The sequence below is a fragment of the Mesorhizobium sp. EU05-FHT14A09 genome, assembly GCF_058790995.1.
The window spans coordinates 113200-167901 of record NZ_JBYTDF010000010.1 but is presented as its reverse complement, the minus strand read 5'-3'; the positions used below and the strand labels follow the sequence as shown (position 1 = coordinate 167901).

Below are 54702 nucleotides of genomic sequence, written 5' to 3'. Positions count from 1 at the left end.
GCTTGCAGGCGTTCCGTAACGATGCCGTCATAGGCGCGGCTGGCACCGAAACGATAGAGGCTGGATGCGGCATCCGCTTCCAGCTCGGCAGCGAGTTCGGTGAGGTCAGCCAGCAAGGTCTGGCTGTCGCGGGTTTCCACCGCCTTCATCTCGCGGGTGATGACGGCCAGCTTGTCCTCGATGCGGCGCACGCGCGCCGACAGCGACAGCGCCAGCGGCAGGCCGAGCATGGCCAGCGTCCGGTAGGTCTCTATGTCGAGCAGGCGCTGCGACAGCGCGCCGGTACTGGCCGCGGTCAGCGAGCGGTTGAGCACCAGGATCCGGGTCAGGCCGTCGCCATCCTGGCGGAAATCGGCGACGATAGCAGCGGCACCGCGCTCGACCAGCGAGAAGCACAGGCTGGTCGGGTCGAAACTCTCGAGCAGCTTCTCGTTGGCGGCCGTCCAGTTGCGGATCTCCAGCCGAATGCCGGAAATCACCGTGCCGGGCGGCGAGAAGCCGTTGCCGAACGGCGTGTCCTCATGCGCGCGTCCGCTTTCGTCCAGCGGGCCTTCCCACAGATAGGTCGAGAATTCGGTATGGCGCTCCCAGCGCAGCGAACCCTTGCCCCACTTCATGGCATGGAGACGGGCCTGGCTGCCGGGCGCGGCAATGCCGAGCCGGCGCGAAAGCTCGGACAGCACGGCGTGGTCAACGCTGGTGCCGCCCTCGGTCATGAAAGAAAGCTGGATCAGCACACGTGGTGTCTCGACCAGCGGATGCGGGCGGGCATGCACCTCGCCCAGCGCACTCGGGCGGCCCTCATGCGCGGGAAAACCCAGCACGCTGCCGATGGCACGCGGCCGGAATTCGAGATTGGACTGATCGTCCGACACGGCAGTTCCCCCAGGTTCCGAGCCCTGTCTTTTGCAAAGCTCTAGGAGCAATCCGGTGTCGTGACAATGAAAAGTGCCGTCCTGGCGACAGGAGACACCCTCACCACGCATCGGTACAAATGCGGTAAATTGGATAGATTATTTGACCAGTTGCCGCGATTGCCGCTATTCTGGGCGGCATGGCATTTTCCCGGGCACTCCCTTGAGCGACATCTTTTCCCGCATCGATCATTCGCGTACCGCCGACGAGGTGGTGGCGCAGATCGAGGCCCTGATCCTGGAAGGCGTGCTGCGCCCGGGCGACCGGCTGCCGGGCGAACGCGACCTGGCCCGCCAGTTTGAGGTGTCGCGGCCGATCCTGCGCGACGCGCTGAAGGCGCTGGAGACGCGCGGCCTGCTGCAGACCCGGCATGGCGGCGGCACTCATGTCGCCGACGTCATCGGCCAGGTGTTCTCCAAGCCGGTGATGGAGCTGATCTCGTCCCATCGCAAAGCGGCCGCCGACTATCTGGAATACCGCCGTGAGATCGAAGGCGTCGCCGCCGAATATGCCGCCCGGCGCGCGACGCCGGACGATCTTGCCCTGCTCGACCGCATCATGGCGCGGATGGACGAAGCCCACCGCACCGGCGATTTCCAGCACGAGGCCGACATCGACGTCGAGTTTCACAATGCCGTCGGCGAATGCGCGCACAACATCATCCTGCTGCACACGCTGCGCTCCTGCTACCGCCTGCTGTCGGAAGGCGTGTTCCAGAACCGGCTGCTTGTCTTCACCCTGCCCGGCGCGCGCGACGAGTTGCTGGCCCAGCACCGCGCCATCCATGCGGCCGTCAAGGCCGGAAACCCGGCAGCGGCACGCAAGGCAGCGATGGACCACATCACCTATGTCGAACGCTCCATGGTGGAGGCAGAACGCACCGGCGACTGGCAACGCGTATCGCGGCTTCGACTGAAACAGCGTGGCGGGGATCAGGAACCCGGCCGCAAGCGGAATGAAACAGGCGCGGCGGCGCGCGAAAGCGGGAAGGCGAAGTAGGCATGCTTCTCACCATCGACGATCTCAAGCAGCAGGCTCGACGCCGCGTACCGAAGATGTTCTTCGACTATGCCGATTCCGGCGCCTGGACGGAGAGCACCTACCGCGCCAATGAAGAGGACTTCGGCAAGATCAAGCTGCGGCAACGCGTGCTGGTCGACATGGACAACCGTTCGCTGGCCTCGACGATGATTGGAGAAAACGTCTCGATGCCGGTGGCGCTGGCGCCGACCGGTTCGACCGGCATGCAGCATGCCGATGGCGAGATGCTGGCGGCGCAGGCGGCCGAAGAGTTCGGCGTGCCGTTCACGCTGTCGACGATGAGCATCTGCTCGATCGAGGACGTCGCCTCGGTGACGAAGAAGCCGTTCTGGTTCCAGCTCTACGTGATGCGCGACAAGGACTTCGTGCTCAACCTCATCGATCGGGCCAAGGCAGCCAAATGTTCGGCGCTGGTGCTGACGCTCGACCTGCAGATCCTCGCGCAACGCCACAAGGATGTGCGCAACGGCCTGTCCGCCCCGCCACGGCTCACCCTGCCCAACCTGATCGACATGGCGATCCGTCCCGGCTGGTGCCTCGGCATGCTCGGCACCCAGCGCCGTACATTCCGCAACATTGTCGGCCATGCCAAGGGCGTCGGCGACCTGGCTTCGCTGTCATCATGGACCAACGAGCAGTTCGACCCACGCCTGTCCTGGGACGACGTCGAATGGATCCGGCAGCGCTGGGGCGGCAAGCTGATCCTGAAGGGCATCCTCGACAAGGAAGACGCGGTGCTGGCCGCCAGGACAGGCGCAGACGCCATCATCATCTCCAACCATGGCGGCCGCCAGCTCGACGGCGCGCCCTCCTCCATCGCGGTGCTGGAAGAGATCGTCGACACCGTCGGCGACCGCATCGAGGTCCACATGGATGGCGGCATTCGCTCTGGCCAGGACGTGCTCAAAGCGCTGTGCCTCGGCGCCAAAGGCACCTATATCGGCCGCCCATTCCTCTACGGACTTGGAGCCGCTGGCAAGAAAGGCGTCACGCTGGCGCTGGAGATCATCCGTAAGGAGCTCGATCTGACGCTGGCGCTGTGCGGCAAACGCGACATCAAGGACGTCGGCAAGGACATGCTTTACCGCTAGATAAAATAGCCAGACACAAAATCGAATCGACCTGAAAGCAGCTCCTTCCTTGACCGACGGCATCCATTTCCTCGACGCCCGCGCGCCGGACGGCATGCGCCTTTACGCCATCGGCGACGTGCATGGCCGGCTCGACCTGCTGTCGGCCATGCACCGAACCATTGCTGCCGAAATCGAACGCGACCGGCCGGCAGACTGGCGCATCATCCATCTCGGCGACTACGTCGACCGCGGCCCGGATTCGAAAGGCGTCATCGATTTCCTGATCGCCGCGCACAAGCGCGACCAGCGCATCATCGCGCTGGCCGGCAACCACGATATAGGTTTCCGCGACTTCCTCGCCATGCCGGCCGCAGACGGGCTGTTCGCGCGCTATGGCGGCCGCGAGACCGCGCTGTCCTACGGCGTGGCGATCGACTTCGCCGATCCGGCCTCGCTCGAACAAGGCTGGAAAGACCTGGTCGAAGCGGTATCGCCCGAGCAGAAACAATTCCTGCACGACCTGCCCTATTCGGTCTCGTTCGGCGATTTCTTCTTCTGCCATGCCGGCGTGCGCCCCGGCATCCCGCTGGAGCGGCAGTCGCATGACGACCTGATCTGGGTCCGCGCCATCTTCCACGACCATGTGGGACTGTATGAGAAGGTGATCGTGCACGGCCATACACCGCAGGCGGAAGCCGAGCTGATGCCCAACCGCATCAATGTCGACACCGCTGCCTATCAGAGCGGCAGGCTGACGGCACTGGTCGTGGATGGTGTGGACAAGCGCATCCTGACGGAGAGCGTACCGGCTTAGAGCGTACCAGACTGCGAAGCCGACGGGCCGGTAGGCAGCCCTTCCCGCTCCAATATTCCAAAGACATGGTCCTTGGCCTTGCCGACAGCGGTCGGCAGATCATCTCCCAGTCCCAACCCGCAAGCGATGGCGCTGGCGAGTATGCAGCCGGTGCCGCGCATATGGACATCGAGACGCGGCGCTTCGAAACGTAAGGGTTTCGCTCCGGCACGCAGGAGAAGATCGACCGAACGGTCGCCCTCGGCATGACCGCCCTTGGCCAGCAAGGCAGGCACGCCGCCCTCGAACAGCCGACCAGCCTGATCGATGATGCCGACCTCGCCCGCCACGGCCGGTTTGCCGCTCAAGAGCGCCAGTTCCGGCAGATTGGGCGTGACCAATGTGCAGAGCGGCATCAAGCGGCGCTTCAGCACCTCGATCGCATCCATTGCAAGGAAAGTGCGTCCCGACGTCGAGGCCAGAACCGGATCGAGCACCATCGGCAACGGCAGTCGGCTTGCCAGGACCGAAGCGACCGCCACTATGGCATCCGCGTTGCCCAGCATGCCGATCTTGACCGCGGTGATTGGGTTGGCGGCGAACGCAGCCCGCATCTGCGCTGCGATCAGGTCGGCCGGCATCTGCTCGACCCGCTCGACCGCGCGGTGGGTCTGCACGGTCACGGCGGTGATTGCGAGGCAGGCGCGCAATCCGAAAGCGGCGACCGTCTCGATGTCTCGCGCGACACCGGCGCCGCCGCTGGAGTCGGAACCCGCGATAACCAGCACATGCCGGTCGGGCGTCACCGCCATGGCGCTGTCGCCGCCAGCCATTCGCGGGTGCGGGCCTCCGGATCGGCATTGCGGGTGATGTCGGTGACGACGGCAGCGCTGTCGGCGCCCTGTGCGAAGACACCCGCAATACGTTCGACGGTCAATCCGCCGATGGCGACGAGCGGCGTATCGCCTGCCCGGCGCTTCCATTCGGCGATGCGGTCGAGGCCTTGCGGTGCCCATTTCATGGCCTTCAGGATGGTCGGATAGACCGGCCCCAGCGCCACATAGTCAGGCTCTGCCGCCAGCGCCGTCTCCAGTTCGGAATGGTCATGCGTGCTCAAGCCCAGTTTCAATCCGGCCCGGCGGATCGTGCCGACATCGGCTTCGGCCAGATCTTCCTGGCCGAGATGGACGAAGTCGCAGCCCTCGTCGATGGCGAGGCGCCAGTAATCGTTGACGATGAGTTGGCAGCCATGGCGATCGCAGATTGCCCTGGCGGCGCGGATCTCGCCGCGCAACGTTTCGGCGGGTGTATCCTTGACGCGCAGCTGCACCAGCTTCACGCCAAGCGGCACCAGCCGCTCGATCCAGGCGGCGGAATCGACGATGAGGTAGAACGGGTCGAGTTTCATGAGAAGGCTGCCATGCCGATGATCGGGGTGGAGGGAACGGCCATGTCGCGCGGCTCGAGCGGACCAGCGCGGAAGGCTTCCCGCCCCGCCGCGATCGCCTTGCCGAAGGCGGCGGCCATCGCCACCGGGTCGCCTGCCTTGGCGACGGCGGTGTTGAGCAGCACAGCGTCGTAGCCGAGTTCCATCACCGCAGCCGCGTGTGACGGCCGGCCGATGCCGGCATCGACGATCAGCGGCACCTCCGGGAAGTGGCCGCGCAGCGAGCGCAGCGCATCGACGTTCTGCGGTCCACGTGCCGAGCCGATCGGCGCGCACCACGGCATCAACAACCTGCATCCGGCCTCCAGCAGTCGCTCGGCCACGACCAGGTCGTCGGTGGTGTAGGGAAACACCTCGAAGCCATACTCACTCAGGATGCGTGCGGCTTCGACCAGGCCGAACACGTCCGGCTGCAAGGTGTCGTGGTTGCCGATGACCTCCAGCTTGATCCAGTTGGTGGCAAAGACCTCGCGCGCCATCTGCGCCGTGGTGACGGCCTCCTTTACCGAATGGCAGCCGGCGGTGTTGGGCAGCACGCGCACGCCGAGCGACTGGATCAGCGACCAGAACTGCCCGCCCGTCTTGCCGCCAGCGCTTTCGCGCCGCAGCGACACCGTCACGATCTCGGTCTTCGAGGCTGCGACCGCATCGGCCATGATCGCCGGCGACGGATAAAGCGCGGTGCCAAGCAGCAGACGCGATGAGAATTTTTGTCCGTAGAGTTCGAGCATCAGGGGTGCTCCTCGATGGTGGGTGAAAGCATGCTTGAACCCCCTCCCAGCGTTGCCAAGGCCCCCTCTCCGTCTCGGGCTTTGCCCGAGCCACCTTTCCCCCGCCTTTGGCAGGGGCGAGGAACCGCAGTTCGAACGCCGGCGCTTATCCAGCTTGGGTTCCTCGCCCCCATGAAATGGGGGAGAGGTGGCGCGCCCAAAGGGCGTGACGGAGAGGGGGTTTTGGCGCCTAGCCTGATGTTCCCACACCGCAAACGGGTTAAACTCGTCTCGGCCAAAATCTCACCCTCCCTTCATCGGCGAGAGAATCTCGATGCGGTCGCCGTCGGCGATCCGGCAGGTCGCGCGCTCCCTGGCAGGCACCACTTCGCCGTTGAGCGCGGTCGCCAGCCAGCCGCCTTCGTAGTCGAGTTCGGCAAGCAGGCCCGCCAGCGTGCCGGCATCGACCTCGCGGCTTTCGCCGTTAACGGTGAGCCGCATGGGCAAGCTCCCTTTGCGAAGTGAAGATCAGCTCGGCGGCCTGCCTTGCCATCGCCGGCGCCAGCAGGAAACCGTGGCGATAGAGACCGTTGATCGAGACTCTGTTGGCTTCCCGGCTGACGCGCGGCAGGTTGTCGGCAAAGGCCGGCCGCACGCCGACACCAGCCTCGACGATCTCTGCCTCGCCGAAGGCCGGATGCAGCGCATAGGCGGCACCGAGCAGTTCCATCATCGAACGCGCGGTGACCGGCTCATTGGCATCGCTTTCGATCATCGTCGCGCCGACCATGAACAGATGATCGGCGCGCGGCACGACATAGACGGGAAAGCGTGGATGCAGCAGCCGGACAGGTCGCGCCAGTGAGACGTCCGGGGCATGCAGCAGCAGCATCTCGCCGCGAACACCACGAAGGCCCGAGACGCCTGCTGCGATGCCGGTGCAGTCAGCCTCGATATCGACGGTTTCCGGCACCCGCACCGCGCCATAACCGAATTCGAAGCGCACGCCCATGCCGACCAGCCTGTCCTTGAGGGCAACAAGGGCGCGGCGCGGATCGAGATGCGCTTCCTCAGCGAAGAACAGTCCGCGCCGGAACCGGCCGGCAAGATCGGGCTCCAGCGCGGCAACGGCCTGTTCGCCGATTGTCGCGAAGTCTGTCGTGCGCCGTGCGAAACGGTCGAGCTCGCCGGCATCCCGCGCCGGCGCCACCACCAGCGTACCGGTGCGCACGACATGGCCCGGCAGCACGGTGTCCCACCAGTCGAGCGCCAGGCGCCCCAGCGTGATGACCGCCTCTTCCGCGCTTTCGCGCTCGCACCACGGCGCCAGCATGCCGCCGGCAGCCCAGGAGGCGCTGCCGGCAAGGCGATGCCGCTTTTCGATGACGGTGACGTCGGCACCGCGCGACGCCAGCTCGAAAGCCAGCGTCAGCCCGGCGACACCGGCACCCTTGACCAGCGCTTTCATGGCTGGTCCGTCTCCGTTGCTTCGGCGACGGCAGCCACGTCGACGGTGTCGACGGAATCGAGCGGCAGATAGAGATCGCCGCCGACGCGGAACTTCTCCGCCATCGCGGCCATGCCTTCCTTCTGCGCCTCGGCGCGGATGTCGTGCGAGATGCGCATGGAGCAGAATTTCGGCCCGCACATGGAGCAGAAATGCGCCACCTTGTGCGCCTCCTTCGGCAAGGTCTCGTCGTGGAAGGCACGCGCGGTTTCCGGATCGAGCGAGAGGTTGAACTGGTCTTCCCAGCGGAACTCGAAGCGTGCACGGGAAAGCGCATCGTCCCTGACCTTGGCGGCGGGATGGCCCTTGGCAAGGTCGGCGGCGTGGGCGGCGATCTTGTAGGTGATGACGCCGACCTTCACGTCATTGCGGTCGGGCAGGCCGAGATGCTCCTTCGGCGTGACATAACAGAGCATGGCGGTGCCGAACCAGCCGATCATGGCGGCACCGATACCGCTGGTGATGTGGTCGTAACCCGGCGCGATGTCCGTGGTGAGCGGCCCGAGCGTGTAGAACGGCGCCTCGCCGCAGACAGCGAGCTGCTTGTCCATGTTCTCCTTGATCTTGTGCATCGGCACATGGCCGGGGCCTTCGATCATCACCTGGCAATCCTTGGCCCAGGCGATCTGCGTCAGCTCGCCAAGTGTCTCCAGCTCGGCGAACTGCGCGGCGTCGTTGGCATCGGCGATGGAGCCCGGCCGCAAGCCGTCGCCCAGCGAGAACGACACGTCATAGGCGCGACAGATGTCGCAGATTTCCTCGAAATGCTCGTACAGGAAGCTTTCCCTGTGATGGTACAGGCACCATTTGGCCATGATCGAGCCGCCGCGGCTGACGATGCCGGTGACGCGATCGACGGTGAGCGGGATGTAGGGTAGCCGCACGCCGGCATGGATGGTGAAATAGTCGACGCCCTGCTCCGCCTGTTCGATGAGGGTGTCGCGGAACACCTCCCAGGAGAGATCCTCGGCAACGCCGCCGACCTTTTCCAGCGCCTGGTATAGCGGCACGGTGCCGATCGGCACCGGCGAATTGCGCAGGATCCAGTCGCGGATGTTGTGGATGTTGCGGCCGGTGGAAAGGTCCATCACCGTGTCGGCGCCCCAGCGGGTCGCCCAGACCATCTTTTCCACCTCCTCGGCCATGGACGAGGTGACGGCCGAGTTGCCGATATTGGCGTTGATCTTGACCAGGAAATTGCGGCCGATGATCATCGGCTCGGCTTCCGGATGGTTGATGTTGGCCGGGATGATGGCACGGCCACGCGCCACCTCGTCGCGCACGAATTCCGGCGTGACATAGTCGGGGACCGCCGCGCCGAAGCTCTCGCCATCGCGCTGCAGCTTGGTGTGCACCGCCTGGCGGCCGAGATTTTCGCGAATGGCGATGAATTCCATTTCCGGGGTGATGATGCCGGCGCGGGCATAAGCGATCTGGGTGACGGCACGTCCGCCCGTGGCGCGGAACGGCTGATTGCGCACCGGGAATTCCGGCGTCAGCCGCTCGCCGGAGACGAAGCCATTGTCCTCCGGCTTGACCAGCCGGCCCTCGTAACGCTCGACATCGCCGCGCGCGACCACCCATTCTTGCCGCAAGCGCGGCAGGCCACGCTCGATGTTGGTCTGTACGCCAATGTCGGTGTACGGCCCGGACGAATCATAGACCGTGACCGGCGGCTCGCCGGCGGTCGGATGCACGGCAATCTCACGCATCGGCACGCGCAGGCCGGGATGGATGACGCCCGGTTTGTAGACCTTGCGCGATGCAGGCAATTCGCCAACGGTGACGGTCGGGGTGTGGATATTCATGAGCGAGCCTCCTCGAGTGACGGAGACCCAGTCCACGCAGTGAGGAGGAAGCGACGCTTCGCTGAAGGGAATACGGGCATCTGCCCGATAACCAAAGCCGGAAATGCCGGCCCGCGAAGCGTTCCCACCGTCCCTACGCCAGTATGAACTGGATCAGGTTCAACGGGTCACTGCGCGTTACAGCAGTATCTCAGCCCCTTGTCGGGACCCCCCTGGTGAGCCTCAAGGGTGAACCTCAAGCAGGCTTTTTGTCAACAGGGTTTTGGTGCCTCCTTCGAGGCTCGCTTCGCTCACACCTCAGGATGAGGGACGCGGGCGCCGGGACGCTTGCATTCCTCGGCGTTTCAAGATGAAGAGCTGCGCATGGCGTCCCTCATCCTGAGGAGCGAGCCCGCAAAACGCTGGAATGATGGCAATAAATCCGGCGGGCGAGCCTCGAAGGACGCACCCGCAAGGGATCACTTCTGCTTGTCTGAAAATCGATATCAGTGCGAGGCGGAGACCACGCCGTAGCCGTCGACGGCGAGATGGTTGTTGGCTGCATCGGCCGAGTAGATGCCGAGGCCGCAGATCACGATTGCGGACAGCATGAAGAAGGACAGAAGCGCTGCTTTCACGGAAGTCATCTCAAGTTGAGCCTTCTGTATTGTCCTGCAAAGGACCGGTTACGAATGTGTTGAAACTCACACTCGGCGGAGCGGTTTCAGCACATTTGCGTGTCTGGACGATGCTTGTTTCAGCTTGTGTGACGCTTGTGCCACAGTGGGACACCGACGCCTGCAAGCCAGCCGCCGCCTTCTAGGAAATCGACCGGACACAGGCCAAGCGCGAAATGCGCCATCCACAGCGGAATCCAGCCGGCGTGCCAAATTTGCCACGCGGACGTTGCGGAAGGTTCAGTCGAGCACGCTGCCGATCACCGTCGCCGAACGCGCCTCGCATGGCTGCCGTCCCTCCTGAAACCGGCCCAGGCCCCTTCCCGATGCAAATCGCAACTGTTTCGGAGGCTGACTATGTGTTTTTGAAACGGTTCCATCTGTTGATCAACTAAAAGTAAACACGGGTTGAAAATGATTTACAAGACGAATCGTTGATAAAAAACAAAAGGATGCAAACTAGAAACTAATTGAAATAATTCCGTTTGAAATCAATTACTGAATTCAGAACACGAATTTGTGATTACTCGTTGCCTCTTGGCTACACATCAACTTAAGTGGCGACACTTAATATCATTCAATGACATTTGAGCTTAGAAATATTCAGGGTGCGAGATTGATCGTACGTACTCGGAACCCAGTATCGATAGGGGATTACAGTGAACATCAGAACGCTTCTCTTAGGTTCGACTGCGGCCTTGATTGCCGTTTCCGGCGCGCGCGCCGCCGACGCGGTCGTCGTCGCCGAACCGGAACCCGCTGAATACGTCAAGATCTGCGACGTCTACGGCGCCGGCTATTTCTACATCCCGGGCACCGAGACCTGCCTGCGTATCGGCGGCTACATCCGCTACGACGCCAGCCTGGGCGATCGTGGCACCTTCGACGGCGCCAGGACGACCGACCGCCTCAACGGCAAGGAACAGGACACCTGGGGCAAGAACACCCGCTTCGCGCTGAAGACCTGGACCGGCCAGGAGACCGAACTCGGCACCCTGAAGACCTACACCGAGACCCGTTTCCAGTTCGGCAACAGCAATGACAATGCCGATGCCCGCAACAAGAACGTCTCCCTGAACTTCGCCTGGATCCAGCTTGGCGGCCTGCGTGTCGGCAAGGACGAGTCGGCCTATGACACCTTCATCGGCTATGCCGGCAACGTCATCCAGGACACGATCGTTCCTTATGGCGAATTCGACACCAACCTGATCAGCTACACCTTCGACGCCGGCAACGGCTTCTCGGCGATCGTCTCGCTGGAACAGGGCTCGGGCAGCTACGACACCTTCGTCAAGGACGGGGCTGGCAACTGGGTTCCGGGCATCGTCGACAACACCATCGACAGCTATGCTCCGAACGTCGTGGTCGGTGCCAAGTATACTCAGGGCTGGGGCGGCATCACCGGCGTCATCGCCTACAATCCGAGCTGGGAAGAATGGGCCGGCAAGGTGCGTCTCGATGTGAATGCCACCGATCAGATCGCCCTGTGGGTGATGGGCGGCTACGGCACGGACGACAATGCCGCCCGGACCTTCTACAAGCCGTGGGGCGGCAACTGGGCTGTCTGGGGTGGCGGCAGCTACAAGTTCAACGAGAAGACCACGTTCAACCTGCAGGCTTCGTATGACGAGCAGGAGAACCTGGGCATCGCCGCCAACGTCGCTTACCAGGTGGTTCAGGGCTTCACCGTCACGGCCGAAGTCGACTACCTCAACGAAGGCAAGCGCGGCGACTCCGACTGGCTCGGCGATTGGACCACGACCGACAAGAAGAGCAGCGTCGGCGGCATCCTCCGCTTCCAGCGCGATTTCTAGACTTGCGTGAAACGTCATGGAGCATCGAAGGCGATCCTGTTTTTGCCGGAAATGCTCCAGGACGTCCTTGCTTTAGCGGGTGCCGGTTTGACCTCCAGTCATTCGCTCTTTTTATCGAGGTGAACAACCAACCGGATCGGCCCGAGCTGGGCCGGTCCCTTTGAAAGCTCGCGGCCTTTCCGACTTGTACGCAGGCCGATCGAACCACAGGTTGGGACATCCTGATGCCGTCGTCCCACGGGCAGTCATAGCTCGACCTTTCGGCGCAGACGATATCATCGATGATCCAGTTGAACCGCGGCCGCCTCCCCTGTCGGCCGCGGTTCTGCTTTGGCTGTAAGGCACGACGAGGAATGTTGCGGGCGGATGTGGCTGTAACATTTCCGTGTTACGGGAACTCCCTTTCCCCGCCTGCATTTTTCGATTGCCGGATCGGGAACTCCGGCGAGGTCAACACCCAACAATGGAAACGGATGATCGATCAGTGAAGCATGCTGTGGGAGGACCTCGTCCGGTCCCATTCATGGCGGAACGATCCCTTTCCAGCTCTTCCCGGAGACGATCGGGGTGCTGCGACTTCAACGGGTGATATGCGGAAAAGTCGACAATGGAAGAACAGGAAAGCCCGATTGCAATTTTCGAGGACATGGGAGAGATCGTCAGACGCCTGCAGGACATCTACGAAATCGCCCTGCAAGGTACGGGCCTCTCGCTGGAAGAAGGTGCGACCCTCTACCGGATCGCGCATGGCGGCGCCAACAGCCAGAAGATGCTGGCCGACAAATTGCGGATCGAAACGCCAACCTTTGCGCGCCTGGCGAGACGGCTTGAGATCCGAGGGCTGATCCGGCGTTTCGAGGATGACAGCGACCGTCGCGTCAAGCAGCTTTTCGTCACCACCGAAGGCATGGCGATGGTGTCGAAGTTCACCGAGAAGCTCGCTGCCGATACCGCGCAATTGCTGTCCAGTTTCGGCCGTGCCGAGCTGGAGGCGACCAAATCGGTTGTCAGGGACATCTCGACCAGCATCGGGACCCTTGCCCGGACCAGGGGAAGATAATCTCCAGACCACCCACGTTGTCCCGGTTGCCAGCCAGGCATCCTGAGAGGGCAACGCTTTGTGCCTCGATCGGCGGAGTGCCCAATCGACAGGTACGCCCAATCGACAGGTACGAATGTACAGGGCGGCCCAGTTCCACTACCTTCGCCGTCGACACCGCCAGACCGGCAACGATCTCCATCGCTTAAGGGGCACATGGCTCTCGATCACCACAACACGATTCCGCTCTGGACCTGGGCCGCACCGGCGGCAGCACTTGTGCTGGTTGCGCTGAAATATCTCGGGCTGGTTTCGGATGATGCAACGCCGGTCATCATCCTTGCCTCGATCGCCCTCGGCGCCTCGATCTTTGCGTCGGTGCACCACGCCGAGATCCTTGCGCTCAGGGTTGGCGAGCCGCTGGGATCGATCATTCTCGCCGTTTGCGTGACGATCCTCGAAGTCGGCCTGATCGTTTCCATCATGCTCGCCGGCTCGGAAGGCAGCGACTCGGTAGCCCGCGACACGGTGTTTTCCGCGCTGATGATCGTGCTGAACTGCGTGATCGGGCTATGCCTGGTGTTTGGCGGCCGACGGCATCACGAACAGACGTTCCAGCTCAACGCGGCCTCCGCCTCGCTTGCCGTGCTCGGAACGCTGGCGATCAGCGTTCTGGTGCTGCCGAACTTCGTCTCGGCCGGCGGGCCGCAGCAGTTCTCCCCCGTCCAGTTGCTGGTCGTCAGCCTGGTGCTGCTGGCGCTCTATGCGGTGTTCGTCTTCATCCAGACGATCAAGCACCGCGACTATTTCATGGACGTGCCGGTTGGCGGGCAGGACCCGGAAGAGGCTCCGCTCGAACCGCCGACAGCAAGCGTGACGCTGGTGAGCGCGGTGATGCTGCCGGTCTCCCTGCTCGTCGTCATCCTGCTGGCAAAGGTGCTGTCGCACCCGCTGGAGAACCTTGTCGCGGCAGCCGGCCTGCCCCAGGCCGTCGTCGGCGTCATCATCGCAACGCTGGTGCTTTTGCCCGAAGGCATCGCCTCGGTGCGCGCCGCTCTTCTCAACCGGCTGCAAAACAGCGTGAACCTGGTGCTCGGCTCGGCCCTTGCCAGCATCGGCATGACCATCCCGGTCGTGGCGGCGGTCGCCGTGCTGACGGACCGCAAGCTGATGCTGGGCCTCAGCCCGGCAAACACCGTGCTGCTGCTGCTGACACTGTTCGTCGGCACCATCACGCTCGGCACCGGACGCACCACCGTGCTGCAAGGCGCGGTGCATCTCGGCATCTTCGTGATCTTCCTGCTGATAACGGCGGTGCCCTAGCGGGAACCGCGAACGCTTCGTTCCGAGCACAGCAGTGCGGCTCGCCCTCAATCTGCTTTCGATCCAAAGCCGCGGGAGGTTGAGTTGCGATCCGAGTGCCGGATCTATCGATACAACCCTGGATGCCTGGCCTTTTCAGTTCTGCAATCCCCCGACCGCTGGACGGCGATCGCAAAAGCCCTCTCGTAGACACGGATGGCTCTCTGGAACTTAGGCCTATCCGGCGTCAGATTCTTATCCATCCCGTTGTACAGGATGACGGGAAGAGTAAGGATGGCTTTTCCACCGTCGGTGGGCTTAAACCGGCATTTATCGAATACGGCGACCATATCCCCGGCGATTTTCGCGGCATTGCTTATATAGGCGTCGCTCTTCCCAGCTAACCAATTGATATTGTTTCGCTCCCCTTGTCCGGCCGAAGCAGATGACACAGCGAAGCAAATCCCTGCACAGAATGCAGCGCCAGCGAGCCCGAATTTCATTAGTCCCCCCAAGAACTCGTCTCCGGAAATCACGTTCCCGCATCGGCGAGCAGTTGTCAAAGTTTCGGGCTCGCTTGATCCTGGCGCCAGATTTCGCATACCCGGCGGATCGCAGCCTGAGTGGCATTCTGGTTGACGAGGTATTCCGTGACGAAGCGCTGCTGCTTGTCAGTCAGCGTCACGCGGGATTACCTTTGACGTTTCAACCTTGGAAGGCCCCTTCCCAAGTGACAGCCCAGTTACTCCCCGCGATGAACAACACCAAATGGGACGAGCTTAGGCTCGAGATGTACTCGCTTACGCCGCCTCCTGCATGGAGCACTCTGTCAACCAAGGGCTATCAATCCCCGACTGATCGCGAATGGTTCTATCATTTCAAAGCGGGCCGCTACGACGATATCTTGCACGTAGACATTCACGTCGAAACTTCAGAGCAACGGCATCTTGTCCGTTCAGCTCTGCGACGCATCCATGTTCCAGGCGAGGAAAACTCGTCCGGGTTTCGGATCTTTGGCTATTTGCACGCCGGACAGTTCGCGGACTTCATCTAATTCTTGCACGGTGGGATGAGAAATGCAGCCTACACCTTCCCTTGGTTCGTCGGTTGCCCTTTGCCAGCGCCTGGGCGAAGCCTGAGGTGGGTCTGAAGCGCGGCGGATATGTTTGTCCCGACGCCACACGACCACCACGCACCGGCCAGGAGGTCGCATGTACGTATTCATCCTTTTGCTAATGTTGGCCTGCGTTCTCGCAGCAATTGGCTTGGTGAACCTTTGGCGTGCTGCAAGGACCAAGAATGCGGAGGCTATACAGAAGGCAACGTACTGGTTCCTCGGAGCAGTGGCGGCCGTTGTTGCGGGTCTGGGTCTTCTTTTCGCAGCATAGCCTCATGATGGGCATTGGGGAGAATGGGCATGTTGAATTCGACTTGCGACTACATTGGTTGGGGGTTGGTTTCGCGATTGGTATTTGGAGCAGTTGGAGTTTTTGCTCTCGTGCTATCGTCAGCGTGCACGACTGCCCCGCCACCGGAATTCGCTGCTGGTGATGGTCAGACCTTTTACGTCTCCAATGAAAAGATGAAGCGCCTGGCGTTTATCGGCGCAGTCCCGCAGGCCATTAGTTGCCGGCAACTTTCCGTCGGGCCGAAAGGCCATCCCGAACAAACTGCCGAGGTCACTCGGAAGTGGGTGAAGTCCAACAAACCATCGCCCAAATGGATGACGACGTCGGGGACTAAGGCCACATTCGACGCCTACGATAAACAAGCCAAGGCAAAAGGCATGCGTTTGGTGTCTTCTGATCGTTATTTTGATACCAATTTGAAGCAGCCGTATTACTGCGGCGTCTGGCATGGGAAGTGACGACGCTAGGCCTTCCTTGCCCGCGCTGGCACTGGGCTCTTGGGGTGAAGGTGCGCTGGCGGACAATTCGAATTGCTGCACGATCATTTTCGTGAAGCCACGAAGATGATGCGAGGGCCGGCCTTTCACCGGCTGCCAGTTAGCCCCTCAGCCTCATTTCGTTGCCGTCATGAACGGCTGACTGGTTGGTTGGATATGCCCTCAATCCCGGGTCCGGTGTGCTGCGTACTCTTTCATGGCCTCCGGAGCGATCAACGTCAGCTTTTCGTCATCGCCTTCCTTGCCAAGGTCGAACTTTACCGTGCGCTGGCCCTTCTGCTTGAGGATCAATCTAGGAAACGAGCCGTACCTACTCTGTTCCAGGCGGTAGATTGCGGACATCTCTCGCTTGTCGAAGGTGGCTAGGAAGGGCCTTGCTCTCGCACAGCCTCGAACTTCGATTGTGTCGCCGCTGGCCTTCAGGGATGTACTAGTTTGATGAAATGCACCAATCACACAAAAAACCAGAACGACCACCCCAGCAGTTCCAGCGAAAGCATAAATGCCCCCTTCTGATGCTACGGCATCTGAATCCGTGCGTTTTGACCTGCCAGAGCAACGAACCAACCAGTAGATGAAGGCGATCCAGGCCGGAAGCGTCACCAACGCGATGGCCATGCCAGAAATACTCCTGGCTATGCAGCCATCTGCATTGAAGACTATCTCGACTGCCTCGCCCAATTACCCCTCAGCATTAAACCGGCCCATTCGCAACCTGGCGGAGAGTTGTTAAGATACGGCTACCCTCGGCTGGCTGCTGGCCATGGCCCGAAGCCGTGGCCTCATAAGTCGGGGCGCAGCAGCTTCCCTAAATTCTTGCAGCAATAAATGAGACCGTTAATTATCGTTCGAAGTCTCGGTTGCCTTTCAACGATAGGCTGAATACTTCAATCCCATGAAAAGGTTTTGGCCCCTCTTCTTGGCTGCAAGCTCGGGATGTCTCATCGTCTCTGTGAGCGGGTTTGTCGCAGCAGATAGCATTGCGGCTTTCAGAGCAGATCTCATCGCCCCCTTCAGAAAATCTCAATGTACTAAGATGCTGCAAGCATATGCCGACAGTGGGGGCGCACCGGCACCTGGCACTGACGAGTATGCCAAATTTTCGGATTGCTATCGTATCGTTTGCGGTGTCGATTTCGAACGGCGAAACGAAAAATAAAACGGTTGGTCTTTCCGGGTGAGGCCGACTGCTTCTGGCACTTCCATGTAGGGCGCGGCATCCTTGGCGGCAACTGCTACAATCTTCGCACCGCGCATCGCTACGGTAGGCACAAGTAGGTCGACCAGGTCCCTGGGAGAGCGGCAATGCAGATCGACAAGCTGACCGATCAGAATGCCGCAAAGTTTCTCAAATGGACCGCGATGGGGCTGTGGGCTGTATCCCTGTTCCGGCCGGTGTTTTCATACGCAAATCCGCCAGGGCCCCAAGACTTCTTTCCCGGTTACGCGATGCTCGCCATTGGCTGGATGGGAGTAGCGGCACTCCAATTGGCATGGATAGGAAATGTGTTCCTGCCGATTACACTGTTCACTCGGAAGTGGGCGTCTTGGTTCACACTCTTCGCCCTCATCTCGGCTTACAACTGGCATGAATGGTATGACGACGCAGGAACCTTCCCGATCACCGCCTATGGGTCCGGCTACTATCTATGGCTGGTGGCCATGCTTCTTGCATCGATCCCCCTGCTCTTCCCGCTCGCTACCAAGCGACGGATGGCGATCGAAGATCACCCGCGATACGAGGAATGGCGTAAGGCACTCGACAACGCTCGCGCCGCTAAAGATCGTCTAGCTGCACTAGACAGCCTTCCGATCGACAACCCAGGTCGCGTTACCGCATTTGACGAGTGTCAAGAGGCTCAGACGAGGTCCGAAGAAATAGCGGCAGCGCTATTCCCAAAATGACCGGAGACTGCGAAGGCCGGCCTTCCACCGGCTGTCAGGTCGACGCCTGAGCCTCGCATCCGATTGTGTTATGCGCTATCACTGCGCCACGACATCCTTCTTCTTGTCGAGCGACTTTGTGGCCGGAGCGGCAGGCTCGAGAGCTATGTCGCCCTTGATCTCAGGCTTCTTGGCGCGCGGCTTTTCCACCCCAAGGACACCCTTCTCCGATGAACAGCACGGCGTGATCTTCCACGTCGAGCCGTTTGCGTAGGTGCCGTGGCACTCGTCTATTTTCTTGTATCCCGACGGACAGTTGCCGTTCGCGTCGGTGCTCTGGACGTTCTTCGCAATCGCAGCCGATACCAGGCACACGGATGTCGCGGCGACGATCGCCGCCATAAACTTACGGTTCATGATTTCCTCCCCCAGTGGGTTGTGACGTTACGGCCGTCACATTGCTGGGGTCAGCCTGAAGGCAGGCTGAACGGATCATTCATCTCTGCGAGGCGGTAGAGTGCATGATCTGACCAACATTTCGGAACGTATCCCGCTCAAGGTCATTCCTGATCTGGGCTTGGGAGATACGATGTTGGAAACACCGCCGAACAGCGTTTCAGTCGTGAAGAAGGGCGTGCACTACTACGTCATCGTGCATGAAGGCGGAAGACGAACCGACTATGGCCCTTTCATGGAACACACCGCCAGCGCCTGCGCCAGCAGGGAGAAAGAACGTCTCGGCCTAGCCTGCTGAGAACGAAGCCGCCTGCTTCTGGCGCATCGCCCACCCTGTTGCGCAAAACGCTCACCAGTGTCTTTCATGTCGCCATGAGCGAGGAAGCAAGGACACAACTGCAAAAGCTCGAATCTCGCATTGTCGAGCTCAAGGCAAAGCATGCTCCAAAGCCCGAGCCGACAGGCTTGAACTTTCGGGACGAGCCGCTCACTCACGCCTTCGATGAATGGAACGAATATGTTCGGCAACAGGACATCTATTGGGACCGCCCATCTTCTAACCAAAGAGCACTCGCCGCTCTGGTTGTTATCGTATTCCTTATCCTGATCGATTGGCTGATCCCTGCACGATAGGCGCGGCAGCCTATATATCTAAGCCATCTGTTTCTCGCGCTTCCTGGCGAACCGAGCCTCTACGGCGCCCTTTCCTGGGCATCCAAACCAACAACCTGCAACAAAGCTTGGCCTCACCCTAGTCGACACCGTCCACTGAGGGCCGGCTGCCTACCAGGTCTTCGTCAGTCCCCGGATTTCACCCTTGCATGAAAAGCCCGGTGCAGTTTCCGAACTTCCTCCGCGAGTGCGGGCACTGGGCCATCAACCGCAATGCCTTCGACAACGCTTTCGATAGGTAAGGCTCGGACCCGGGAAGGTGTAACGCCAAACTCGGCTAGCCAGGTGCCTAATTGTTGGGACGAACTGGCGTAGACAATGCGACCAAGACCGACCCAGCCGTGAGCGGCGGAACACATAGGGCAATGTTCGCCCGACGTATACACAGTCGCCGCGGCCCGCTCGTCAGGTGCCATGTTGCTGGCGGCCCAACGCGCGATAGCAAATTCGGGGTGCTGGGTATGATCGCCGCCCGCAACATGATTATGGTCTTCGAATAGCACTTCGCCGCCACTGGAGACCAGGACCGAGCCAAATGGTTCGTCGCCGACGTCCAGGGCAGCTTTAGCCAGATCCACGCAACGACGCAGGTGCTTCAAGTCAGTTTCGTTCATCGACTGATCCAATTCGAAGTAGGACCCGGAGCATTTTGTAGCCAAGTGGAATCACTTTGGCGTCACAAAAATACGGCACGTGTACCATCAGCGTGGAACCGTCGTCTTATTGGCTTGCGTGATCACCACCGGCACGGTGATATTCGCACGGCTGGGCGCGCAGTCTGATCATGCAAAAATTTGGGTTTGGCGATCCTCGGTTTGATTGTCTTAGTCGCTGCGACGGACGGGGTCTTGCTTTCATCCACCGCCTTGCCGCTTGCCGGTGCCCGGGCGAATGTGATGGCGGCATTGGAGAGAATGAATGTCGCGTGCAACGGCTGAATTTCGTTGCGACTTCGATCTGGAGTCGATTGAGGTGCGGATCGAAAGCCGTTCATTCCACGGACGTGGCACCGTTACCCTCTATGAAGACAATGTGCGTCGACTTCAGGCGTTCATCTCGTCCTTGGATGCCTACCCTTTGCCGCGCACAACAGTGGAAATCTCCGAGCCGGGCAACATCCTCATATTGGCCAGTCCATACGACCACGTTGGCCATCTCTCAATATCGGTGCAAGTGAAGGATGGGCCTTGCATGGCGCAAGTTGCTATTCGCGTTGATTATCCTGGACTTGCGCTCTTCGGCCAGCATCTGACAAAAATGTTGGACGGCAAGCTCGATGCGTTCGATCTGGTGCAAACCACAACATGAAGAGGGGAGACAGGGCGGCACGTGGAAACGACGATCGAAATAGCGGAACTCCGCTCTCTATCCGACCGGCTATTTGAGCTTTTAGAGCGCCGTGGCGTCAATCAGATTGCGGTCGGAACCGACCATTTCTGGCAGGTGTTTTTCGAAGACGCCTTTGATCTCAACACCACACCGACGCCAGTCGTGGGCAGCATCAGCGATTGTCTTTCCGACCTCCGAGAGGAAATGGCAAATCCCCAGGATTTGATCGAATGGCACGCCCTTCACCACCTGAGTGGCGTGCTTTCGGCGCTGGCGAAAGCCTCACTCGATCGATAATTCGGAAGTTGCGTCGGACGGGGGTCGAACCCGCAAGGATTTCTCCATCACGATGTTGCGTGGCGTTACCATTCTGCAACCGACGCCGTGGGACGATGGCACATCCACACCAGCAAGAGCAAGTTCAGCCAAGAAATCAGTGCGAGGCAGCTATGAATACTGACAATGTGAGTTTGATAGACGAGCAGGTCAGGCTAAATAAGATGCTCACACGGGGCGTCGTGTATTCGATCGTCTGGCTCGCAGGTTTGGGCTCCTGTTATGCGCTCTACCAAGGAATTCTGGCGCGCCGGATGATCAACGAGAATCCCATGCTCCAAGGAAACGGTCGCGCCTGGTGGTGCATCATAGTTGGAGGGCTTGGGGTCGCGGCCCTACTTACGGTCGTTGTCATCGGTATTTTCAATGCCGTGACATCAGCCTAGCCGGCGCCGGGCACCATTCTCCCCCGTCGGCGAGCCGCCCTACCGGCGCATCTCTCTCAACTGCTTAACACGTTGCTTGTCAGACGGCCCTGCCTTTGGTTACCTTAGGTAAGGCTTGGGGGAAAACCAATGACTTTTGAAAACACGATCCTCAACACAAAAAACGTTATCCGGATCATGAGCGCAACGCTGCTGCTCCCGGCGATCCTGGATGTCGTCTCCGGTTATCTGGGATTTCGCATTCCCTGGTACGCCACGGCGACCCTGCTCGTCCTTTTCATGTATGCCTGCGAGGCCGACGCCAATGCCCAGCGCTGGGAAGGCCTCTACGCCGAACTCGAAAGGCGCGAGAAGGAAAGACAGTTGACCTAGCAGGCAACGCCTTATCAGCTGAGACTGTTCCGGCTAACCATCGCCACGGAAAGCGGGTGTTCGCCGGCTGCCCATCAGCTCGCCTATGGGAATTTTGCCCTTAGATCGTCGCCACCCAGGCCTTTGCAATCGCCAAGCCTGACTGGTCGGCCAGCACGGCATTGCGAGCGGCCTCGGCAGGAAGGCGCTGCGGCCAGTCCGGCCAGCGCGCGGTCACCGTTTCGGCGAACTCCGTAGTCCAGTAATCGACCACCGAGCGGTCGGCTTCGAAATGGAACTGGAAGGCATAAACGGCGCGACCCAGGCGGAAGGCCTGGTTTTCGGCCACCACGCTCGAGGCCAGCCGCACCGCGCCGGGCGGCAAGGTGAAGGTGTCGTCGTGCCACTGGAAGATCGGGAAAGCCACCGGCATGGCGCCGAGCACCGCATCGCTCTTCGCCTCCTCGGTCAGGGTCACGCCATGCCAGCCGAATTCGGAGGCGCCGCCGACCTGGTTGATGCCGCCGAAGGCGCGCGCCAGCAACTGGCTGCCGAGGCAGATGCCGAGCACCGAACGATCCTTGTGCGCGAAGTCGCGGATCAGGTCGAGCAATTCCGGGAAATAAGGATGGCTGTCGTCGGCGAGCGCATTCTGGCCGCCGCCGAACATCACCAGCGCATCGTGCCCGCTGGCATCCTTCGGCAAGGTGTCGCCGAGATAGGCCCTGCGAACGTCGAGTTCGGCGCCGGCCTCGGCCAGTGCCGCCCCGACATTGCCGAGGTCGGTACCCTGATAATTCTCGACGACAAGAACCCGCATGACCATCCTGACATGAATTAGACTGGTGATTGCGTATCATGCCGGCGAAGCAGCGGCCAAGCGCCGGTGCCGGACAGCAACGGGAAAAGCCTATGCCACTGCAGAACCGGGTCGACCCCTTCGGCGCCATCCACGCCGTGCCGGAGCGCGGGCTGTTCACCGGCAACCGCGGTATCATCCACGATCCGGAAACCAAAACCCTGCTGAAGAAACGCTGGGCGCTGCCGGCCTGGATCATCTGCGTCTGCGACTACCAGGGCCGCCGCCGCGAGCCGATGGGACGCAACCGGCAAGTTGATGGAACAGGGGGTGGCAAGGCCGGCTGGACCGAGCTGTTCTTTCTCGACGAGCCGACCGCGCTCGCCGCCGGGCACCGGCCCTGCTTCTTCTGCCAGCGGGCACGGGCGGCCGAATTCCTCGGCTGTTTCGGCAAGGCCTTCGGCATCGCGGAGCCCCGCGCGCCGCAGCTGGATGCACGGCTGCACAAGGAACGTTTCGCGTCCGCCCGCAAACCCTTGCCGCCGATCCGGCCGCAAGAGATCGCGGCCCTGCCGGACGGCGCCATGATCGCCGTCGATGATGCAGCTTTTGCCATACGCGGCGGCGCTTTGTTGCGCTGGAGCTTTGCCGGCTACGACAGGCCGGCCAGCATGAGCGCGGCAACCAGGGGCGGCGCGTCAGTCGCGCTGATCACCCCTCCAACAGCGGTTGCCGCGCTCACCGCCGGCTTCACGCCGGTCTGGCATGCGAGCGCAGGAAACGGATGAGACCTGCGCAAACTGCTCCCCGCCTGGCTCGCTGCATGACGGGGTACGCACTTCAGGGAGCCGACAGGGCGGGTTGCCACGCTGGCGCGATGCCCCCATCGCGCCTTGGCGCAGCGCCCGCCCTGCCGGCCTCTCGAACCGACGCGGTCCGCATCGGGGGGAGGAATACAAATCAGCTGTTCCTGCCGACGAGGCGCCAGACCAGCGGTAGTGCAGCCGACGCCAAGGCGAGCTTCAGCAGATCGCCGAGCAGGAACGGGGTCAGCCCCCATGCCAGCACCGGCTTGTCCCAGCCGACGACCGCACCGAGCCAGAGCAGGCCAGGCAGATAGATCAGGACATTGCCGGCCAGCATCGCCAGCGCGGTCAGCGCGACGTTGCGGTCCCAACCGCGTTCGGCCAGCCAGCCGCACAGAGCGGCGGCAGGCAGATAGCCCAGCAGATAGCCGCTGGTCGGCCCCATCATGTAGGCAAGGCCGATGCCTTTCTCCGGCGTGCCGGCAAAGACCGGCAAACCCGCCGCGCCTTCGGCGAGATAGAGCAGGACGGTGGCGAGGCCCAGCCGCCAGCCGAGCGTGGCGCCGATGGCCAGCACCGCGAAGGTCTGCATGGTCAGCGGCACGGGATAGAATGGAAGCTGGACCTTTGCCGACGCCCAAAGCAGGAGCGAACCGGCAAAGACGACGGCAGCCTTTTGCAACAGCGACGTCTCGCCGGCGAAACGCTGCAGCAATGTGGAGATACCAGCCTGGGAGGCCATGGAACCTGTCCTTTCTCGCTTTTGAGTTCTCGGTAAGGCCTCGCGCCCCAGGCGGGGCGCGAGGCCTGGATGTCATGCGGCGGTGAGGAACCACTCGCGCTTGGCGCTGTTCAGCCCGAATGCGTAGATGCAGAAACCGACGACCGCGGTGGCCGGTGCCGACAGTTCGGTATAGGCGCCGCCCCACAGGTGCAGGGCGATGCCGACGGCCGCCGCCGCGAACCAGGCGATGATGCCGAGCGGATTGAAAGCCGGCACGTGGCTCGAACGGTATTCGATCGTGCTGCCGACCAGTTGCTCATAGCGGCTGGAGAAGATGTGGGCCATGGCGACCGCCACCCAGGCGACGACGAAGATGCCCTGATAGGCGAGCGCCTGCAGCAGATAGCTGAACACGTCGATCAGCATCAGCAGATAGACGATGGCGCCGACCACGATGGCCCAGCCAATGCGGCCGAAGGGCGGCTTGCCGAACAGCTGCACAAGCGCCTCGAGGTTGACTGCGGCGAGGTAGTAGTTCGCGGTGTTGATGCGGGTCTGCGTCACCCAGACGAAGAGCAGGCCGCCGATGCCCATGATCTTCAGGAGCGCCAGCAGCACCGAGACTTCAGTGACCGCGCCGAGGTCCGGCACCGTGCCGACCATGAACATGCCGAACAGGCCGCTGACCAGGAACACCATGACATAGAACGGCATGCCGAAGTTGAAATAGGCGTGGTAGCCGGCGTCTTCCTGGCGGCCGAAACGAGCGTAGTCGAAGGTGAACATCATCAGCACCCACACGCCCATGTAATAGACAAAGCAAGACAGCCAGCCCCATGCCGGCTCGCCGCCCGCCGGCCCGAGATTGAGCCATTTGTCGCTGTAGCCATACTGGCTGATCGCCAGCACCACCGCGAGGACAAGGCCCAGTATGTAGAACGGCAGCAGCACGCCGTTGAACTTGTCGAGCCAGGTCTGGATGCTGCCGAAGATCAACGGCACCGAGTAGAGCACGACGATCAGGGCAGCGATCGGATAGGAGATCGACGGGAAGATGTTGTTGATGCCGACCGCGATCACCGACCCCTCGAAGACGGCGTAGTAGATGGCGGTGGCGCAGAAGATCAGTGTCGCCAGGCCTGCCCCGACATTGCCGAACAGAACGCGCGAGAACAGGGCAACGGACAGCCCGGTCTTGATGGCGAACCTGCTCAGCACCGCGTTGATGAGCCCATAGGCGACCACCGACAGCACCATGCCGATGATCGCGTTCCAGGTGCCGAAGCCAAGCGCCAGCGCGGCGCCGACCACGATGTAGAAGACGGCGCTGCAGACGGCCCACCATGCCATGGTCAACGCCATCTTCGGCATGCGGGCATTGGGTGGTACGGCAATGTTCGAATAGTCCAGTGTGTCGGCTTCATCAGCCGCTAGCTTTCCAGCCATGGTATTTCCCCTTCTCTTTTTTGGTTATGACTGACGGATTGGCCGGCTCCCTCGGCCTTGTTTCGACGCAATTCCGGACGGAAAACCGCGCGCACTTTTCCTGCAGATGCTTCAGGCCAGCGCCTCCCTCATCCGATCGAGCAGCGCTGCCCTCTCGGCACGCGCGCGCAACGCCTCGGCCATGTCGACCTTGATGAAGGTCGTGGGCGTGTTCGGCTGCATCTGGCCGATCAGGTCCATGTCGGCGGAAATCACCGTGCCCAGCATGAAGTAACCGCCGCCGGACACCGCATCGCGATGCAGGATGATCGGCTCGCTGCCGCTCGGCACCTGGATGGAGCCGTACGGGTAGCAACTGTCGACGATGTTGGAAGGATCGGAGCCCGCGCCGAAGGGCGGTTCGCGATCGACGAACCGCAAGGGCCGGCCGCCCTTGAAACGATAGCCCATGCGGTCGGCTTCGGACGCGACCTTCCATTGATCGTCGAAGAAACCGGCGGCGGATTCTTCCTGCAGCCGGTGCGCATAGAGCCCCGGCAGCACGCGCAGCTCGGCCGGCGACGCGGATGGCCGCCGCAGGCCGTCCGGCAAGGTCCTGCCTTCCTTCGCCGCTCCGGGCTGCCCGATGGGCAGTTCATCGCCCTTGGCAATCGCCCGCCCCTTGAAGCCACCGAGCGCACCGATGACATAGGTCGAGCGGCTGCCAAGCGCTTCCGGCACGTCGATGCCGCCGGCGATCGCCACATAGATGCGCGCGCCTTTCTTGAGGAAGCCGAAGCTCAGCCTCGCGCCTGCCCTGACCTTGAGCGCGGTCCAGGACGGCTGCTCGACGCCGTCGATCTTGATCGGCATCTCCGCGCCGGTGACGGCGATGGTCGCATCCTCGCCGAACTCGAGCTCAGGCCCCATGAATACGGCTTCCAGGCATGCCGCGCCTTCGTCGTTGCCGACCAGAAGGTTGGCTGCACGCAGCGCCATGCGGTCCATGGCACCGCCGATCGGAATGCCAAGGTGGAAATAGCCGGGCCGGCCGAGATCCTGCACCGTGGTGGCGAGGCCGGGATTGATGACGCTAACGACCATGGACCTCGCCCTCCAGTCTGGCGTTGTAGCCGTCGATGTCCTTGCGGAATTCGCGCAGGTCGAAGGTGACGTCGCGCATGACCGGCACGAAACGCCCCGCCTTCACGTCGCCTTCGATGCCGTCATGCTCGTCACGGCCGATCGGCCGGAATTTCACGATGTCGCCCGGGCGGAAGAACACCATGAAATCCCGGAGGTAGCTGGTCTTCTGCTCGGGATCGAAGATCGGCATCGGCGTGATGCCGAACATCTGGTAGCCGCCAGCGCCGCGCACCGAATAGATGCAGGAGAAACAGCCGCCATGGCCGACGGTCAGCTTCGGCGTGTCGGTGCGCGGACGCAGATATTTCGGCACCTGAAGCTGCCGCGGCCGGTCGACCATCTGGTACATGAACGGCAGGCCGGCGACGAAGCCGACCATCGAGACGAACCATGGCGCGCCGCTGTGAGCGGCAATGAAATCGCTGACACCGCCGAGATTGTTGATGCGCGCGGCATATTCGAGATCGGTCGCCTGCGGGTCCTGGTGCCGTTCGCGGAAACGCATCAGCGTCTCGTGCGTCCACGGATCCTCGTAGAAGACGGGAATCTCGATGATGCGCGTGTCGATCACCGGCTCGGCCCTGGTCGTCGCCTTCTCGATCGCCTGGATCTCGGCCAGGATGTCGTCCGGCTTGATGACGTCCGGATCGAACTTGATCTGGAAAGAGGCGTTGGCCGGGCAGATTTCGGTGACGCCTCTGATGCTGCTGTCACGGATGGCGCTGGTCATCGACAGGCTCTTGAAGAACGCCTCCAGCGACATGCTCTCATCGCATTCGACGAAGAGATGCTCGTCGCCGCCGAACGAGTAGCGGTTGCTCATTGCGCAGCCTCCTTCGCACTGTCGGCCAGGGCCTGGAACTCGGTATCGAGCCAGCCTTCGAGGAAACGAGTGTGGAACGTGCCGGCGGCGACATTGGCATCGGCGGCCAGTGCCGCATGCAGCGGGATGGTGGTCGGAATGCCCTCGATCTGCAGCGATCGCAGCGCCGCGCTGAGCTTCGCCAGGCAATCTGCGCGGTCAGCGCCGTGAACCACGAGCTTGCCCAGCAGCGAGTCGTAGAAGGGCGGCACGGCGTAACCGTCGAAAAGCATCGTGTCGAAACGCACGCCGTCTCCATCGGGCACGCTCAGCTTCGAGACCACGCCGGGCCAGGGCATGAAGTTCCTGGCCGGATCCTCGGCATTGATACGGCACTCGATAGCGTGGCCGTGGATGGAGATGTCTTCCTGCCGCAGCGACAGCGGCTCGCCGCCCGCGATGCGCAACATCTCCTGCACCAGGTCGATGCCGGTGATCATCTCGGTGACCGGATGTTCGACCTGGATGCGGGTGTTCACTTCGAGGAAGTAGAACGCCTGGCTGGACTCGTCATAAAGATACTCCACCGTCCCGGCGCCGCTGTAGCCGACCGAGCGCGCCAGGGCGACGGCGCTGTCGCAGAGCTTCCGCCGTACGGTCGCCGGCAGGCCGACGGCGGGCGCCTCTTCCCAGACCTTCTGGCGGCGGCGCTGCAGCGAACATTCACGCTCGAAGCAGTGCACGAAATTGGTACCGTCGCCGAGGATCTGCACCTCGACGTGGCGCGCCGCCAGCACGGCCTTTTCAATGTAGAGGCCACCATCGCCGAAAGCCGCGGCGGCTTCTGCCGAAGCCTGCGGAAACTGGCGCGTGAATTCGTCGAGGTCGGCGGCAACACGTATGCCGCGACCACCGCCGCCGGCAGCCGCCTTGATCATCACCGGGAAACCGATGCGCGCCGCGATCGCAGCCGCCTCCTCGACATCGGCGATGCGCCCGCCGCTGCCGGGAACGGTCGGAACGCCGGCCTTTTCGGCTTCGGCGCGGGCGGCGACCTTGTCGCCGAGCAGCCGGATCGAAGCGCCCGACGGGCCGACGAACGTCATGCCGGCGGCGACGACGGCATCGGCGAAGTCGGCGTTTTCGGCGAGGAAGCCATAGCCGGGATGCACCGCATCGACCCTGGCCGCCTTCGCTGCTGCGATGACGGCCTCGATGTCGAGGTAGGATTTCTTCGCCGCCGCCGGGCCAATGAGGATCGCCTCGTCGGCCAGCCTGACCGGCAGTGAATCCGCATCGGCGGCGCTGTACACCTGCACCGTGCGCAGCCCGAGCGCCTTGGCCGCCCGATTGATGCGCACGGCGATCTCACCGCGATTGGCGATCAGGACCGATTTGATGTTCATGCGTCGATCTCTGCGATCGGCTGTCCCGCCATCACGGCATCGCCGTCGTCGACCAGAAATTTGAGATTGGTGCCCGAGGCGCCGGCCGGGATCTCGTGGAACGACTTCATCACTTCGATGACGCCGAGGATGTCGGTCGCCGCGACCGCGTCGCCATCGTTCTTGAACACGTCGCTGTCGGGCGACGGCCGCCTGTAGAAGACGCCGGGCAAGGGTGAATTGAGTTCGGTTCTAGCCATGATCATCCCCTTGCCGTTGTTCTCAAATGACTTGTCAGTTCCGAGACCGGCCTGACCTTGACCCCCGCAGCATCGAGTGCCGCGCGCATGGCGGTGGCAATTTCCAGACTGCCGGGCGTGTCGGAATGGAAGCAGATCGATTCGAAGGCGATGTCGATCTCGTCGCCCTCGACCGTGCGGACCTTGCCGGTACGGCAGGCGTGCACCACCTTCTCGGCAACCACGCGAGGGTCCAGGCGGCCGGTCCGCCGCGTAAACACGATCGAGCCGGACCGGTCATAATCGCGGTCGGCGTAGAACTCGCGGATGACCGGGTGCCCGGCCTCCGTCGCCGCGCGATAGGTCTCGGACATCCCCATGCAGTAGATGAAGGCATTGGGCGCGATCGTGCGCATGGTGCGGACGAAGTTGCGCGACATCTCCTCGCTGGCGGCAAATTCCATGTAGAGCGCTCCGTGCGGCTTCACATGCTGCAGGGTGGCGCCATAGCGGCGGGCAAACTCGCGCAGCGCCCCGATCTGGTAGACGATGTCGTTGACCAGTTCTTCGCTGGTGCCGTTGATGCGGCGCCGGCCGAACCCCTGCAGGTCGCGGAAACCCGGATGCGCGCCGACGCCAACGCCATATTGGGTCGCCAGGCGGACGGTGGTGTCCATCAGATTGGGATCGCCGGCATGGAAACCCGTGGCGATGTTGGCAGAGCTGATGAGCTTCATCAGGTCGGCGTCATCGATGTCGCCCAACCGCCATTGGCCGTAGCCTTCGCCCATGTCGCAATTGATATCGACGGCCGCTATTTGCAAGCAGACCTCCCTCGTCCCTACCCTGCGATCACATCGACCCCGGGCACTCCTCGACGAAGAAGGTAGAGAGCAGAAAGGCGCTTGGAAAATTCTATTTATCGATATCAAATATCTGAATTTTCTATCGCTCGATAAACCACCTCCACACATAGCACCACGAGATTCATTGGCTTTTTTGCCGTAGACGATGGCTACCGCGAAACCGCTTCGCTCTATGCAGTAACGTGATATTGCTTTTACGGCTGGTAGCTGCGCACAATATCTGAAATTCGGAACGCAGCGCCCATGCCGGTAAGTCTTCGCCAGATCCGCTATTTCGTTTCCACCGCCGAGCATGGGCAGATCTCGCAGGCCGCCGCGGAACTGGGCATTTCCCAATCGGCGGTGACGACGGCCATCAAGGAGCTCGAGCAGACCGTCGGGCTCGACCTGTTCATCCGCTCGACCCAGGGCATGGAGATGACGACGGCGGGACGGCAATTCCTGTTCCACGCCTACGAGATCCTGAACAAGGTCGACGAGGCGACGAACCTTCTGTTGCCGGCCAGCGACTTTTCCGGGCGGCTGACGGTCGCCGCCAGTTACACGGTGATCGGCTATTTCCTGCCGAACCATCTCGGACGGCTTCGCCGCGCCTGGCCAAACCTCGACATCCAGCTGTTCGAGCTCAACCGCGAAGCCATTGAAGAAGGTTTGCTCGCCAATCGCTACGACATGGCGGTGCTGTTGACCTCCAACGTGATCAACTCGGACCTGGCGACGGAAACGCTGATGAACTCGCGGCGCCGGCTGTGGGTGCCGGCAAGGCATCGCCTGCTGTCGCAGGGCAGCGTCGGCCTCAAGGAGATCGCCGAGGAACCTTACATCATGCTGACGGTCGATGAGGCCGCGCACACCGCACTGCGCTACTGGAGCAATACTTCCTACCGGCCGAATGTCACGCTGAGGACGTCTTCGGTCGAAGCCGTCCGCTCGCTGGTAGCGGATGGACAAGGCGTCGCGATCCTGTCCGACATGGTGCTGCGGCCATGGTCGCTGGAGGGCAAGCGCATCGAGACGATCGTTCCGACCGAACCGATCCCGTCGATGGATGTCGGCCTTGCCTGGCGACGAGGGGCGCAGTTCACGCCGGCGATGGAAGCCTTCCGCTCCTATTTCCACCAGACCTTCTTCCTGCCGTCGCACAGGTAGAAGCAGCGGGCCGGCCATGCTCATCAATGAGCGCGTGGCCGGCGTCATCTCGACTAATCCTGCCGGACCAGCAGGTAGCTGCCGCTTTCATGCAGCGCGGCAGACCAGCCGGGTTCGATGACGATGGTCGTCGTCACCTCCTCGATGATCGCGGGACCGGCTACGCCGACGCCGACACCCAGTGCCGCTCCGTCATAGACGGGTGCCGGGATCGGCTCGCCCGAGGCGTCGAAGACGGCGTCGCGATGACCCTTCAGCGCCTGCTGCAATCCGCCTGTGCCGCGCAATCTCGGTGCCTTCGGCTTTTCGATGCGGCCATAGATGGTCGATTCGATGTTGACGACCTCGACCGTGCTGTGGCGCTCGGCATAGGTGTAGAGCTCTTCATGCCGGGCATGGAACGCGTCCTTGACCTGGCCGATGGTCGCTTCCGTGATCTTGAAGTTGGGAATGTCGACCGTGCATTCGTGCACCTGGCCGACATAACGCATTTCGAGGCTGCGCTGGACCTCGATCAGCGTGCCCGGAAAGCCGTCGGCCTTCAGGTGGGCAATGCCCTGTGCCTCGATCTCCTCGAACAGCTGTTCGATCCTGTCGCACGCGGCGGCATTGTCGAGCCTGAGCGGCGCGGTCGCCATGTAGTTGTACTTCACGTCCGAGATGACCTGGCCGAAGGCGCACAGGCCCGACGCCAGCTTGGGCAGGATGATCGTGTCGGTGCCCATTTCCCGCGCCAGCGCGGTGATGTGGGCTGCGGTCGCGCCGCCTGCCCCGACCAGCACGAAATCGCGCGGATCATAGCCACGCTCGACCGACACACGGCGAATGCCATTGACCATGTTGTTGTTGACGATGGTGAACATGCCATAGGCAGCCTGCTCGACGCTGATGTTCAGCGGCGCGGCGATCGTCGCCACCGCCTGTCTTGCCTTTTCAAGGTCGAGCGGCAGCTTGCCGCCAAGCAGGCCTTCCGGGCTGAGATAGCCGAGCACCAGATTGGCATCCGACGTCGTCGGCTCCGTGCCGCCGCGCCCGTAACAAGCCGGCCCTGGTTCGGAACCCGCCGACTGCGGCCCGACCTGCAGCAGGCCAAGGCTGTCGATCCAGCCGATGGAACCGCCGCCCGCACCCAGCGTCTCGACCTGGATCATCGGCACGCCGATGCGATAGCGCAGGAAGTCGATGTTCTTGTTGAGGTTGGTCTGGCCGTTGCGGGTCAGCGTGATGTCGAAGGAGGTGCCACCCATGTCGACGGTGATGACATTGTCCTTGCCGAACGGCGCACCGACAAACAGCCCTGCCTGCGGGGCTGAGGCCGGACCGGAATTGATGGCATAGACGGAGCGGTCGGTCATCGCCTGCCCGATCGCCAGGCCACCATTCGACTGGAAATAGCGTACCGGTTGCCTGGCGCCGAGGGCGCGGAAATAGCTGTCGACCGCCGTGACGTAGCTACGCATCACAGGAGCCAGATAGGCGTTGGTCACCGCGGTGGAGGTGCGAGTGTATTCGCGCACCTGCGGATAGAGTTCGCTGCCCACCGTCAGGACAACGTCCGGCATCATCTCGCGCACGATCTCGGCCGCGCGGCGTTCGTGCGCGGCATTGAGCACCGACCACACGAAGGAGATGGCGACCGTTTCGACGCCTTCCTTCCGAAACAGCCGGCAGGCCTGGCGCACGTCGTCCTCGTTCATCGGCGTGCGAATGGAGCCATCCGAAATCACGCGTTCGCGCACACCCTTGCGCAGATAGCGCGGCACCAGCATCGTCGCCGCCGGGTACTCCGGATCGTAGCGAAAACCATCTTCCTTGTGGCCGTTGCGGATCTCGATGGAGTCCTCATGACCGGCGGTGCAGATCAGGCCGGTCTTGCCGCCGCGATGGGTGATCAGCGCATTCAGGCCGACGGTGGTGCCGTTGATGCAGAGGTCGCAATCGGAGACGACCTCTGACGGTGAGACGCCGAGATCGTCGGCGATCAGCCTGAGGCCGTTCTCGATGGCGCGGGTCGGATCCGAAGGTGTCGACAGGGCCTTGAAAAGCTTCACCTCGCCGGTGGCGCGATTGGCCACGACAAAGTCCGTGAAGGTGCCGCCGGCGTCGATGCCGAGACGATAAGCGTGTTCCATGATCGTCTCCTCAGGCTGTGCGCAGTCGACCGGTTTCGGCCAAGTCGACATTCAGTGTTTCAGGATCGGTGATGGCCACGCCATAGTCGGCGCGCGCGCCCTCGATCGAGACGAGGCCGTTGCGGACATCCCACACCACCTTCTCGATCGGCCGCTCGAAGGGATTGCCGTAGCCGCCGCCGCCGGGATTGAGGTTGGTGATCGTCTCGCCGGTCCTGATCGTCTGGATGATGTTCTTGCGCTCGACCTCGACCTTGCCGGCGCGTTTGAGTTCGACACGGCCGACTTTCTTGTCGACCAGGGCGGATTTCGCACCGGCAGCTCCCATGGCCGGAATCCGGCGGCCTTCGCCGAAACCGATGCAAAGCATGTCCCCGTCCAGCGGCTCGACTTCCCAGGCCGTTCCCGAACCGCCGCGGAATTTTCCGGCACCGCCGGAATCGGTCATCAGCGAATAACGATGGATGATGATGGGATAGGAGTATTCGAGCAGTTCGACATCGCCGGACGTCAGCGCACCGAAGCAGCATTCGGGGCCGACGGCGTGCCAGCCATCCTGCTGCGGCGTGGCGCCGCCGCCCGAGATGATGGTCGCCAGCACCATCGTGACGAATTCCTCGTTGGTGCGGCTGTCCTTGCCGGCGATGTTGAGGCCGTTGGCATGGCCCCATGAGGCGGCGACCTTGGAAGGCATCGCCTTCTCGAAGGCGAGACGCACGGCGTCGGTCAACGTCTCCATCGGCGTTGTGGTACAGTTCATGTGCGGCGCCGGCTCCTGCGCATTACACAATGTGCCCTTCGGCCCGAAATCGACGGTGACGCAGCGATACAGCCCCTCATTGTAGGGCGGCGGCAGCGCGGCGAACATCATCAGGCCGAGATAAACGCCGGAATGCGAATTGCCTTCGTAGGAGTTGATGAAATAGGGCACCTGCGGTGGACTGGAGATGGCGATGTGGCAGCTGTCGCCTGTGATCGTCACGCGGGCGCCGATCTCGAAATCGCCGAAGCCGTGACCGGCATCCTCTAGGATCGCCTTTCCTTCATAGGTGCCGTCCGGAACGGTGGCGATCAGCGAGCGCATGTGCCGGTCCGCCATGTCCAGCAGCGTGTCGATACAGGCATCGACCGTCGGCTTGCCGTATTTGTCGAGCAGTGCGATCAGGCTGCGCTCCCCAACCTGGCACGCACCGATCAGGGCGCGGAAATCGCCCTCCTGGTCACGCCGTGCCCGCATGTTGGTGAAGATCATGTTCAGCACATCGTTGCGCGGCTTGCCGCGATCCCAGATCTTCACCGGAGGGATGCGCAGGCATTCGGCGTAAATCTCGGTCGCGTTGGGATTGTAGCCGGCCGGCACCGGGCCGCCGATGTCGGTCAGGTGGCCCTTGCAGACAGTCCAGTAGACCAGTTCGCCATGATAGAAGACCGGCTTGTACATGCAGGTGTCGATTGCATGGCTGCCGCCGAAAGCGGGATCGTTGTGCAGGATGAGGTCGCCCTCATGGATGTCGCCCTCGAAGAAGCCGGCGACGGCCTTCATCGCGGGGATCAGCGAGCCGAGATGGATCGGGATGTCCTGGCCCTGCAGGATCATCTCGGGCCGCGCGTTGAACAGCGCGGTCGAATAGTCGTGCGCCAGGTTGAAGACGGAAGACCGCGCTGTCTTCTCCAGCGCCAGCGTCATCTCGCGCTGTGTTGTCTCCAGCACGCCACGCACCACCGACAGCGTGATCGGATCGACTTTCATTGTCGTCATTGCAACCTTTTCCTCCATGCCACGGAGCCTGTGGTTCGTGGCACTCGTTGTTCCCGCACGGTGTCTGCTGCACCGTTGCCGCTTAAGCGAAACAGGTTTTGCAGGCGGGGTCTTTGCGCTGCGCGAACAAAAAATTGACGTTGCGTGCACTGGCCGTGACGCACGTTGCGTTCCGCGGCGACGGTGCCTAGTCTTCGGCAACGTCGTCGGATCGAACATGAAGACGAGTGTCACAACAAGCGCGACGCGCCCCGCAGACCGGAGCCGGCACTGGCACCAGGCGATCGCTGGCGCCTATTTTCCACTCGACCTGAAATTCCGGAACGCCGACCATTTCTCGGGCGACCTGGCGATCTGGCAATTCGGCGACGTCTCGATCTCGCGCCTGACTTCCGACGCCTTGCAGTATCTGCGCCTGCCACATCACTTCCGCGCGGCACGCAAGGAGGAGTTCCTGGTCACGGTGCCGGCGCGTTCGGAAGTGTTTTTCTCACAGGGTGGCAGCGAGATCAGCTGTTCGCCGGGCGGGTTTTTCCTGGAACGCAGCCACGAGCCCTATGAATTCAGCCACGCCGATCCCGCCGATCTCTGGGTGCTCAAGGTCGAGTCGCGCGCGCTCGCCGATCGCGTGCATGGCCCGGACCGCTTCTGCTCGCTGCAGTTCGATGCAGCGAATGGCGCGGGAGGCCTGTTCACCGACATGCTGCATCTGTTGCCGGCGCGCTTCGACACGATGAATGCCGAATCCCGCATCGCGGTCGGGCGACAACTCGTCGACCTGCTGGCGCTGGCGATCAGGGCCGACGACCGCATCCTGATGTCGAAGAGTTCCACGGTGCGCAATGCCCATCTGGCGCGCATCGAGGCTTTCATCCGTGCCAATCTGAGAAACCCTAACCTTGATCCCGATCTGATCGCCCGCGCCTGCGGCCTGTCGACCCGCTATCTGCATGGGCTGTTCGGGGACATGGACCGCACCGTGGCCAGTTGGGTGCGGGAATTGCGCCTGGCTGCCTGCAAGGCAGCGCTCGATGATGCCGCAAACAATCAGACAGTCATGGAGATCGCCTATCGCTGGGGCTTCGGCGACCAGACGCAATTCAGCCGTACCTTCAAGGCGCGCTACGGCATGCCTCCGGGTGAATATCGCGATCGTTCCAGGGACGCTGGAAAAGCGCGAGAGAGCAATTCCAAGAAAAACGTGTAACGGTTTTCTGCCCGGAATTGCGTAAGAGCAAAGAGTTGGAGCGTTTCCGCGTTCCGTGAAGAACGGAAACGCTCAGGGCACCCTTCTTAGCCGTGATGAATGACCGCGGCGGCAGCGCCGGCCGTTGCCTTTCCCGGCAGGAACAGTGCAATGATGAAGCCGAGCCCAGCCAGGAGCGCGCAGGCCAGGAAACCGGCCTGGTAGCCTGTGGTCAGTCCGGCGAGCGTGTCCGAGCCGCCGCTCCAGGACAGGGCGACGGTCGCCGCTACGGCGACGCCGAGCGCGCCGCCCAGCTGGAACGCCGCGCTGTTGATCCCCGAGGCCAGGCCGGAATCGCTTTCGGCAACATCGGACAGCGCGGCGATGGAGCCGGACACGACCGCAGCGCCGATGCCCGGCCCGAAGATGACGAGGCCGGGCAGGATGTCGGTCCAATAATTGCCGCCAGCCATGGCAAGGAGCAGGCAGCCGACTGCCATCAAAGCCATGGCGACGGCGGCCAGCGTGCGGGCACCGATGCGGCTGGCGACCGGCCCCGAGGCGTAGGACATGACGATCGAGGCGGCGGCATAGATCATCGTGCTGACGCCGACTTCGAGCGCGGAATAGCCCAGCACTTTCTGCAGATAGAGCGACAGCACCAGGATCATGCCGAAGACGATCATGCCGGCGAGCAGCACCACCAGATTGCCGCAGACCAGGCGCATCGAACGAAAGATGCGCAGCGGCACCAATGGCGAGGCCGAACGCGCCTCGATGACCAGGAACAGCACAAGCAGCAAAGCCGAGGCGCCGAAGGCGAAGAGCGTGTTGGCATGGGTCCAGCCGAGTTGCGGCACTTCGACGATGGCATAGACGAAGGCCATCAGGCCGGCGGTGACGGTGACCGCGCCGGCTATGTCGAAACCGCGGCCATGCGAAGTGTCGCGGCTCTCCTTCAGGAGATACGGGCTGAACGCCAGCAGCGCGAGACAGACGGGAACGTTGATGAAGAAAACCCATGGCCAGCCCAGCCAGTCGTTGAGCGGGCCGCCGACGACAAGAGCGGCCGTGGCGCCGCCGGCACCCATGGCGGACCAGAAGCCGAGCGCCTTGTTGCGCTCACGCCCTTCCTCGAATGTGGTCATCAGGATGGAGAGGGCTGTCGGGGTCATGATCGCCGCCGCGATACCCTGGACAATGCGCATTGCCACCAGGAATTCAGGCGCACTGGCAAGGCCGCACAGCAGCGAGGATACAAGAAACAGCGCCGTACCGGTGACGAACATGCGGCGCCGGCCGAGCAGGTCGGCCATGCGGCCGCCGAGCAGCAGCAGGCCGCCCACCGTCAGCATGTAGGCGCTCATCACCCATTGAACGCCGGCCACGGTGAAGCCCAGCTGCCGCTCGATCGAGGGCAACGCCAGGATGACGATCTGCCCGTCCAAGCAGACCATGAAATAGGTGGCGCACAGAAGGGCCAGTGCCTGCCAGCGCCTGGGATCGGGGGCGGCACGCGCCGTGGCTCGCGCAGAACTGTAATCGTCGGACATGACTGTCTCCTCGAGTGGTGCGCGGCCGGACGGCCGATCGCGTCGAGGAGCGGAAATTATGCATGCCGCGCCGACATGCAATTACTGACAGTGATGTAAGCGCTGACCTGAATGTAAGCACCTACCCGACGGTAAGCGGTTGGAGCATTTCCGACAAAACAGGGCCACCTCAATGCTCTATCGCTTTGTTTTGTCGCAATTCCGGACGCAAAACCGCTGCGCACTTTTGCTGGAATTGCTCTCTCTTACGCAATTCCGGACGCAAAACCGCTGCGCACTTTTGCTGGAATTGCTTTCTCTCTTGCGCAATTCCGGACGCAAAACCGCTGCACACTTTTGCTGGAATTGCTTTAGGCGCGCAGGCGGATCAGCGGTCGCGGTTTTTCCTGGACGACGACCGGGCGCAGCGCCATGCGGCGCTCCTGCGCCTTACCCCAGGCAGACATCACGCAGACCGCATCGTTGAGGGTGCGGCCGACATCCGTCACCGAATATTCGACCTTTTGCACCGCGCCCGGGAACACCTGTCGTTGGACCAGGCCATCGGTCTCCATCTCGCGCAACTGCTGCGCCAGCACTTTTTCGCTGACGCCCGGAAGCAGGCGGCGCAATTCGCCGAACCGACGCGGTGAAAGGGTGATCTCCCACAGGATCTCCGTCTTCCATTTGCCGCCAATGGCATTGAGCGCGGTGGCAAAACCGCATTCATCGGTGTCGAGATGTTTCATGCCGTCCTCCGGTTCCGTTGTAGCGGAATGCCTTGAATCGGCATCCCGTCCTTCTCTTTTGGAGCATGATCTTTTCCGAAAACCGGTTTCCACTTTTTGCTTCGCTGACCTTCGGTTCGGGATCATGCTTTTGCCCGCCGGGTCGGCACTTACCTGAAAGTGCGTAATTTACCCTTGGCCGGCGATCGACCTATCAAGATGATCAGTTTGACGAGAGGTATGGGCGGAGCCCGATGACGGCAAGCCGCGCGAGGCGGACTGGTCGATACCTCCTGACAGGAGGGCGGCAGGAATGGACAGTTTGGAAACGATGGAACGGCCGGGAGCACTCAAAACCAGGACCGCGCGCTGCGGCTGCGGTGGACTGGCCATCACCGTCACCGGCGAGCCGCGCAGCATCTATGCCTGCGCCTGCGAGGAATGCCAGCGTGCCACCGGCACCGCTTTTTCCTATCGCGCGGTCTACGTTGACGAGGCGGTGGCGAAGGTGGATGGCGAGCGTCGCGTATGGCGGCGCAGCGGCGATGCCGGACGCTGGGTGGAGCAGACCTTCTGCCCGACCTGCGGCACGCTGTTGTTCATGACCGGAGAAGGCTTGCCTGGCGCCGTCTCGGTCTCCGTTGGCTGCTTCACCGACCCGGCCTTCGCACGCCCGGCGACGCTGTTTCGCGCACGGCGCAAGCATCATTGGTTCGATCCGGGGCCTGGCACGCGGATCAGCGACTGATCTATTTCAAGGTATGCTGGGCGATGGAAGGCACATCCGGCAGGTCGTAATAATCGCCGGCGCTTTCGGTGTAGAGCTGACTTTCCATCCTGAGCCCGGTCGGGCCGTCGATCGTGCCGGCCCAGACCGAGAGCCGATCGCTGCCGAAGCGGCGCCAGAACAGGTTGGAGCCGCACACCTTGCAGAAGCCGCGCTCGGCGCTGTCCGATGAGCGGAACCAGGCCAACGTGCCGCCCTCGAGGACCGCATCGGCGGCCGCGACCTGCGTTGCGGCCACATAATGGCCGGAGGTCTTGCGGCATTGCACGCAATGGCAGGCGACGACCGGACGCAATGCGCCGCGCAACTCATAAGTGGTGCCGCCGCACAGGCAGCCGCCACGCGTGATCTCGCTCATGCAGCTCTCCATCATCACCATCATGAAGCTAGGCGGGCCGCTCGGTCGATGATGAGGCAAAACCGACGCGGACACGTCGCACGCGCTTGACCTTCACCTAGGCCTGCCGCATTGCTCGGCCATGCGCGCCAACTACAAACTGCAACGCCTGTTCGTGCCTGACGACCTGTTGGCCGGTGCCGAGTTCGAACCGGACACCCAGCAAAGCCACTACCTGATGCATGTGCTGCGGCTTGCCGAAGGCGCCGAACTCCTGGCCTTCAATGGCCGCGACGGCGAGTGGATGGCGCAGATCACCAGCAAAACGAAGAAGGCGGTGCGGCTGACCGTGCGGACGCAGCAGAGGCCGCAGCCGCCACTGCCCGATCTGGTCTATTGTTTCGCGCCGCTGAAGGTCGGACGGCAGGACTATCTCATCCAGAAGGCGGTGGAGATGGGCGCCGGCGTGCTGCAACCTGTGCTGACCCAGCACACGCAAGGCAAGATCACGACCGAACGCATGCATGCCAACGCCGTCGAAGCCGCAGAGCAATGCGGCGTGCTGGCTGTTCCGGCAGTGCGCGAAGCGATCAGGTTCGAGCGGCTGCTCGCCGGCTGGGACAAGGAAAGGCGGCTGGTGTTCTGCGACGAGGACGCCTCGACCAACAATCCGCTGCCGGCCCTGCAGGCGATAACGGAAAAGAAGCTGGCACTGCTGGTCGGTCCCGAAGGTGGTTTCTCCGACGAGGAGCGCCACATGCTGCGCGCCCTGCCCTTCGTCACCGCCATTCCGCTCGGCCCCCGCATCCTGCGCGCCGACACTGCTGCCGTTGCGGCACTTGCGGTGATGCAGGCAACGGCCGGGGATTGGTAGAGAGCATCTTCCCCTCTCCTACCCAACCTCCTTGTCGGGCCAGGGATTGACCCCGTCACGCAGCCACAACAGCGTATCCAGCCAGAATCCGGTGGCGTGGCGGTTGTGGAACAGGCTGAAGTGGCCGACGCTTTCCTGGCCGAGATCCGCCGGCTGGAGCAGAACCTGCGTGCGCGATGCGCCGCGATAACGGTCGAGCACAGCGCGGATCGCCGGCACCGTGGCGATGTCGTCATCGGACAGGGTGACCGCCAGGATCGGCGCCGTCACGGCATCGAAGCCTCGCAGCACGGCGTCGCGCTCCCGTTCCGGATAGTTGTCTTCCAGATAGGGCCGGCGAAAGGCCCATTCATAGGCGACGCCGGCCGGCAGATCTTCCAGCCAGCCCAGCCAACGACCGGGGAAATAGCCGCACAGCGCCGTCAGCGCCGGCATGGCGACATGCCATTTCAGCAGCAGGCGGCCGCGCTGCGAAGGCGCATAGTGGCGCCAGCAGCCGAACTGCCCGCCGATGGAGAGCAGGCGATGGATGGATGGCGCATGACCGGCCAGTCCCGGCAAGGCGCCGCCGACACTGTGGCCGACAACGCAGACCGGACCGGAATCATCGCGCGCCTGCACCCAGGCCAGCACCGCTTCGAAATCCTTCTCGCCCCAATCGCGCCAGCGATACTTGCAGCCGTGCAAGCGCGCCGGGCGCGAGGCGCCGATGCCGCGATAGTCATAGGTGACGACATCGAAACCTTGCGCGGCGAGGAAACGGGCATAGTGGTGGTAGTAGCGGGCCAGCACGCCGGTGGCCGGATTGACGATGACGGTGCCGATGGCAGCGCCGCGAACGCGCGGCCAGAAATGACCACCCAGAACGACGCCGTCGGCGGCAACGATATCGATCGGCCGGGCTTCCTGGATCAGCGCTGAAACGGTCATGGCGGGTCTCTTTTCGGACACGGAACGCACGCGATCCGGCATAGCGCAGGTGAGCTTGTTGTTACACTCACTAGTCAGTATACATAAACTCATGAAACCGACCGCCAACACGACCCGTGAACGCATCGTTGCCGCCGCTTCCAAGCTGTTCTACGGCCAAGGCGTGCGCGCCGTCTCGGTCGATGCCGTGGTTGAAAAAGCCGGGCTCACCAAGCGCACCTTCTATTATCATTTCGCCAGCAAGGACGATCTGATCGCCGCCTATCTGGAACGGCGCGACCAGCCCAATCTCGGGCTGTTCCGGCACTGGTTCACGGAAAGCGCTGGCGATCTCGCCGACAAGGTTGCCGCCATCTTCCACACACTCGGACAAGCAGCCAGGCGACCGGCCTGGAAAGGTTGCGGCTTCCTGCGCACCGCTGCCGAACTGGCCGACATGCCGGGCCATCCGGCGATCCGCATCGGCATCGCCCACAAGAAGCGGTTCGAGGACTGGCTGAAGGGTGTTTTCGAAGCCGACGGCATCGGAAACGCCGCGTTGCTGGCACGCCAGATTCTTCTGCTACTGGACGGCTCCTTCGCCACCGTGCTGCTTAACCGCGACCCGTCCTACATGGAGAGCGCGGGAGCTGCTGCAGCCACGCTTGTCAGAGCGGCGCAGGCGCAACGCGCGCTCTAGACAAGACCCGAATCCGGCGCGATCAAATCCTGTTGAGGATTGGCTCAGGATTTTTTGCTTGATCGCCTCCTGACATTTCGTTCATCAAGCGCGCGGCGATCTCCCGATCCGCCACCGAAGAGGGGCTTATGGCACGCGACACGACCGATTTCCGACCCATCGAAGGCATGGACGAACTCGTCGACTATCTGGCCAAGGGCAACAAGCCCCGCTCGGAATGGCGCATCGGCACCGAACACGAAAAATTCCCCTTCTATGTCGACGGCCATGCGCCGGTGCCCTATGGCGGCGACCGGGGCATCCGTTCGATCCTGGAAGGCATGCAGGACAAGCTCGGCTGGGATCCGATCCTCGATGAGGGCCGCATCATCGGCCTGGTCGAGCCGACCGGCCAGGGCGCGATTTCGCTGGAGCCGGGCGGACAGTTCGAACTTTCCGGCGCGCCGGTGGAATCGATCCACCAGACCTGCCGCGAAGGCAATGCGCATCTGGCACAGGTGCGCGAGATCGCCGAGCCGCTCGGTATCCGTTTCCTTGGCCTCGGCGGCAGCCCGAAATGGACGCTGGCCGAAACGCCGAAAATGCCGAAGTCTCGCTATGAGATCATGACGCGTTACATGCCCAAGGTCGGCAGCCAGGGCCTGGACATGATGTACCGCACCTGCACGATCCAGGTGAATCTCGACTTCGAGAGCGAGGCGGACATGCGCCGCAAGATGCAGGTCTCGCTGAAGCTGCAACCCCTGTCGACCGCGCTGTTTGCCAACTCGCCGTTCACAGAGGGTCGTCCCAATGGTTTGCAGAGCTGGCGCGGCGAGATCTGGCGTGACACCGACAACCAGCGCTCGGGCCTGCTCGACTTCTGCTTCTCGCCGCAGTTCGGCTTTGCCGATTATGTCGAATGGGCGCTCGACGTGCCGATGTATTTCATCATTCGCGACGGCCGCTACCACGACATGACGCACATCACCTTCCGCCAGTTCATGGACGGCGCGGCGCGCAACCAGGTGCCGGACGGCCTGCCGACGATGGGCGATTGGGCAAACCATCTCTCGACGCTGTTCCCGGACGTGCGCCTCAAGCGCTTCCTGGAAATGCGCGGCGCCGATGGCGGCCCGTGGCGCCGCATCTGCGCGCTGCCGGCCTTCTGGGTCGGCCTGCTCTACGACCCCGAGGCGCTCGATGCCGCCGAAGCGCTGACCCGCGACTGGAGCTTCGAGGAAGTTCGGGCCATGCGCGATGCCGTGCCGGAAAAAGGCATCGGCACGCCGTTCCGTTCAACCATGCTGCGCGACGTCGCGCGCGAGGTGCTGGCGCTGTCGCGCATGGGCCTGAAGAACCGCAACAAGTTGAACCGCGACGGCTTCGACGAAACCTCGTTCCTGTCGACGCTGGACGAAGTGGTGGCGCGCGGCACTACAAGCGCCGAAGAGATGCTGGCCGCCTACCACACGCGCTGGGGCGACTCGATCGAGCCGGTGTTCCTGGAATATGCGTATTAGGGCTGGCATCGCCGTCTCCCTTCCGGAGCCGGCAATCGCATATGATCGTGCTCTGACCGCAGTCATCCCTTTCTGCGTTCCGGAATGGATCCCGACACTCTTCAGTCGCTTCGCTCCTTTCGAGGTCGAGGATGACGGAGTTGCGTTTGCGCCTTCGCCAATCATCAGCCTGGCGCCAACTCCGACAATTGGCACTGGCGATACATAAAGTCCGTCATCCTCGACCTCGGAGCGACCGAAGGGAGTGGAGAGTGTCGGGGATCCATTCCGGAACGCAGACGAAGGCGCGACGGTCCAGACCTTGTTTCAAGGCGTGGCCGCGCAGCAAGGCAATTGCCCTGGCTATGCAGGAGAATGGATTTTCACACTCTTGACCGAAGCCGACCGACGAGCGGACTCAGCACCACCCATCATTTGACCGGAATCCAGATTTCGACCTCGCCGAGCCCCGTGCCGGCGTCGAAACGTTCGTCGTAACGTTCGAAGTCCGGCGCACAGGCCGCCTCGAGGCCCGATTCCGGCAGGGACTTGTTCCAGATCGTATAGACGGTGTTGCGTATCGAGGAGATATGGCCCCGGTGCGTGAAGACCGCGTATCGGCTGGCGGAAATGCGGATCCGGTTCAACTCGGCGGGTATGGCCGAGAAATCGCAGACTTCCACGCCGCAGATGTATTCGAAATTCCCGGCATCGTCGCCATTGCAGCAGACGCCGTAGCATGTCCATCCGACCTGCCCGGGAATGCTGCCGATGGAGGGTCCGAAACGCTGCCATTGCGCCGGGATACCGCCATTGGTTTCGAACGTATAACGTTCGCCGAGGCCTGCGATCAGCAGGGTCCGGCCGTCCTTGATGCGAGGCGCGTCCAATTCGACGAGAAGACTGTGGTCCATCCTGATCGGCTCCAGAAGTTTCAGGTTTTCGATATGGCCTTGCGCCCGCACCTGCTCGGGTGTGAGATCGAAATGGTTGCGGAAGGCCCGCGAGAAGGCTTCATGCGAGCCGTAGCCTGCGTCCAGCGCCACGGCCAGGATGTCCGGCGCGCCGCCCGCGAGCACCCTGGCCGCCTCGGCCAGACGGCGGTTGCGCAGATAGCCCATCACCGTGTGACCGGTCGCAGCCCCGAAGACCCGCGACAGATGGAAACGTGAGACGCCGCTGGCTTCCGCTACTTCCGCAAGCGAAAGAGCCTGCGCGAAGCGGTGCTCGATGAGCCAAAGGGCTTTGCCGACCGGATCCACGTTTTCTCCCATGAAGACCTTTCTTCCTTATGGCCGATTCCGGAGACCGCCATTTGATCGCCGTTGCGCAGGCAGTGTCCATATCTCCCCAATGCGATCGAAACGCTCGAGCCAATTGCCCACTTCAATCCTGCATTGAAAGGCTCTACGCTCCCCTTGATAGGCAATCCCAGGCGCAAAACCGCAACGCACTTTTGCTGGAATTGCATGAGAGGCGCATAGGCTGCGGAGGAGCAAAACGTGCTGAACCTGTTCGACATGCTGAACCAGTCCCAGAACGGCAACGGCATGGAGGCGCTGGCGCGGCAGTTCAATCTGAGCCAGCAGCAGACGCAAGCCGCGGTCGAGGCGCTGTTGCCCGCCTTCAGCCAGGGCCTGAAGCGCAACACGGCCGACCCGTATGGAGTCGGCACCTTTATGAACGCGATGGCCAGCGGCCAGTACGGCCAGTACTTCGACAATGCCGCGCAGGCCTTTTCGCCTCAGGGTGTGAGCCAGGGCAATGATGTGCTCGGCCAATTGTTCGGCTCCAAGGACCTGTCGCGGGCGGTCGCAGCGCAGGCGGCACAGGCCAGCGGCGTCGGCCAGCAGGTGCTGCAGCAGATGCTGCCGGTGATTGCCTCGATGGTGATGGGCGGGCTGTTCAAGCAGACCACCAACCAGATGCAGGCCGGCGGTTTCGGCGGCGGCAACAATCCGCTCGGCCAGATCATCGAGGAGATGATGCGGCAGGGTGGCGGCATGATGGGCGGGCAGCCGCAGCAACGCCAGGCGCCGCAGGGCCAAAACCCCTTCGGCAACAACCCGCTGGGCGACAACCCGCTCGGCAAGGTGCTGCAGGACATGTTCGGCGGCGGCGCACAGCAGGCGCCGCAGCAGCAGCAGCCGCAAAACCCCTTCGGCGACAACAATCCCTGGGGCAAGATCCTGCAGGACATGCTGGGCGGCGCACAGCAGCAGGCGCCCGACCCCGCCCCGCAGCGCCGCGCTCCGGAGCCCGAACCGAACCCGAGCGGACGGGCACGCAACCCTTATGACGACATCTTCGGCAAGATGTTCGAAAGCGGCCGGCAGCAGCGCGACGACTACCAGCAAGGCGTCGAAAGCATCTTCGACCAGTTCCTCAAGGGGATGGATCGCCGGTAAGCCAATTCCTTAACGAGTGTGCGGCAGTCTCCACGGCGCTGGATCGAGGGGACCATGCATGTTCGGCTTGTTTGGGAAGAAAAAAGCCGTTCCTGTCCGTGTGGTGGCTGTTCTGAATGCGCGGTTGCAGCCGCTGGATCGCGGCGAGATCGAAGACGCATTCGACACGGTCATGGCCGAACAGGGCTTTGGCATCCGTACCGTGGGCGGAGGCACCTTGCTCGAGGCCAATGGCGAAGTCAGCCAGTGTGATATCGAGATCGAAATCGACGACTACTCGGACAAGGCGATCGACACCGTGAAAGGCGTTCTTGGCGCGATGCTGGCGCCGAGGGGATCGCACCTGCTGCTTCCCAACCAGAACAACCAGCGCATCGCGTTTGGTACGCAGGAAGGCCTTGCCCTCTACCTGAACGGCACGGATCTTCCCGACGAAGTCTATCGGACCTACGATTCCAACCACGTCTATGCCGAATGCCAGCGCCTGCTCGAAGGCATCGGCCATGTCGCCAGCCATTGGCAGGGGCCGGCCGAAACCGCACTCTATATGTATGGGCGCGATTTCGCCGACATGCGGCGGCGGCTGGAGCCGTTCCTGCAGGCATATCCGTTGTGCCGGCAATGCCGTGTCGAGCAAATCGCCTAGCGGAAGCCTCCAGGCAAGATGTGACTTGACCTCACAAATCCTGTGCCTTTGGACACTCTGGTTCACAAAGAGACCGGCCTCTATCTAGCCACCATCGGCAGATGGAGACTCCTAAGATGGAATACCGCAATCTCGGCAAGTCGGGCTTGAGAGTGCCCGTGCTTTCTTTCGGCGCCGGCACCTTTGCCGGCAAGGGACCACTGTTCAGCGCCTGGGGCGACACCAGCGTGGAGGAAGCCCGTCGGCTGGTCGACATCTGCCTGGAAGCCGGCGTCAACCTGTTCGATACCGCCGATGTCTATTCCGACGGTGAGTCGGAGAGCGTGCTCGGCGAGGCCATCAAGGGCCGGCGCCAGGAGGTGCTGATCTCGACCAAGGCCAGCCTGCCGCTGGGCGACGGACCGAACCAGTGGGGATCGTCGCGCAGCCGACTGATCGAGGCGGTGGATGCAGCGCTGGCGCGCCTCGGCACCGATCATATCGACATTTTCCAGCTGCATGCTTTCGATGCGCACACACCGGTCGAGGAAGTGTTGTCCACGTTGGACAACCTCGTGCGTGCCGGCAAGCTGCGCTACATCGGCGTCTCCAACTTCTCCGGCTGGCAGATCATGAAGTCGCTGGCGGCCGCGGAGCGGCAAGGCTGGGCGCGTTATGTCGCCAATCAGGTCTATTATTCGTTGGTCGGCCGCGACTATGAATGGGACCTGATGCCGCTCGGCCAGGATCAGGGGCTCGGTGCGCTGGTATGGAGCCCGCTCGGCTGGGGCCGCCTGACCGGCAAGATCAGCCGCAATGCTCCGATCCCTGCCGGCAGCCGGTTGCACGAGACAGCGAGCTTCGGCCCCCCGGTGGAAGACGAGCATCTCTACCGCGTCGTCGACGCGCTGCAGGACGTGGCCGAGGAGACCGGCAAAAGCGTGCCGCAGATCGCCATCAACTGGCTGCTGCAGCGGCCGACGGTATCTTCCGTCATCATCGGCGCGCGCAACGAAGAGCAGTTGCGGCAGAATCTCGGCGCTGTCGGCTGGTCGCTGACGGCTGAACAGATTGCCAAGCTCGATGCGGCAAGCACGGTAACCGCACCCTACCCGCATTTCCCCTATCATCGCCAGGAAGGCTTCGCGCGCCTCAACCCGCCGATGGTGTGATATGCTCCTTCTCCCAGTTTACGGGGAGAAGGTGGCCCGAAGGGCCGGATGAGGGGCAGCGAAGGGCGAGCAAAAGCTGGCTCTGCCCCTCTCTGCCCTGCCGGGCATTTTGCCGGGGCGAGCCACGCGTCTCGCCCGTCCTTCGGACCCCGTAAACGGGGCGAGAAAGCAGCTTCAATGCGGCTCCCCCAAAAAGAAAAAGCCCGGTCCGTGGGGGGACCGGGCGGTGCGCAGGCCCCGGCTGGGTCGAGCCGGAAGGGAGTGGGAAACCTGCAGCAACCTTGTTCCGCTGTGTCCTGCTGGAGGGCCAGGACACAGCTGGAGAAATCAGGCCACCCTGCGGGCCATGTCCTCGATCGAGGCGACGCGCTCGCTGGCGATCGAACGCAGCTTCACCGTCGGATCCGAACCGAAGGGCAGGTCGATGGCGACGGCGAGATCGGCGCGGGTCAGGCCGATATCGGCGAGCTCCGCATCCGACATTTCGCCGAGGCGATAGAAGGTACGTCGGTTTTGCCAGGCCTGGAAAAAGCCGATCACGCGGTTGAACGCACGCGTCGCAGCAGCCGGGGTCGCGGTGACGCGCGCACTCTCAGGGGCGAAATCATACGTGGTCATGGTTCTTCTCCTCGAAACCGCGCGCAACAGGGTTCCGCACCGCCAAACAGGCGGCCCGCAGCCGTTTCACACGCGCTCATATGGACAATCGGAGAAATGCCACGCCGCGATTGATTAATCCAACGAATGTTTTTAATCTCTATCATCAACTCTGATGATGAATGGATCGCACGGGTCGATTTCTTCGACGAATGGTTTCCATCACAATCATCAACAACGATGATGGATCACAACGATGAAAGCGCCGCTCGACCTCGACCAGTTGCAGACCTTCATCTCGATCGCGGACACCGGATCCTTCACCCGCGCGGCCGAGGAGGTGCATCGCACGCAGTCGGCGGTGTCGATGCAGATGCGGCGGCTGGAGGAGCGCATCGGCAAGCCATTGTTCGAGAAGGACGGGCGTTCCAACAAGCTGACCGAGGATGGCGACCGGCTTCTCTCCTATGCCCGCCGGCTGATCTATCTGAACCGCGAAACGCTTTCCGCCTTCGACGACAACCGGCTGGAAGGAACGATCCGCATCGGCACGCCGGACGACTACGCCGACCGTTTCCTGCCCGAAATCATGGCGCGCTTCGCCCGCTCCAACCCGCGGGTCGAACTGACCGTCACCTGCGAACCGACACCGGGACTGGTGGAACAGATCAAGCGCGGCCACCTCGACCTTGCCCTGGTCACCCACAACGATGCGCGCGGCCAGTCGGAAGTGGTGCGGCGCGAACCGCTGCTATGGGTCACCTCGGCCAACCACGCCACCCATGAGGAGGAAGTGCTGCCGATGGCCTTCGGCCGGCCGAACTGCATCTGGCGCCGTGCCGCCTGCGACGTGCTGGACGAGATGCGGCGCGACTACCGCATCCTGTTCTCATCCTTCTCGGCAACCGTCATCGCAGCCGCGGTTCTGTCGGGACTTGCGATCTCGGTGCTGCCGGAATGCGCGCTGCGGCCCGGTATGCGGGTGCTGGGCGAAGCCGACGGCTTCGGCCTTTTGCCCGATTGCCGCATCGGCCTGATGCGCGGCCAGACCAGCCGGCCGGAAATCGTCGAGGCGCTGGCACGTCATATCGCAGAAAGCCTCGACAACATCTCGGTGCCGATGAACGAGGAGCCCGGCAGTTTCGATTTCGCCTCGCTCGCCTTCACCAAGATGAAGCGGACGAAGCCGAGCCAGATCATGCCGGGCTGGTAGCACCTGTCGCCAGCGTTTCCGCGGAAGGCGGAAACGCTCTAACGACGGCCGCCGCGCACCACCAGCACGTTGCCGACGGCCACCAGCGCCAGGCCGACGATGGCGAAGGCGGTCCACCGGTAGCCTTCGAGCACGGTCGAGACCAGCAGCGCGAAGATCGGGAACATCACCGTGGCATAGCCGGCGCGTGCCGCGCCGATGCGCCCCAGCAGCGTGAGATAGGCGGCAAAGCCCATGATGGTGGAGACGACCGCCAGGAACAGCAGCGAGCCGAAATAGGCAACCGTCGGTACCACGGTGAAGGTGCGGCCCATCAGGAAGGCGAGAACCGCCGCCCACAGCGCGCCGTAGAACATGCCCCAGGCATTCATCGAGACGAGTGGCAGGCCCTTGCGCATGCCGGCGGCCGAGATGACATTGCCGATGCAGAAGGAGAGCGTGCCGGCGACGCAGAAAGCCAGGCCGACCAGCGTACCGCCGCCAAGATCATGTCCGACGATCTCGGGCAGGAACATCAGGGCAATGCCGCAGAAACCGGTTAGCCCGCCAAGCAGGATACGCGGCGACGGACTTTCGCGCATCACCACGGCGCCTAGCATCATGTTCATGACCGAAGCCAGTGAGAAGACCACCGACAGCAGCCCGGAGACCAGGTAGCCGGCGCCGTAGTAGAACAGCAGGAAATTGGACGAGAACATCAGCACGCCAAGCGACATGAAACGCATGTGATCGGCGAGGGCGAAGCGCAGCTGGCCACGCTTCAGCACGACCCAGCCGAACATCAGCGTGGTGGCGATGCCGAACCGCCAGACGATGTTGACCTCGTTGGCCACCGTGCCGACCTGGAACTCGATGGCGTACCAGGACAGGCTCCAGGCAATGACGGTGAGCGCGTAGAGACCGTAGTCGAGCGGCTCGAACGGGCGTTCGCTGGCGCTGCGCGGAACAGTCACGGCTTCAGGCGGCCGGGATTGCTGCATGTTCATGGCGACGCCTTGATCTCTGGAATTGCGCATCGGTAGGCCGGTGCGCCGAGCGCGTCCACTGCATTCGTGTGGTCCAGTAATCTCGGCCTGCCCTGTGGAAGGGCTTGACCCACCCCCTGTCGAGCGCGCCAATCGGCGGATGAGTGATTTTTTCGAAGACGATTCGAAGCCCAACGCGACAAATGCCACCGAATATACGGTGAGTGAGATTTCCGGCGCGCTGAAGCGCACGGTGGAAGACACTTACGGCAATGTGCGCGTGCGCGGCGAGATTTCGGGCTATCGCGGGCCGCATTCGTCGGGCCACGCCTATTTCGCGCTGAAGGACGAGCGCTCCCGCCTCGATGCCGTGGTCTGGAAAGGCACGATGAGCAGGCTGCGCTTCCGCCCCGAAGAGGGCATGGAAGTCATCGCGTCCGGCAAGCTCACCACCTATCCCGGCAAATCGAACTATCAGATCGTCATCGACAATCTTGAGCCGGCCGGCGCCGGCGCGCTGATGGCGATGCTGGAAGAGCGCAAGCGCCGCCTCGCCGCCGAGGGCTTGTTCGACCCGGGCCGCAAGCAGTTTCTGCCCTACATGCCTTCGGTCATCGGCGTCGTCACCTCGCCCACGGGCGCGGTGATCCGCGATATCCTGCACCGTATCCGCGACCGTTTCCCCTTGCATGTGCTGGTGTGGCCGGTCCGAGTACAGGGCGAGACGGCTGGCATGGAAGCGACCGTCGCGGTCGAAGGTTTCAACAGCCTGGAACCTGGGGGGCCGATTCCGCGGCCGGACCTGATCATCGTGGCGCGCGGGGGCGGCAGCCTGGAGGATCTATGGGGCTTCAACGACGAAGGGCTGGCGCGGGCGGTTGCGGCGTCCGACATCCCGATCATCTCGGCGGTCGGCCACGAGACGGACTGGACGCTGATCGACCTCGCCGCCGACGTGCGCGCGCCGACACCGACGGGTGCCGCCGAAATCGCCGTGCCGGTGAAAGGTGAGCTGGAAGCAACGCTCGCCAATCTGTCGGCCCGGCTTGCTGCCGCACTTTCGCGCGGCATCGATCGCCGCCGCCAGGCGGCGCGCGCGGCGGCGCGTGCCCTGCCCTCGCCGGACCAGTTGCTGGCCCTGCCGCGGCGCCGTTTCGACGAGGCGGAGAACCGGCTTGGCCGCGCGCTGTCGGTGGCGATCGAACGCAAGCGCGGGCGGCTCGGCGCGATCCGGCTGACGCCGGCGACGCTGGCGCGGCGTATGGACGAGGCGCGGCGGCTCACCGCACGCGATCTCGCCCGCGCACAGGCGGCTTTCCTTGGCATCGTGCGCGAACGCCGCGCACGCTTCATGCGCACCGCGGCACGGCTTTCGCCTGCCCCGATCGCACGTCGGCAGAAACTGCAAGGGGATGCACTGGTGGCGCTCGCCCGCCGCAAGGACCAGGCAATGACGGTGCGGCTGGAACGGCTGCGTGCCCGCCTCACCCAAGCCGACCGGCTGCTGTCGACACTGAAACTGTCTGAACGGGCGATCCTGGAGCGCGGCTACGCGCTGGTGCTCGATGCCAGCGGGACACTGGTCAAGCGGGCCGCGGACGTGACACCCGGTGCCGGCCTGGAACTGCGCTTTGCCGACGGCTCAGCACATGCGACGGCCGAGGGCGGCGAAGCGGCGCAAGGTCAGGCAACGACCAGCCCTGCTCCGCCGAGACCGACCCGGGCCGCGCCTAAAGACAAAGGTACCAGTGGCCAGGGATCCCTGTTCTAGAAATCCGGACCAACAGCAGCGTTGTCAGCCGTCTTTCCGGAAAGCCCGGCTTGAGACGGAGATGGAGTTCTGGCAGGGATCTTTCGCGTTGGCGAACAGATAGCCGTCGGCCTTGTGGATGGCGCCGAAATCGAGGCCGGCTTCGGCGCGCTGCCTGCAGAACAGCTCGACATCCGCGACGTCGAATACCAGCTTGACGATCGACTGGCCGCTGCGCTGACCTTTTGCGGCCTGATGAAGCAGGATGTTGGCGCCACCATCGCTGGCGACGAGTTCGACGATCCTGTCTCCGGGCAATCGGGTTGCCGTGAATCCAAAATGCCGCTCATAGAAATGGGCGGTTTCCTCGACATCCTTGGCGTAGATGGCGACTCGGCCGAGTGGCATCGCTAACCCCAAAGACGGCGGTACCCTTCTCCGCACGCGGGAGAAGGGGTGAAGCTCAGGCCGCCTTGTCGGCGTCCGTTTCCGCCTCGACAGCCTCTTCGAGGCGGGAAGCGATCAGTTCCTGGATGTCGCCGACCTCTTCCTGGAGGTCTTCCAACGGGATTCCCGCTTCGGCGGCCTTGGCGGCGCACTGCTTGGCCAGGACCTCGGCATGTTTTTCGATCTTCACTGCTTCGGACGGGGCGCAGCATTCCTTGCCGATCCAGTCCTGCAGAAATTCGATCGCGTGTACGCTCATAATTGAACTACCCGTTTCGGTTCTTTCCGGCTGCCAGCGTTTTCAACGCGGCGGGCCGGTGTCCCTATTTCAATAGAAACCGAGTCGCAAGCTCACGGCAACCTTACGGCACCAAAGAACAAGACCTGATTTCAGTGATTGGTCAGCGGGGCATCCACCCGGCAAAAATGAAGTGGTACCGTTGGCTGGGATCGAACCAGCGACCTCCGGATCCACAATCCGGCGCTCTAACCATCTGAGCTACAACGGCACTCATGCCCGTCGATGATCGCAACACCAGCTCCACTCGTGTCAGCCGCGCTCCGTCATCCGGCGAAGCGTCCATACGGGCAATCGGATCGTAATTCAAGGCTCTTGCGAAAGCAAAAGCCCTATCACCCACATCCGTGTTCACCCAGACACCCGGCCCCCGACAAAACGCTGGGGCTACCGACGCATTCATTCAACTCTGGCCAATCGAACTCAAGCCTCAACCGAGACGCAGTACCAGTTTTCGGAGAGGTCCTACCCTTAGTCGGAAAAAAGGCCGGCGGGAGGAGGTGCCGGCCTTTTTCCAATATGAAGCCGGCGGGAGGAGGAGCCGGCTTTTGCCTGGAGCGGAGGGAGGAGGAACCACCCCAGGTATCTCTTGCCTCATAAAGCTAGGGAGCCGGTTTAACGCTTACAAGACCCCGGCCTGCCCTTGCCATTTTGCCGCAGTTAAGCAGCCTTGGAGACGTCCTTGAAGGCCTTCTCGAAAGCGGCCTTGTACGGCTTGGAGACGTCTTCCGCAGCCTTGGAAGCGGCAGCCTGGAATTCCTTGGCCTGCTCGACGACGGTCTCGACGCCCTTGCGCAGGAACGAGGTCTGCAGCTCGACGACTTCCGACAGCGACTTGGCGCCGACGAGGGCTTCGAGGTGCGCGAAATTGGCTTCGGCATTGGCGCGCAGCGTGGCGATCGCCTTCAGCGACAGGTCACTCGAGGTGGTCTTGGCGGTCTCGTAGCTGGTTTCGAAAGCCTTCTTGGCTTCTTCGGCGCCGGTCTTCAGCTTGGCGAAGGTTTCCTTCGACTGCTCAACGCCCTTCTCGGCGAAAGCGCGAACCTGGTCAGCAGCCTGCGAAGCGTCGAAGGTCGGGAATTCGGTGGTCTCAGCGGTCTTCGTCTTGGTCATTTTCCATCCTCGGTGTGGACGGGCACGTTCGCACTCCGTGGCGCCGGGCCGTCTCGTTCATTTCTGTTAACACCGTAGCATTTTTTATGGTGCAGTGCAATATTTATGTTGCGTCGCAACATTAGTGAAAAGAAACAAGGAGATGCCCGCGTTAACCAAAAGCCCTACTTTTCAAGTGGGCTGTCTTCTGGCTTGTGGACCTTGCAGCGCCGCCCATTTATTAACGAAGAATTAACCGCGGCCATCTCCTGGAGGATTGCCAGAGCGCATGCCATCCGAGAACTATTCGTTCCTCGATGTTGCCGTCCTCGACGAGGTGCGGACGCGTTTCGCTGCCGGCGACGCGCTCCTGATCCTGTCGGCAGACCTCGACCAGGTGCTGTGGGCGAATGGCCCTGGCGCTGCCGTACTCGGCCACGCCGATATCGAGGCGGCGATCGGCGCACCCGCCGGCTTGCCGCCGGTGGCGAAACGCCAGATCACGGCCACCGCCGGCTTCCCCGCCATCGGCCGCAACCGCGCCCTGCTGGTCCGGCTCTCCAGAGGCATGGCAACACAGGCGATCGGCTTCCAGGCCAGCGCCGTGACCATGCCGGACGGCGAGGCAGCGATCCTGCTGTCGGTACCGGCACTGCAGTCCGGTTCACGCAGCATCGCCGAGATTGCCGAACGCGCCATCAGCGGCTTCACCACCGACGGCCAGTTCCTGGCTTTCATCGACGGCAGCGGCAATGTCGAAGCCGCGTCGCAGGGCTTCGCAGGTCTCGGAATCACCACCGAGACGCTCGGCGCGCTGGCTGGGGAAACCGGCCGGAACCAAGAGCGTACGCTGAAGCGACGCGTGCAGGCAGGAAGACGTGCCCTGCCCGCTGGCATGGCCAGGCTGACGGACGATCCTGAACGCCATCTCCTGGTGGTGATCG

60 protein-coding genes, 2 tRNA genes and 1 riboswitch (2 of these 63 cut by a window edge) are annotated in these 54702 nt (G+C 62.6%); of the genes, 28 read left to right on the top strand and 34 right to left on the bottom strand.

What is annotated here, in order from left to right; genetic code table 11:
- Positions 1-875: the 5' portion of a DUF3422 family protein gene (locus AC3WTO_RS26205; protein ID WP_492463871.1), read on the bottom strand. Its footprint begins 448 nt before the window's first position; the window shows 875 of its 1323 coding nt (coding positions 1-875); it begins with the start codon at positions 873-875; its stop codon lies off the left edge, out of view.
- 202 nt (positions 876-1077) lie between these two features.
- Here AC3WTO_RS26205 and AC3WTO_RS26200 point away from each other — a divergent pair, with 202 nt between their 5' ends.
- The 3 genes from AC3WTO_RS26200 (at position 1078) to AC3WTO_RS26190 (ending at position 3843) form a co-directional block, all read left to right on the top strand.
- Complete coding sequence (locus AC3WTO_RS26200) at positions 1078-1914, top strand: FCD domain-containing protein (RefSeq protein WP_492463870.1); 837 nt, start codon at positions 1078-1080, stop codon at positions 1912-1914.
- 2 nt (positions 1915-1916) lie between these two features.
- Positions 1917-3047, top strand: a complete 1131-nt coding sequence (locus AC3WTO_RS26195; RefSeq protein WP_492463869.1) for an alpha-hydroxy acid oxidase — start codon at positions 1917-1919, stop codon at positions 3045-3047.
- Positions 3048-3141: 94 nt separating this feature from the next.
- Entirely contained in the window at positions 3142-3843 is a 702-nt protein-coding gene (locus AC3WTO_RS26190) for a metallophosphoesterase (RefSeq protein WP_492463924.1), read from the top strand.
- Here AC3WTO_RS26190 and AC3WTO_RS26185 read toward each other — a convergent pair.
- The 7 genes from AC3WTO_RS26185 to AC3WTO_RS26155 form a co-directional block, all read right to left on the bottom strand.
- A complete protein-coding gene (locus tag AC3WTO_RS26185; protein WP_492463868.1) occupies positions 3840-4655 on the bottom strand; it encodes a hydroxymethylpyrimidine/phosphomethylpyrimidine kinase in 816 nt (271 codons plus the stop codon). The genes AC3WTO_RS26190 and AC3WTO_RS26185 overlap by 4 nt on opposite strands.
- Positions 4625-5230: a thiamine phosphate synthase gene (locus AC3WTO_RS26180; RefSeq protein ID WP_492463867.1), complete on the bottom strand. Its 606-nt coding sequence runs from the start codon at positions 5228-5230 to the stop codon at positions 4625-4627. The genes AC3WTO_RS26185 and AC3WTO_RS26180 overlap by 31 nt, the downstream gene beginning before the upstream one ends.
- Positions 5227-6000 carry a thiazole synthase gene (locus tag AC3WTO_RS26175; RefSeq protein ID WP_492463866.1) on the bottom strand — a complete coding sequence of 258 codons (774 nt, stop codon included), beginning with the start codon at positions 5998-6000 and terminating at the stop codon, positions 5227-5229. Before AC3WTO_RS26175 ends, AC3WTO_RS26180 begins: the two co-directional genes overlap by 4 nt.
- Positions 6001-6282: 282 nt before the next feature.
- On the bottom strand, positions 6283-6480 hold the full coding sequence (gene thiS / locus AC3WTO_RS26170) for a sulfur carrier protein ThiS (protein ID WP_492463865.1): 198 nt from the start codon (positions 6478-6480) through the stop codon (positions 6283-6285).
- Entirely contained in the window at positions 6464-7447 is a 984-nt protein-coding gene (gene thiO, locus AC3WTO_RS26165) for a glycine oxidase ThiO (protein ID WP_492463864.1), read from the bottom strand. Before thiO ends, thiS begins: the two co-directional genes overlap by 17 nt.
- Positions 7444-9294: a phosphomethylpyrimidine synthase ThiC gene (thiC, locus tag AC3WTO_RS26160; protein WP_492463863.1), complete on the bottom strand. Its 1851-nt coding sequence runs from the start codon at positions 9292-9294 to the stop codon at positions 7444-7446. Before thiC ends, thiO begins: the two co-directional genes overlap by 4 nt.
- 112 nt (positions 9295-9406) lie before the next feature.
- Positions 9407-9518: riboswitch (TPP riboswitch) on the bottom strand.
- A gap of 261 nt (positions 9519-9779) precedes the next feature.
- Positions 9780-9920: a hypothetical protein gene (locus tag AC3WTO_RS26155; RefSeq protein WP_165358046.1), complete on the bottom strand. Its 141-nt coding sequence runs from the start codon at positions 9918-9920 to the stop codon at positions 9780-9782.
- Positions 9921-10609: 689 nt separating this feature from the next.
- Here AC3WTO_RS26155 and AC3WTO_RS26150 point away from each other — a divergent pair.
- The 3 genes from AC3WTO_RS26150 (at position 10610) to AC3WTO_RS26140 (ending at position 14126) form a co-directional block, all read left to right on the top strand.
- Entirely contained in the window at positions 10610-11764 is a 1155-nt protein-coding gene (locus AC3WTO_RS26150; protein WP_492463862.1) for a porin, read from the top strand.
- 607 nt (positions 11765-12371) lie between these two features.
- Positions 12372-12824, top strand: a complete 453-nt coding sequence (locus tag AC3WTO_RS26145) for a MarR family winged helix-turn-helix transcriptional regulator (RefSeq protein ID WP_492463861.1) — start codon at positions 12372-12374, stop codon at positions 12822-12824.
- Between the two features lie 195 nt (positions 12825-13019).
- Complete coding sequence (locus AC3WTO_RS26140; protein WP_492463860.1) at positions 13020-14126, top strand: calcium:cation antiporter; 1107 nt, start codon at positions 13020-13022, stop codon at positions 14124-14126.
- 538 nt (positions 14127-14664) lie between these two features.
- Here the strand turns inward: AC3WTO_RS26140 and AC3WTO_RS26135 are convergent.
- Positions 14665-14790 (bottom strand): terminase small subunit, encoded by a 126-nt coding sequence (locus AC3WTO_RS26135; RefSeq protein ID WP_492463858.1) that lies wholly within the window; start codon positions 14788-14790, stop codon positions 14665-14667.
- A gap of 45 nt (positions 14791-14835) precedes the next feature.
- Between AC3WTO_RS26135 and AC3WTO_RS26130 the strand changes: the two genes are divergently transcribed.
- Positions 14836-15159 carry a DUF6678 family protein gene (locus AC3WTO_RS26130; RefSeq protein WP_492463857.1) on the top strand — a complete coding sequence of 108 codons (324 nt, stop codon included), beginning with the start codon at positions 14836-14838 and terminating at the stop codon, positions 15157-15159.
- Between the two features lie 363 nt (positions 15160-15522).
- Positions 15523-15972, top strand: coding sequence for a hypothetical protein (locus AC3WTO_RS26125; protein ID WP_492463856.1), 450 nt, complete (start codon positions 15523-15525; stop codon positions 15970-15972).
- A gap of 201 nt (positions 15973-16173) precedes the next feature.
- Here the strand turns inward: AC3WTO_RS26125 and AC3WTO_RS26120 are convergent, their stop codons facing one another.
- On the bottom strand, positions 16174-16629 hold the full coding sequence (locus AC3WTO_RS26120; protein ID WP_492463855.1) for a hypothetical protein: 456 nt from the start codon (positions 16627-16629) through the stop codon (positions 16174-16176).
- A gap of 687 nt (positions 16630-17316) precedes the next feature.
- On the opposite strand from AC3WTO_RS26120, the gene AC3WTO_RS26115 reads away from it, so the two are divergent.
- Positions 17317-17916 carry a hypothetical protein gene (locus tag AC3WTO_RS26115; protein ID WP_492463854.1) on the top strand — a complete coding sequence of 200 codons (600 nt, stop codon included), beginning with the start codon at positions 17317-17319 and terminating at the stop codon, positions 17914-17916.
- Positions 17917-17994: 78 nt separating this feature from the next.
- Here the strand turns inward: AC3WTO_RS26115 and AC3WTO_RS26110 are convergent, their stop codons facing one another.
- Positions 17995-18312, bottom strand: coding sequence for a hypothetical protein (locus AC3WTO_RS26110; protein WP_492463853.1), 318 nt, complete (start codon positions 18310-18312; stop codon positions 17995-17997).
- Between the two features lie 100 nt (positions 18313-18412).
- Between AC3WTO_RS26110 and AC3WTO_RS26105 the strand changes: the two genes are divergently transcribed.
- Both AC3WTO_RS26105 and AC3WTO_RS26100 read left to right on the top strand, forming a co-directional pair.
- Positions 18413-18649 (top strand): hypothetical protein, encoded by a 237-nt coding sequence (locus tag AC3WTO_RS26105; protein ID WP_492463852.1) that lies wholly within the window; start codon positions 18413-18415, stop codon positions 18647-18649.
- Between the two features lie 74 nt (positions 18650-18723).
- Positions 18724-18984: a hypothetical protein gene (locus AC3WTO_RS26100; RefSeq protein WP_492463851.1), complete on the top strand. Its 261-nt coding sequence runs from the start codon at positions 18724-18726 to the stop codon at positions 18982-18984.
- A 164-nt stretch (positions 18985-19148) separates the two neighbouring features.
- On the opposite strand, the gene AC3WTO_RS26095 is transcribed toward AC3WTO_RS26100, so the two are convergent.
- On the bottom strand, positions 19149-19637 hold the full coding sequence (locus AC3WTO_RS26095; protein WP_492463850.1) for a nucleoside deaminase: 489 nt from the start codon (positions 19635-19637) through the stop codon (positions 19149-19151).
- Between the two features lie 304 nt (positions 19638-19941).
- Between AC3WTO_RS26095 and AC3WTO_RS26090 the strand changes: the two genes are divergently transcribed.
- Together AC3WTO_RS26090 and AC3WTO_RS26085 are read left to right on the top strand one after the other, a co-directional pair.
- On the top strand, positions 19942-20331 hold the full coding sequence (locus AC3WTO_RS26090) for a hypothetical protein (RefSeq protein ID WP_492463849.1): 390 nt from the start codon (positions 19942-19944) through the stop codon (positions 20329-20331).
- A 21-nt stretch (positions 20332-20352) separates the two neighbouring features.
- Complete coding sequence (locus AC3WTO_RS26085) at positions 20353-20649, top strand: hypothetical protein (protein WP_492463848.1); 297 nt, start codon at positions 20353-20355, stop codon at positions 20647-20649.
- A gap of 9 nt (positions 20650-20658) precedes the next feature.
- Here the strand turns inward: AC3WTO_RS26085 and AC3WTO_RS26080 are convergent.
- Positions 20659-20735 (bottom strand) — tRNA-OTHER (locus AC3WTO_RS26080).
- 66 nt (positions 20736-20801) lie between these two features.
- Here AC3WTO_RS26080 and AC3WTO_RS26075 point away from each other — a divergent pair.
- Together AC3WTO_RS26075 and AC3WTO_RS26070 are read left to right on the top strand one after the other, a co-directional pair.
- Entirely contained in the window at positions 20802-21074 is a 273-nt protein-coding gene (locus tag AC3WTO_RS26075) for a hypothetical protein (RefSeq protein WP_492463847.1), read from the top strand.
- A 129-nt stretch (positions 21075-21203) separates the two neighbouring features.
- Positions 21204-21446, top strand: coding sequence for a hypothetical protein (locus AC3WTO_RS26070; protein ID WP_492463846.1), 243 nt, complete (start codon positions 21204-21206; stop codon positions 21444-21446).
- 100 nt (positions 21447-21546) lie between these two features.
- Here the strand turns inward: AC3WTO_RS26070 and AC3WTO_RS26065 are convergent, their stop codons facing one another.
- Positions 21547-22245: a type 1 glutamine amidotransferase gene (locus tag AC3WTO_RS26065; protein WP_492463845.1), complete on the bottom strand. Its 699-nt coding sequence runs from the start codon at positions 22243-22245 to the stop codon at positions 21547-21549.
- A 92-nt stretch (positions 22246-22337) separates the two neighbouring features.
- On the opposite strand from AC3WTO_RS26065, the gene AC3WTO_RS26060 reads away from it, so the two are divergent.
- A complete protein-coding gene (locus tag AC3WTO_RS26060; protein WP_492463844.1) occupies positions 22338-23012 on the top strand; it encodes a hypothetical protein in 675 nt (224 codons plus the stop codon).
- A 172-nt stretch (positions 23013-23184) separates the two neighbouring features.
- Here AC3WTO_RS26060 and AC3WTO_RS26055 read toward each other — a convergent pair whose 3' ends face one another.
- The 7 genes from AC3WTO_RS26055 to AC3WTO_RS26025 all read right to left on the bottom strand — a co-directional run bounded on the left by AC3WTO_RS26055 (position 23185) and on the right by AC3WTO_RS26025 (position 29575).
- Positions 23185-23772 carry a biotin transporter BioY gene (locus tag AC3WTO_RS26055; protein ID WP_492463843.1) on the bottom strand — a complete coding sequence of 196 codons (588 nt, stop codon included), beginning with the start codon at positions 23770-23772 and terminating at the stop codon, positions 23185-23187.
- Between the two features lie 72 nt (positions 23773-23844).
- Positions 23845-25200: a purine-cytosine permease family protein gene (locus AC3WTO_RS26050; RefSeq protein WP_492463842.1), complete on the bottom strand. Its 1356-nt coding sequence runs from the start codon at positions 25198-25200 to the stop codon at positions 23845-23847.
- A 111-nt stretch (positions 25201-25311) separates the two neighbouring features.
- Positions 25312-26283, bottom strand: coding sequence for a 5-oxoprolinase subunit C family protein (locus AC3WTO_RS26045; protein ID WP_492463841.1), 972 nt, complete (start codon positions 26281-26283; stop codon positions 25312-25314).
- Positions 26273-27148: a 5-oxoprolinase subunit B family protein gene (locus AC3WTO_RS26040; protein WP_492463840.1), complete on the bottom strand. Its 876-nt coding sequence runs from the start codon at positions 27146-27148 to the stop codon at positions 26273-26275. The genes AC3WTO_RS26045 and AC3WTO_RS26040 overlap by 11 nt, the downstream gene beginning before the upstream one ends.
- On the bottom strand, positions 27145-28533 hold the full coding sequence (locus AC3WTO_RS26035) for an acetyl-CoA carboxylase biotin carboxylase subunit (RefSeq protein WP_492463839.1): 1389 nt from the start codon (positions 28531-28533) through the stop codon (positions 27145-27147). The genes AC3WTO_RS26040 and AC3WTO_RS26035 overlap by 4 nt, the downstream gene beginning before the upstream one ends.
- Positions 28530-28772 (bottom strand): acetyl-CoA carboxylase, encoded by a 243-nt coding sequence (locus AC3WTO_RS26030; RefSeq protein ID WP_492463838.1) that lies wholly within the window; start codon positions 28770-28772, stop codon positions 28530-28532. The genes AC3WTO_RS26035 and AC3WTO_RS26030 overlap by 4 nt, the downstream gene beginning before the upstream one ends.
- Before the next feature lie 2 nt (positions 28773-28774).
- Positions 28775-29575 carry a 5-oxoprolinase subunit PxpA gene (locus tag AC3WTO_RS26025; RefSeq protein WP_492463837.1) on the bottom strand — a complete coding sequence of 267 codons (801 nt, stop codon included), beginning with the start codon at positions 29573-29575 and terminating at the stop codon, positions 28775-28777.
- A 285-nt stretch (positions 29576-29860) separates the two neighbouring features.
- On the opposite strand from AC3WTO_RS26025, the gene AC3WTO_RS26020 reads away from it, so the two are divergent.
- Complete coding sequence (locus tag AC3WTO_RS26020) at positions 29861-30766, top strand: LysR family transcriptional regulator (RefSeq protein WP_129411244.1); 906 nt, start codon at positions 29861-29863, stop codon at positions 30764-30766.
- Between the two features lie 53 nt (positions 30767-30819).
- On the opposite strand, the gene capA is transcribed toward AC3WTO_RS26020, so the two are convergent.
- Both capA and capB read right to left on the bottom strand, forming a co-directional pair.
- Positions 30820-32898, bottom strand: coding sequence for a caprolactamase subunit alpha (gene capA / locus AC3WTO_RS26015; RefSeq protein ID WP_492463836.1), 2079 nt, complete (start codon positions 32896-32898; stop codon positions 30820-30822).
- A 10-nt stretch (positions 32899-32908) separates the two neighbouring features.
- A complete protein-coding gene (gene capB / locus AC3WTO_RS26010; RefSeq protein WP_492463835.1) occupies positions 32909-34657 on the bottom strand; it encodes a caprolactamase subunit beta in 1749 nt (582 codons plus the stop codon).
- Positions 34658-34874: 217 nt separating this feature from the next.
- Between capB and AC3WTO_RS26005 the strand changes: the two genes are divergently transcribed.
- A complete protein-coding gene (locus tag AC3WTO_RS26005) occupies positions 34875-35864 on the top strand; it encodes an AraC-like ligand-binding domain-containing protein (protein WP_492463834.1) in 990 nt (329 codons plus the stop codon).
- Positions 35865-35950: 86 nt separating this feature from the next.
- On the opposite strand, the gene AC3WTO_RS26000 is transcribed toward AC3WTO_RS26005, so the two are convergent.
- Together AC3WTO_RS26000 and AC3WTO_RS25995 are read right to left on the bottom strand one after the other, a co-directional pair.
- On the bottom strand, positions 35951-37396 hold the full coding sequence (locus AC3WTO_RS26000) for an MFS transporter (protein WP_492463833.1): 1446 nt from the start codon (positions 37394-37396) through the stop codon (positions 35951-35953).
- 350 nt (positions 37397-37746) lie between these two features.
- The gene (locus AC3WTO_RS25995; RefSeq protein WP_492463832.1) at positions 37747-38124 is read right to left on the bottom strand and encodes a winged helix-turn-helix transcriptional regulator; all 378 of its coding nucleotides are present in this window, start codon (positions 38122-38124) and stop codon (positions 37747-37749) included.
- Positions 38125-38416: 292 nt separating this feature from the next.
- Between AC3WTO_RS25995 and AC3WTO_RS25990 the strand changes: the two genes are divergently transcribed.
- The gene (locus tag AC3WTO_RS25990; protein WP_492463831.1) at positions 38417-38851 is read left to right on the top strand and encodes a GFA family protein; all 435 of its coding nucleotides are present in this window, start codon (positions 38417-38419) and stop codon (positions 38849-38851) included.
- Between the two features lies 1 nt (position 38852).
- Here AC3WTO_RS25990 and AC3WTO_RS25985 read toward each other — a convergent pair whose 3' ends face one another.
- Complete coding sequence (locus AC3WTO_RS25985; protein ID WP_492463830.1) at positions 38853-39248, bottom strand: GFA family protein; 396 nt, start codon at positions 39246-39248, stop codon at positions 38853-38855.
- Positions 39249-39369: 121 nt separating this feature from the next.
- On the opposite strand from AC3WTO_RS25985, the gene AC3WTO_RS25980 reads away from it, so the two are divergent.
- Positions 39370-40101: a 16S rRNA (uracil(1498)-N(3))-methyltransferase gene (locus AC3WTO_RS25980; RefSeq protein WP_492463829.1), complete on the top strand. Its 732-nt coding sequence runs from the start codon at positions 39370-39372 to the stop codon at positions 40099-40101.
- Between the two features lie 18 nt (positions 40102-40119).
- On the opposite strand, the gene AC3WTO_RS25975 is transcribed toward AC3WTO_RS25980, so the two are convergent.
- On the bottom strand, positions 40120-41031 hold the full coding sequence (locus AC3WTO_RS25975; RefSeq protein ID WP_492463828.1) for an alpha/beta hydrolase family protein: 912 nt from the start codon (positions 41029-41031) through the stop codon (positions 40120-40122).
- 91 nt (positions 41032-41122) lie between these two features.
- On the opposite strand from AC3WTO_RS25975, the gene AC3WTO_RS25970 reads away from it, so the two are divergent.
- Positions 41123-41710, top strand: coding sequence for a TetR/AcrR family transcriptional regulator (locus AC3WTO_RS25970; RefSeq protein WP_492463827.1), 588 nt, complete (start codon positions 41123-41125; stop codon positions 41708-41710).
- Between the two features lie 128 nt (positions 41711-41838).
- Complete coding sequence (locus AC3WTO_RS25965) at positions 41839-43212, top strand: glutamate--cysteine ligase (RefSeq protein ID WP_492463826.1); 1374 nt, start codon at positions 41839-41841, stop codon at positions 43210-43212.
- Between the two features lie 410 nt (positions 43213-43622).
- Here AC3WTO_RS25965 and AC3WTO_RS25960 read toward each other — a convergent pair whose 3' ends face one another.
- Positions 43623-44453 (bottom strand): AraC family transcriptional regulator, encoded by an 831-nt coding sequence (locus AC3WTO_RS25960; RefSeq protein ID WP_492463923.1) that lies wholly within the window; start codon positions 44451-44453, stop codon positions 43623-43625.
- A 240-nt stretch (positions 44454-44693) separates the two neighbouring features.
- On the opposite strand from AC3WTO_RS25960, the gene AC3WTO_RS25955 reads away from it, so the two are divergent.
- The 3 genes from AC3WTO_RS25955 (at position 44694) to AC3WTO_RS25945 (ending at position 47396) form a co-directional block, all read left to right on the top strand.
- Positions 44694-45599: a DUF937 domain-containing protein gene (locus tag AC3WTO_RS25955; RefSeq protein WP_492463825.1), complete on the top strand. Its 906-nt coding sequence runs from the start codon at positions 44694-44696 to the stop codon at positions 45597-45599.
- A gap of 58 nt (positions 45600-45657) precedes the next feature.
- Positions 45658-46245, top strand: coding sequence for a hypothetical protein (locus tag AC3WTO_RS25950; protein ID WP_492463824.1), 588 nt, complete (start codon positions 45658-45660; stop codon positions 46243-46245).
- Positions 46246-46361: 116 nt separating this feature from the next.
- Positions 46362-47396, top strand: coding sequence for an aldo/keto reductase (locus AC3WTO_RS25945; protein ID WP_492463823.1), 1035 nt, complete (start codon positions 46362-46364; stop codon positions 47394-47396).
- Positions 47397-47723: 327 nt separating this feature from the next.
- Here the strand turns inward: AC3WTO_RS25945 and AC3WTO_RS25940 are convergent, their stop codons facing one another.
- Complete coding sequence (locus AC3WTO_RS25940; protein ID WP_492463822.1) at positions 47724-48014, bottom strand: DUF1127 domain-containing protein; 291 nt, start codon at positions 48012-48014, stop codon at positions 47724-47726.
- Positions 48015-48249: 235 nt separating this feature from the next.
- Between AC3WTO_RS25940 and AC3WTO_RS25935 the strand changes: the two genes are divergently transcribed.
- Positions 48250-49206 carry a LysR substrate-binding domain-containing protein gene (locus AC3WTO_RS25935; protein ID WP_129411258.1) on the top strand — a complete coding sequence of 319 codons (957 nt, stop codon included), beginning with the start codon at positions 48250-48252 and terminating at the stop codon, positions 49204-49206.
- Positions 49207-49244: 38 nt separating this feature from the next.
- Here the strand turns inward: AC3WTO_RS25935 and AC3WTO_RS25930 are convergent, their stop codons facing one another.
- Positions 49245-50192: a DMT family transporter gene (locus tag AC3WTO_RS25930; protein WP_492463821.1), complete on the bottom strand. Its 948-nt coding sequence runs from the start codon at positions 50190-50192 to the stop codon at positions 49245-49247.
- Positions 50193-50331: 139 nt separating this feature from the next.
- Here AC3WTO_RS25930 and xseA point away from each other — a divergent pair, with 139 nt between their 5' ends.
- Entirely contained in the window at positions 50332-51942 is a 1611-nt protein-coding gene (gene xseA / locus AC3WTO_RS25925) for an exodeoxyribonuclease VII large subunit (protein WP_492463820.1), read from the top strand.
- Positions 51943-51966: 24 nt separating this feature from the next.
- On the opposite strand, the gene AC3WTO_RS25920 is transcribed toward xseA, so the two are convergent.
- The 4 genes from AC3WTO_RS25920 to AC3WTO_RS25905 all read right to left on the bottom strand — a co-directional run bounded on the left by AC3WTO_RS25920 (position 51967) and on the right by AC3WTO_RS25905 (position 53779).
- Positions 51967-52329 carry a VOC family protein gene (locus tag AC3WTO_RS25920; RefSeq protein WP_492463819.1) on the bottom strand — a complete coding sequence of 121 codons (363 nt, stop codon included), beginning with the start codon at positions 52327-52329 and terminating at the stop codon, positions 51967-51969.
- A 55-nt stretch (positions 52330-52384) separates the two neighbouring features.
- On the bottom strand, positions 52385-52627 hold the full coding sequence (locus tag AC3WTO_RS25915; protein WP_129411261.1) for a DUF768 domain-containing protein: 243 nt from the start codon (positions 52625-52627) through the stop codon (positions 52385-52387).
- 173 nt (positions 52628-52800) lie between these two features.
- A tRNA-His gene (locus AC3WTO_RS25910) sits at positions 52801-52877 on the bottom strand.
- A 449-nt stretch (positions 52878-53326) separates the two neighbouring features.
- Positions 53327-53779, bottom strand: coding sequence for a phasin (locus AC3WTO_RS25905; protein WP_492463818.1), 453 nt, complete (start codon positions 53777-53779; stop codon positions 53327-53329).
- 268 nt (positions 53780-54047) lie between these two features.
- Here AC3WTO_RS25905 and AC3WTO_RS25900 point away from each other — a divergent pair, with 268 nt between their 5' ends.
- Positions 54048-54702, top strand: the start of a protein-coding gene (locus AC3WTO_RS25900; protein WP_492463817.1) for a PAS domain-containing sensor histidine kinase. It continues 3248 nt past the right edge of the window; only the first 655 of its 3903 coding nucleotides appear in the window; the start codon lies at positions 54048-54050; its stop codon lies beyond the right edge, outside the window.

Coding starts and splice junctions, on each gene's coding strand:
- AC3WTO_RS26195 (WP_492463869.1), top strand. CDS start 1,917: ATGCTTCTCACCATCGACGATCTCAAGCAGCAGGCTCGACGCCGCGTA.
- AC3WTO_RS26190 (WP_492463924.1), top strand. CDS start 3,142: ATGCGCCTTTACGCCATCGGCGACGTGCATGGCCGGCTCGACCTGCTG.
- AC3WTO_RS26185 (WP_492463868.1), bottom strand. CDS start 4,655: ATGGCTGGCGGCGACAGCGCCATGGCGGTGACGCCCGACCGGCATGTG.
- AC3WTO_RS26180 (WP_492463867.1), bottom strand. CDS start 5,230: ATGAAACTCGACCCGTTCTACCTCATCGTCGATTCCGCCGCCTGGATC.
- AC3WTO_RS26175 (WP_492463866.1), bottom strand. CDS start 6,000: ATGCTCGAACTCTACGGACAAAAATTCTCATCGCGTCTGCTGCTTGGC.
- thiS (WP_492463865.1), bottom strand. CDS start 6,480: ATGCGGCTCACCGTTAACGGCGAAAGCCGCGAGGTCGATGCCGGCACG.
- thiO (WP_492463864.1), bottom strand. CDS start 7,447: ATGAAAGCGCTGGTCAAGGGTGCCGGTGTCGCCGGGCTGACGCTGGCT.
- thiC (WP_492463863.1), bottom strand. CDS start 9,294: ATGAATATCCACACCCCGACCGTCACCGTTGGCGAATTGCCTGCATCG.
- AC3WTO_RS26155 (WP_165358046.1), bottom strand. CDS start 9,920: ATGACTTCCGTGAAAGCAGCGCTTCTGTCCTTCTTCATGCTGTCCGCA.
- AC3WTO_RS26145 (WP_492463861.1), top strand. CDS start 12,372: ATGGAAGAACAGGAAAGCCCGATTGCAATTTTCGAGGACATGGGAGAG.
- AC3WTO_RS26140 (WP_492463860.1), top strand. CDS start 13,020: ATGGCTCTCGATCACCACAACACGATTCCGCTCTGGACCTGGGCCGCA.
- AC3WTO_RS26125 (WP_492463856.1), top strand. CDS start 15,523: ATGTTGAATTCGACTTGCGACTACATTGGTTGGGGGTTGGTTTCGCGA.
- AC3WTO_RS26120 (WP_492463855.1), bottom strand. CDS start 16,629: ATGGCCATCGCGTTGGTGACGCTTCCGGCCTGGATCGCCTTCATCTAC.
- AC3WTO_RS26115 (WP_492463854.1), top strand. CDS start 17,317: ATGCAGATCGACAAGCTGACCGATCAGAATGCCGCAAAGTTTCTCAAA.
- AC3WTO_RS26110 (WP_492463853.1), bottom strand. CDS start 18,312: ATGAACCGTAAGTTTATGGCGGCGATCGTCGCCGCGACATCCGTGTGC.
- AC3WTO_RS26100 (WP_492463851.1), top strand. CDS start 18,724: ATGAGCGAGGAAGCAAGGACACAACTGCAAAAGCTCGAATCTCGCATT.
- AC3WTO_RS26095 (WP_492463850.1), bottom strand. CDS start 19,637: ATGAACGAAACTGACTTGAAGCACCTGCGTCGTTGCGTGGATCTGGCT.
- AC3WTO_RS26090 (WP_492463849.1), top strand. CDS start 19,942: ATGTCGCGTGCAACGGCTGAATTTCGTTGCGACTTCGATCTGGAGTCG.
- AC3WTO_RS26075 (WP_492463847.1), top strand. CDS start 20,802: ATGAATACTGACAATGTGAGTTTGATAGACGAGCAGGTCAGGCTAAAT.
- AC3WTO_RS26070 (WP_492463846.1), top strand. CDS start 21,204: ATGACTTTTGAAAACACGATCCTCAACACAAAAAACGTTATCCGGATC.
- AC3WTO_RS26065 (WP_492463845.1), bottom strand. CDS start 22,245: ATGCGGGTTCTTGTCGTCGAGAATTATCAGGGTACCGACCTCGGCAAT.
- AC3WTO_RS26060 (WP_492463844.1), top strand. CDS start 22,338: ATGCCACTGCAGAACCGGGTCGACCCCTTCGGCGCCATCCACGCCGTG.
- AC3WTO_RS26055 (WP_492463843.1), bottom strand. CDS start 23,772: ATGGCCTCCCAGGCTGGTATCTCCACATTGCTGCAGCGTTTCGCCGGC.
- AC3WTO_RS26050 (WP_492463842.1), bottom strand. CDS start 25,200: ATGGCTGGAAAGCTAGCGGCTGATGAAGCCGACACACTGGACTATTCG.
- AC3WTO_RS26045 (WP_492463841.1), bottom strand. CDS start 26,283: ATGGTCGTTAGCGTCATCAATCCCGGCCTCGCCACCACGGTGCAGGAT.
- AC3WTO_RS26040 (WP_492463840.1), bottom strand. CDS start 27,148: ATGAGCAACCGCTACTCGTTCGGCGGCGACGAGCATCTCTTCGTCGAA.
- AC3WTO_RS26035 (WP_492463839.1), bottom strand. CDS start 28,533: ATGAACATCAAATCGGTCCTGATCGCCAATCGCGGTGAGATCGCCGTG.
- AC3WTO_RS26030 (WP_492463838.1), bottom strand. CDS start 28,772: ATGGCTAGAACCGAACTCAATTCACCCTTGCCCGGCGTCTTCTACAGG.
- AC3WTO_RS26020 (WP_129411244.1), top strand. CDS start 29,861: ATGCCGGTAAGTCTTCGCCAGATCCGCTATTTCGTTTCCACCGCCGAG.
- capA (WP_492463836.1), bottom strand. CDS start 32,898: ATGGAACACGCTTATCGTCTCGGCATCGACGCCGGCGGCACCTTCACG.
- capB (WP_492463835.1), bottom strand. CDS start 34,657: ATGACGACAATGAAAGTCGATCCGATCACGCTGTCGGTGGTGCGTGGC.
- AC3WTO_RS26005 (WP_492463834.1), top strand. CDS start 34,875: ATGAAGACGAGTGTCACAACAAGCGCGACGCGCCCCGCAGACCGGAGC.
- AC3WTO_RS26000 (WP_492463833.1), bottom strand. CDS start 37,396: ATGTCCGACGATTACAGTTCTGCGCGAGCCACGGCGCGTGCCGCCCCC.
- AC3WTO_RS25995 (WP_492463832.1), bottom strand. CDS start 38,124: ATGAAACATCTCGACACCGATGAATGCGGTTTTGCCACCGCGCTCAAT.
- AC3WTO_RS25990 (WP_492463831.1), top strand. CDS start 38,417: ATGGACAGTTTGGAAACGATGGAACGGCCGGGAGCACTCAAAACCAGG.
- AC3WTO_RS25985 (WP_492463830.1), bottom strand. CDS start 39,248: ATGAGCGAGATCACGCGTGGCGGCTGCCTGTGCGGCGGCACCACTTAT.
- AC3WTO_RS25980 (WP_492463829.1), top strand. CDS start 39,370: ATGCGCGCCAACTACAAACTGCAACGCCTGTTCGTGCCTGACGACCTG.
- AC3WTO_RS25975 (WP_492463828.1), bottom strand. CDS start 41,031: ATGACCGTTTCAGCGCTGATCCAGGAAGCCCGGCCGATCGATATCGTT.
- AC3WTO_RS25970 (WP_492463827.1), top strand. CDS start 41,123: ATGAAACCGACCGCCAACACGACCCGTGAACGCATCGTTGCCGCCGCT.
- AC3WTO_RS25965 (WP_492463826.1), top strand. CDS start 41,839: ATGGCACGCGACACGACCGATTTCCGACCCATCGAAGGCATGGACGAA.
- AC3WTO_RS25950 (WP_492463824.1), top strand. CDS start 45,658: ATGTTCGGCTTGTTTGGGAAGAAAAAAGCCGTTCCTGTCCGTGTGGTG.
- AC3WTO_RS25945 (WP_492463823.1), top strand. CDS start 46,362: ATGGAATACCGCAATCTCGGCAAGTCGGGCTTGAGAGTGCCCGTGCTT.
- AC3WTO_RS25940 (WP_492463822.1), bottom strand. CDS start 48,014: ATGACCACGTATGATTTCGCCCCTGAGAGTGCGCGCGTCACCGCGACC.
- AC3WTO_RS25935 (WP_129411258.1), top strand. CDS start 48,250: ATGAAAGCGCCGCTCGACCTCGACCAGTTGCAGACCTTCATCTCGATC.
- AC3WTO_RS25930 (WP_492463821.1), bottom strand. CDS start 50,192: ATGAACATGCAGCAATCCCGGCCGCCTGAAGCCGTGACTGTTCCGCGC.
- xseA (WP_492463820.1), top strand. CDS start 50,332: ATGAGTGATTTTTTCGAAGACGATTCGAAGCCCAACGCGACAAATGCC.
- AC3WTO_RS25920 (WP_492463819.1), bottom strand. CDS start 52,329: ATGCCACTCGGCCGAGTCGCCATCTACGCCAAGGATGTCGAGGAAACC.
- AC3WTO_RS25915 (WP_129411261.1), bottom strand. CDS start 52,627: ATGAGCGTACACGCGATCGAATTTCTGCAGGACTGGATCGGCAAGGAA.
- AC3WTO_RS25905 (WP_492463818.1), bottom strand. CDS start 53,779: ATGACCAAGACGAAGACCGCTGAGACCACCGAATTCCCGACCTTCGAC.